The 57,671-nt window shown below is 42.9% G+C and carries 44 protein-coding genes and 1 pseudogene (1 of these 45 running past the window's edge); 23 read left to right on the forward strand and 22 right to left on the reverse strand.

The window, feature by feature from the left end; translation table 11 throughout:
- Positions 1 to 136 precede the first annotated feature (136 nt).
- The 3 genes from purN to CQ839_RS14930 all read left to right on the forward strand — a co-directional run bounded on the left by purN (position 137) and on the right by CQ839_RS14930 (position 6,644).
- The gene (gene purN / locus CQ839_RS14920; protein WP_103669089.1) at positions 137 to 718 is read left to right on the forward strand and encodes a phosphoribosylglycinamide formyltransferase; all 582 of its coding nucleotides are present in this window, start codon (positions 137 to 139) and stop codon (positions 716 to 718) included.
- A gap of 120 nt (positions 719 to 838) precedes the next feature.
- Positions 839 to 2,329: a UDP-N-acetylmuramoyl-L-alanyl-D-glutamate--2,6-diaminopimelate ligase gene (locus CQ839_RS14925; RefSeq protein WP_103669179.1), complete on the forward strand. Its 1,491-nt coding sequence runs from the start codon at positions 839 to 841 to the stop codon at positions 2,327 to 2,329.
- A gap of 958 nt (positions 2,330 to 3,287) precedes the next feature.
- Positions 3,288 to 6,644 (forward strand): response regulator, encoded by a 3,357-nt coding sequence (locus tag CQ839_RS14930; RefSeq protein ID WP_103669090.1) that lies wholly within the window; start codon positions 3,288 to 3,290, stop codon positions 6,642 to 6,644.
- A 50-nt stretch (positions 6,645 to 6,694) separates the two neighbouring features.
- Here the strand turns inward: CQ839_RS14930 and CQ839_RS14935 are convergent, their stop codons facing one another.
- The gene (locus tag CQ839_RS14935) at positions 6,695 to 8,038 is read right to left on the reverse strand and encodes an IctB family putative bicarbonate transporter (protein ID WP_103669091.1); all 1,344 of its coding nucleotides are present in this window, start codon (positions 8,036 to 8,038) and stop codon (positions 6,695 to 6,697) included.
- 107 nt (positions 8,039 to 8,145) lie between these two features.
- Here CQ839_RS14935 and CQ839_RS14940 point away from each other — a divergent pair, with 107 nt between their 5' ends.
- Complete coding sequence (locus CQ839_RS14940; RefSeq protein ID WP_103669092.1) at positions 8,146 to 8,469, forward strand: tetratricopeptide repeat protein; 324 nt, start codon at positions 8,146 to 8,148, stop codon at positions 8,467 to 8,469.
- A 118-nt stretch (positions 8,470 to 8,587) separates the two neighbouring features.
- Positions 8,588 to 10,105: a UbiD family decarboxylase gene (locus CQ839_RS14945; protein ID WP_103669093.1), complete on the forward strand. Its 1,518-nt coding sequence runs from the start codon at positions 8,588 to 8,590 to the stop codon at positions 10,103 to 10,105.
- A 31-nt stretch (positions 10,106 to 10,136) separates the two neighbouring features.
- Here the strand turns inward: CQ839_RS14945 and CQ839_RS14950 are convergent, their stop codons facing one another.
- The 5 genes from CQ839_RS14950 to hpsA all read right to left on the reverse strand — a co-directional run bounded on the left by CQ839_RS14950 (position 10,137) and on the right by hpsA (position 23,435).
- Positions 10,137 to 10,727 carry a type II secretion system protein gene (locus CQ839_RS14950; RefSeq protein ID WP_103669094.1) on the reverse strand — a complete coding sequence of 197 codons (591 nt, stop codon included), beginning with the start codon at positions 10,725 to 10,727 and terminating at the stop codon, positions 10,137 to 10,139.
- A gap of 182 nt (positions 10,728 to 10,909) precedes the next feature.
- Positions 10,910 to 11,626 (reverse strand): Tfp pilus assembly protein FimT/FimU, encoded by a 717-nt coding sequence (locus CQ839_RS14955; protein WP_103669095.1) that lies wholly within the window; start codon positions 11,624 to 11,626, stop codon positions 10,910 to 10,912.
- A 23-nt stretch (positions 11,627 to 11,649) separates the two neighbouring features.
- The gene (hpsC, locus tag CQ839_RS14960) at positions 11,650 to 13,029 is read right to left on the reverse strand and encodes a hormogonium polysaccharide secretion pseudopilin HpsC (RefSeq protein WP_146048747.1); all 1,380 of its coding nucleotides are present in this window, start codon (positions 13,027 to 13,029) and stop codon (positions 11,650 to 11,652) included.
- Positions 13,030 to 13,056: 27 nt separating this feature from the next.
- A complete protein-coding gene (locus CQ839_RS14965; protein WP_103669097.1) occupies positions 13,057 to 13,872 on the reverse strand; it encodes a type II secretion system GspH family protein in 816 nt (271 codons plus the stop codon).
- A gap of 161 nt (positions 13,873 to 14,033) precedes the next feature.
- Positions 14,034 to 23,435 (reverse strand): hormogonium polysaccharide biosynthesis protein HpsA, encoded by a 9,402-nt coding sequence (gene hpsA, locus CQ839_RS14970; RefSeq protein WP_103669098.1) that lies wholly within the window; start codon positions 23,433 to 23,435, stop codon positions 14,034 to 14,036.
- A gap of 221 nt (positions 23,436 to 23,656) precedes the next feature.
- On the opposite strand from hpsA, the gene CQ839_RS14975 reads away from it, so the two are divergent.
- Positions 23,657 to 24,739 (forward strand): cupin-like domain-containing protein, encoded by a 1,083-nt coding sequence (locus tag CQ839_RS14975; protein WP_103669099.1) that lies wholly within the window; start codon positions 23,657 to 23,659, stop codon positions 24,737 to 24,739.
- A 1-nt stretch (position 24,740) separates the two neighbouring features.
- Here the strand turns inward: CQ839_RS14975 and CQ839_RS14980 are convergent, their stop codons facing one another.
- The 3 genes from CQ839_RS14980 to CQ839_RS14990 form a co-directional block, all read right to left on the reverse strand.
- Entirely contained in the window at positions 24,741 to 25,355 is a 615-nt protein-coding gene (locus CQ839_RS14980; protein ID WP_103669100.1) for a hypothetical protein, read from the reverse strand.
- Positions 25,356 to 25,441: 86 nt separating this feature from the next.
- Positions 25,442 to 26,689, reverse strand: coding sequence for a DUF58 domain-containing protein (locus CQ839_RS14985; protein WP_103669101.1), 1,248 nt, complete (start codon positions 26,687 to 26,689; stop codon positions 25,442 to 25,444).
- Between the two features lie 258 nt (positions 26,690 to 26,947).
- On the reverse strand, positions 26,948 to 27,736 hold the full coding sequence (locus tag CQ839_RS14990; protein ID WP_103669102.1) for a hypothetical protein: 789 nt from the start codon (positions 27,734 to 27,736) through the stop codon (positions 26,948 to 26,950).
- 235 nt (positions 27,737 to 27,971) lie between these two features.
- Between CQ839_RS14990 and CQ839_RS14995 the strand changes: the two genes are divergently transcribed.
- The 3 genes from CQ839_RS14995 to phnE all read left to right on the forward strand — a co-directional run bounded on the left by CQ839_RS14995 (position 27,972) and on the right by phnE (position 30,697).
- Positions 27,972 to 28,991, forward strand: coding sequence for a phosphate/phosphite/phosphonate ABC transporter substrate-binding protein (locus CQ839_RS14995; protein ID WP_181016212.1), 1,020 nt, complete (start codon positions 27,972 to 27,974; stop codon positions 28,989 to 28,991).
- 123 nt (positions 28,992 to 29,114) lie between these two features.
- Positions 29,115 to 29,894 carry a phosphonate ABC transporter ATP-binding protein gene (locus CQ839_RS15000; protein ID WP_103669103.1) on the forward strand — a complete coding sequence of 260 codons (780 nt, stop codon included), beginning with the start codon at positions 29,115 to 29,117 and terminating at the stop codon, positions 29,892 to 29,894.
- Positions 29,894 to 30,697 (forward strand): phosphonate ABC transporter, permease protein PhnE, encoded by an 804-nt coding sequence (gene phnE, locus CQ839_RS15005; protein ID WP_103669104.1) that lies wholly within the window; start codon positions 29,894 to 29,896, stop codon positions 30,695 to 30,697. Before CQ839_RS15000 ends, phnE begins: the two co-directional genes overlap by 1 nt.
- Positions 30,698 to 30,703: 6 nt before the next feature.
- Here phnE and CQ839_RS15010 read toward each other — a convergent pair whose 3' ends face one another.
- Positions 30,704 to 31,261, reverse strand: a complete 558-nt coding sequence (locus CQ839_RS15010) for a 2'-5' RNA ligase family protein (RefSeq protein WP_103669105.1) — start codon at positions 31,259 to 31,261, stop codon at positions 30,704 to 30,706.
- Between the two features lie 513 nt (positions 31,262 to 31,774).
- Between CQ839_RS15010 and rpsB the strand changes: the two genes are divergently transcribed.
- Entirely contained in the window at positions 31,775 to 32,554 is a 780-nt protein-coding gene (gene rpsB / locus CQ839_RS15015; protein ID WP_103669106.1) for a 30S ribosomal protein S2, read from the forward strand.
- A gap of 157 nt (positions 32,555 to 32,711) precedes the next feature.
- Here rpsB and CQ839_RS15020 read toward each other — a convergent pair whose 3' ends face one another.
- The 6 genes and pseudogenes from CQ839_RS15020 to gnd all read right to left on the reverse strand — a co-directional run bounded on the left by CQ839_RS15020 (position 32,712) and on the right by gnd (position 38,256).
- Positions 32,712 to 32,969 carry a hypothetical protein gene (locus CQ839_RS15020; RefSeq protein ID WP_103669107.1) on the reverse strand — a complete coding sequence of 86 codons (258 nt, stop codon included), beginning with the start codon at positions 32,967 to 32,969 and terminating at the stop codon, positions 32,712 to 32,714.
- 36 nt (positions 32,970 to 33,005) lie between these two features.
- Positions 33,006 to 34,127, reverse strand: a complete 1,122-nt coding sequence (locus CQ839_RS15025; RefSeq protein ID WP_103669181.1) for an anhydro-N-acetylmuramic acid kinase — start codon at positions 34,125 to 34,127, stop codon at positions 33,006 to 33,008.
- Positions 34,128 to 34,195: 68 nt separating this feature from the next.
- On the reverse strand, positions 34,196 to 34,552 hold the full coding sequence (locus tag CQ839_RS15030) for a hypothetical protein (RefSeq protein WP_103669108.1): 357 nt from the start codon (positions 34,550 to 34,552) through the stop codon (positions 34,196 to 34,198).
- A gap of 77 nt (positions 34,553 to 34,629) precedes the next feature.
- Positions 34,630 to 34,722, reverse strand: a pseudogene (locus CQ839_RS25900) (hypothetical protein); the annotation flags it as partial.
- Between the two features lie 46 nt (positions 34,723 to 34,768).
- Positions 34,769 to 36,436, reverse strand: coding sequence for a hypothetical protein (locus CQ839_RS15040; protein WP_103669109.1), 1,668 nt, complete (start codon positions 36,434 to 36,436; stop codon positions 34,769 to 34,771).
- A gap of 395 nt (positions 36,437 to 36,831) precedes the next feature.
- Positions 36,832 to 38,256 (reverse strand): decarboxylating NADP(+)-dependent phosphogluconate dehydrogenase, encoded by a 1,425-nt coding sequence (gene gnd / locus CQ839_RS15045; protein WP_103669182.1) that lies wholly within the window; start codon positions 38,254 to 38,256, stop codon positions 36,832 to 36,834.
- 1,249 nt (positions 38,257 to 39,505) lie between these two features.
- On the opposite strand from gnd, the gene CQ839_RS15050 reads away from it, so the two are divergent.
- Positions 39,506 to 40,618 carry a hypothetical protein gene (locus tag CQ839_RS15050; RefSeq protein WP_103669110.1) on the forward strand — a complete coding sequence of 371 codons (1,113 nt, stop codon included), beginning with the start codon at positions 39,506 to 39,508 and terminating at the stop codon, positions 40,616 to 40,618.
- Between the two features lie 55 nt (positions 40,619 to 40,673).
- Here the strand turns inward: CQ839_RS15050 and CQ839_RS15055 are convergent, their stop codons facing one another.
- The gene (locus CQ839_RS15055) at positions 40,674 to 41,183 is read right to left on the reverse strand and encodes a hypothetical protein (protein WP_103669111.1); all 510 of its coding nucleotides are present in this window, start codon (positions 41,181 to 41,183) and stop codon (positions 40,674 to 40,676) included.
- Positions 41,184 to 41,863: 680 nt separating this feature from the next.
- On the reverse strand, positions 41,864 to 42,520 hold the full coding sequence (deoC, locus tag CQ839_RS15065; protein WP_103669113.1) for a deoxyribose-phosphate aldolase: 657 nt from the start codon (positions 42,518 to 42,520) through the stop codon (positions 41,864 to 41,866).
- Positions 42,521 to 42,663: 143 nt separating this feature from the next.
- On the opposite strand from deoC, the gene CQ839_RS15070 reads away from it, so the two are divergent.
- The 5 genes from CQ839_RS15070 to CQ839_RS25170 all read left to right on the forward strand — a co-directional run bounded on the left by CQ839_RS15070 (position 42,664) and on the right by CQ839_RS25170 (position 47,944).
- Positions 42,664 to 43,695, forward strand: a complete 1,032-nt coding sequence (locus tag CQ839_RS15070) for a DUF2325 domain-containing protein (protein ID WP_103669114.1) — start codon at positions 42,664 to 42,666, stop codon at positions 43,693 to 43,695.
- Positions 43,696 to 43,752: 57 nt separating this feature from the next.
- On the forward strand, positions 43,753 to 44,352 hold the full coding sequence (lepB, locus tag CQ839_RS15075) for a signal peptidase I (protein ID WP_103669115.1): 600 nt from the start codon (positions 43,753 to 43,755) through the stop codon (positions 44,350 to 44,352).
- Between the two features lie 6 nt (positions 44,353 to 44,358).
- A complete protein-coding gene (locus tag CQ839_RS15080; RefSeq protein WP_103669116.1) occupies positions 44,359 to 44,628 on the forward strand; it encodes a TIGR03643 family protein in 270 nt (89 codons plus the stop codon).
- A gap of 54 nt (positions 44,629 to 44,682) precedes the next feature.
- Positions 44,683 to 47,577 carry a CHAT domain-containing protein gene (locus CQ839_RS15085; protein WP_103669117.1) on the forward strand — a complete coding sequence of 965 codons (2,895 nt, stop codon included), beginning with the start codon at positions 44,683 to 44,685 and terminating at the stop codon, positions 47,575 to 47,577.
- Between the two features lie 181 nt (positions 47,578 to 47,758).
- On the forward strand, positions 47,759 to 47,944 hold the full coding sequence (locus CQ839_RS25170) for a hypothetical protein (protein ID WP_181016213.1): 186 nt from the start codon (positions 47,759 to 47,761) through the stop codon (positions 47,942 to 47,944).
- Positions 47,945 to 48,456: 512 nt separating this feature from the next.
- On the opposite strand, the gene CQ839_RS15095 is transcribed toward CQ839_RS25170, so the two are convergent.
- Positions 48,457 to 48,702, reverse strand: coding sequence for a hypothetical protein (locus CQ839_RS15095; RefSeq protein WP_103669183.1), 246 nt, complete (start codon positions 48,700 to 48,702; stop codon positions 48,457 to 48,459).
- A 348-nt stretch (positions 48,703 to 49,050) separates the two neighbouring features.
- On the opposite strand from CQ839_RS15095, the gene CQ839_RS15100 reads away from it, so the two are divergent.
- From CQ839_RS15100 to CQ839_RS15110, 3 genes are all read left to right on the forward strand, one after another.
- Entirely contained in the window at positions 49,051 to 49,578 is a 528-nt protein-coding gene (locus CQ839_RS15100; protein ID WP_103669119.1) for a type IV pilin-like G/H family protein, read from the forward strand.
- Positions 49,579 to 49,686: 108 nt separating this feature from the next.
- Positions 49,687 to 50,169: an MEKHLA domain-containing protein gene (locus CQ839_RS15105; protein WP_103669120.1), complete on the forward strand. Its 483-nt coding sequence runs from the start codon at positions 49,687 to 49,689 to the stop codon at positions 50,167 to 50,169.
- A gap of 149 nt (positions 50,170 to 50,318) precedes the next feature.
- Entirely contained in the window at positions 50,319 to 50,801 is a 483-nt protein-coding gene (locus CQ839_RS15110; RefSeq protein WP_103669121.1) for a DUF4079 domain-containing protein, read from the forward strand.
- 79 nt (positions 50,802 to 50,880) lie between these two features.
- Here CQ839_RS15110 and CQ839_RS15115 read toward each other — a convergent pair whose 3' ends face one another.
- The 3 genes from CQ839_RS15115 to CQ839_RS15125 form a co-directional block, all read right to left on the reverse strand.
- On the reverse strand, positions 50,881 to 51,372 hold the full coding sequence (locus CQ839_RS15115; RefSeq protein ID WP_103669122.1) for a YajQ family cyclic di-GMP-binding protein: 492 nt from the start codon (positions 51,370 to 51,372) through the stop codon (positions 50,881 to 50,883).
- 98 nt (positions 51,373 to 51,470) lie between these two features.
- Positions 51,471 to 52,598, reverse strand: a complete 1,128-nt coding sequence (locus tag CQ839_RS15120) for an aldo/keto reductase (RefSeq protein ID WP_103669123.1) — start codon at positions 52,596 to 52,598, stop codon at positions 51,471 to 51,473.
- A gap of 48 nt (positions 52,599 to 52,646) precedes the next feature.
- Positions 52,647 to 53,444 carry an ABC transporter permease gene (locus CQ839_RS15125; protein WP_103669124.1) on the reverse strand — a complete coding sequence of 266 codons (798 nt, stop codon included), beginning with the start codon at positions 53,442 to 53,444 and terminating at the stop codon, positions 52,647 to 52,649.
- Positions 53,445 to 53,774: 330 nt separating this feature from the next.
- Here CQ839_RS15125 and CQ839_RS15130 point away from each other — a divergent pair, with 330 nt between their 5' ends.
- The 4 genes from CQ839_RS15130 to CQ839_RS15145 form a co-directional block, all read left to right on the forward strand.
- Positions 53,775 to 54,584, forward strand: coding sequence for an inositol monophosphatase family protein (locus CQ839_RS15130; RefSeq protein WP_103669125.1), 810 nt, complete (start codon positions 53,775 to 53,777; stop codon positions 54,582 to 54,584).
- 352 nt (positions 54,585 to 54,936) lie between these two features.
- Positions 54,937 to 55,779 carry a M28 family peptidase gene (locus CQ839_RS15135; protein WP_103669126.1) on the forward strand — a complete coding sequence of 281 codons (843 nt, stop codon included), beginning with the start codon at positions 54,937 to 54,939 and terminating at the stop codon, positions 55,777 to 55,779.
- Positions 55,780 to 55,883: 104 nt separating this feature from the next.
- Positions 55,884 to 57,158, forward strand: a complete 1,275-nt coding sequence (gene serS / locus CQ839_RS15140) for a serine--tRNA ligase (protein WP_103669127.1) — start codon at positions 55,884 to 55,886, stop codon at positions 57,156 to 57,158.
- A gap of 78 nt (positions 57,159 to 57,236) precedes the next feature.
- A protein-coding gene (locus tag CQ839_RS15145) for an L-threonylcarbamoyladenylate synthase (RefSeq protein ID WP_103669128.1) crosses the window boundary here: on the forward strand, positions 57,237 to 57,671 show its 5' portion. 240 nt of this gene lie beyond the right edge of the window; 435 of the gene's 675 nt are visible here — the first part of the coding sequence; it begins with the start codon at positions 57,237 to 57,239; its stop codon lies beyond the right edge, outside the window.

The raw sequence follows: 57,671 nt of genomic DNA on the forward strand, positions 1-57,671 counted from the left end.
CCAGCCGTGAATGTGGACTGTTTGGCTTCGTATATGGTTAACCAGTTTGCCGAGTTTGAGAAATCCATGACGCTTTTTGGGGATTCTATATAGTAGACTTGTGTCTGCGTTTTTTGTTTAGAGGCATCGAAGATTTGTGAGTGTAAAGGTGTTGGCTGTATTAGCTTCAGGAAGTGGCAGTAATTTGGAGGCGATCGCTAAAGCGATCGTAAATGGAGAACTGAAAGCTAAAATCGCAGTTGTCATCTATAACGAGCCTGATGCATTTGCCCGTCAACGCGCCGAAAAGTTTGGTATTCCTGCAATTTTAGTCAATCACCGAGACTATAAATCCCGTAAAGCTCTCGATCTTGCGATTATCAATATTCTCAAACAATACAATGTCGATCTTGTGATCATGGCAGGCTGGATGCGAATTGTCACCCAAGTTTTAATCGATGCTTTCCCAGAGCGAATTCTGAATATTCATCCCAGTTTATTACCAAGCTTCAAAGGTATTCATGCGATCGAGCAAGCCTTTAACTATGGGGTCAAGGTTACAGGCTGCACCGTACATTTACTCAGCCTCGAAGTCGATAGCGGTAAAATCCTCAAGCAAGCTGCCGTTCCTGTATTTCCTGACGATACTCTAGATGATCTCCAAAAGCGTATCCAAGTTCAAGAGCATATTATTTATCCAGAAGCGATCGCAGAATATAGCGATCGCTTCATTAAATAAAACCAAAAAAGGAGAAGCGGCGCGATGCACCGCCTCTCCTTTTTTGGTTTTGATGTTGTCACAAATCAAGATTTCGTGTCAGAATTCTGGGATATTTTGTGCTTGAAGGATCGAGAAATTATGCGTTTAGGACAATTGCTAGCGTTGGCAGGGTATCAAAATTCTCAGCCTGAACTAGATGAGCTAGAAATAAAGCGTGTAATTACAGATTCACGGGCTTGTCAAGCTGGAGACTTATTTATCGGGATGACAGGAACACAGGTGGATGGTGGCAAATTTGCACCACAGGCGATCGCGCAGGGAGCGATCGCAGCCATCGTCTCCCGTGAGGCTTTTGGTAATTTATCTGAGCAAGATCAGTTACAGGCGATCGCAGTTGACGATGTGGTTGTCGCTTGCAGCCAAATTGCAACAGCATTTTATGACTATCCTGCTCAAAAACTAAAGTTGGTAGGCGTAACAGGAACAAATGGCAAAACGACCACCACGCACTTAATCGAGTTTTTACTGCAAACCCAATATGCATCGGCTTTATTTGGGACACTTTATACCCGTTGGGCTGGCTATTCTAAGACCGCAAGCCATACCACTCCTTTTGCAGTGGACTTACAGGCGCAACTTGCCGATGCGATCGCCGCAGGTTGTGATGCTGGATTGATGGAGGTTAGCTCCCATGCTTTAGACCAAAGGCGTGTATTGGGTTGCCCCTTCGAGGTGGCGGTATTTACCAATTTGACCCAAGATCACTTGGATTATCACAAAGACATCGAGACTTATTTTCAGGCAAAGGCTTTGCTATTTAGCGATATTTATTTGCAAGGTAGAGCGATTATTAATTTGGATGATCCCTTTGGACAGCGTTTGGTGCAAATGATCAGTGACAAACCAATCTGGACTTATAGCATTAGCAATTCTCAAGCTGATTTTTACACTGAAAACTTGACCTATTTGCCCAATGGCGCAACGGGAAAATTACATACACCACAGGGATCGATCGCTTTTACCTCACCACTAGTAGGTCAGTTTAATGTCGAGAATATCTTGGCAGCGATCGCTACGGCTCTGCATATGGGGATGAGCTTGGCAGAAGTGGTCAGCCGCCTGCCAGAATTTAAAAATGTACCTGGACGTGTAGAACGGGTGCAAGTCAGCGACGATCAAGATGTGACGGTCGTGGTGGACTATGCTCATACCCCTGACAGTCTCGAAAACCTATTAAAGGCGATGCGTCCCTTTACCCAGCGTGAATTAATCTGCGTGTTTGGTTGTGGAGGCGATCGCGATCGCACCAAGCGTCCGTTAATGGGTGGGATTGCCGCTAGACTAGCCGATCGCGTTTATGTAACTTCTGACAATCCCCGTACTGAAGATCCCCAGCGAATTTTGGATGATGTCGTAGTTGGAGTTAACGCTGATATAGGTGATAAACCGATGACTATCGAAAGCGATCGCCATAAATGCATCCAAACAGCCATTGCGAAAGCTCAATCAGGCGATACAATTCTGATCGCTGGAAAAGGTCATGAAGACTATCAAATCATTGGGCGAGAAAAAATCCATTTTGATGATCGCGAAGAAGCTCAATCAGCTTTAATCTGTCGCCAAAAATAAGACTTCTAAGCGGCTTCAATTCTAAATGTCTAAATAATTTAGAGTCATTGCACTCGCCGCAAAAAGGACTTTATACAAAGTCTCACCTTCTTAATCTCTTCCTAGAGAATAATCCCAAAACATAAAATGCTTATAGCAATTCTCATTATAAAAATCGGTTTCACAATGAGAGTTGCTGAAATGGTTACGTCATTTTGTGCTTTTAAAACCCTTACTGGGTTTAGTTTTTAATTCACAAAAGTGTGACGACACTTTTGTGAATTGGTATAATTGGTGGTGAGGTGCTAAGCCAACTACCAACACTAACTCTTAAGCACTTGTGCAAAATAAATTACCCAATCCTGTAAAGCTGCGCCCCTGCGGGGCGCAGCTTTACAGGATTGGATGTGTAACTAATTATATACATCTACTTACTGGGTATACTAAGCCCAATAAGAGTTTTAAATTTTAAAAATAGCATTGCCATTTTCAAAATTGGTATTATGATTTGGGGACATACAATAAAAAATAAGAATAGTGCGATCAACAAAACCTGCAGCACCAACTCTTGGGATCACTTATTTCTTTGGGCTAATACTAGGTGAGAATACTAGGCAAAAACACGTAAGGAGTATCGGTTATGATGCAAAAGGAAGTATATTCAGAACCAACCTGAGCTTATAAACTTAAATTTAATTCATATTGGGGTTGGCAGATATCTTTTTTACAGTACTTTATAAATGAATATGTACACATTTGTATTCCAAAAGACTATCTCAGTAAAGTTTTTGAATTTTGATCGTGCCTATGGCAAGATTAAACTTGTAATAGATCTAAAAATGGCTACACCACTTTTAGATCTATATAGGTTCTGTATAATTTAGTCTTCTAAACATCGAGATTAGCTGTATCAATTAAATATCACTAGTCCGTAAATTCAGAGTATTTCGACATCAAAATTTTAGGAAGAAGTAGATCAATGGGTTCGCAAATCGCCCCCAAACCTAAGTTGTTAGTTATCGATGATGAGCCCGATAACTTGGATTTACTATTTCGGACTTTTTATCGAGATTATCAAGTTTTGCGAGCCAATAGTGGCATGGAAGCATTGGAATTGCTCGATCTTAGAGGAGAGGTCGCAGTAATTATCTCCGATCAAAGAATGCCAATGATGACTGGGACTGAATTTTTGAGTCAAATGGCAGTTAAATATCCCGACACAATGAGGATTATTTTGACTGGCTATACTGATGTTGAGGATTTAGTTGAGGCAATTAATACATGCAAAGTTTTTAAATACGTCACCAAGCCTTGGGATGAAGCAGAACTCAAAAATGTAGTCAGTCAAGCCATTGATACTCACAATGTTCTGCGAAATCGTACTGCTGAGTTACGCCGCACCCTTCGTCAACAATCGCTCCTAAATGCGATCGCTTCATCTGTGGATAGTGCAGCACCATATCGGGAAATTATCGCGTCGATCGCGGAATCGATCGCCCGTAATTTTGATGTTTCAGCCAGTGTCTTACGTCTATCTGAGACTAGAATTCTCTCAGAAGAATATTATTCTTATTACAGTCAACCGATCATTTCTTTACCAAAGCTATCTAAGATTCTCACCTTGCAATCGCAGATTGTCTCAATTAATAATATCGAAGACGATCAGCGTGTTTCTGAAACTGATAAAGCTATATATGCTGAAGCGAATATCAAATCAGTTCTATTTGTTCCATTTCAAGTTCAGAAAGAATGCTTGGCAATGCTAGCTCTCTATCACTGTGACAGTCCTCATTTGTGGAGTAGCGATGAATTAGACTTAATTGAGTTAGCATCTGATCAAGCCGCAATCGTCAGCTCTCGTGCCAGAGCCTATGATCGCATTCAAGAACTTGCTAAAAGAGAAGCCTTACTTAATACAATCACAAGTACAATCCGCTCCAGCCTTGATCCTCAGGAGATTTTTGCATCAATTACCCAGCAATTGGGGCAAGCCTTAAATTCTGAAAGCTGCGCTTTATCTTTATGGACAGAAGGAGATCATCACTTGCGATGTGTCGGGTTACATTTGCTTAATCCTAAGGAAGACGCTTATAGCAGGTCAAATCCTCATGAACCGATATTACCGCAATCGAGTGCGAATATATCGGTTAATCCAGTCTTTCAAGCTTTAATTGAATCAAAGCAACCAGTGGCAATCTCGGATTTGCATGAAAATCCAGAATGGAATATGGGTGAATTGCCATTAGATTCAATTGCCAGATCGCTGCTCATGGTTCCATTACTGTCTGAGGGCAAGATTATTGGCAGTATTTCCATGCGTCAAAATAGTCTGCCACGACAATGGCAACCTGAAGAGGTATCTTTGGTTCAAGCCGTGGCAGCTCAAGCTGCGATCGCAGTGCAGCAAGCTAATCTCTTTCAAAAAACTCATCAACAAGCACAGCAACTTCTTGAACTTGATCGTCAAAAAACCGAATTCTTTCAAAATCTTTCCCATGAATTCCGTACCCCACTCACACTCACCATTGGCCCATTAGAAGCATCAATCGAGAAGTCCCAACCACTGCCAATTGAGCAATCAGTGATTGCTTTACGAAACTGTCGTCGGTTGCTACGTCTAGTTAATCAACTACTAGACATCCAACGCCTTGATGCTGGAAAAATGCAAGCTTGTTTCCATCCTTGTGATCTTGTCGAATTTACCCGCCAGACCATTGATGCTTTTCGTCCCTATTGCGATCGCAAAAACATCCATCTTTTTAGCCAGTTTAGCAATTGCCCAGAAATCTACCTAGACTTAGAGAAGTTTGACAAGGTGCTGTACAATTTGCTATCCAATGCGATGAAATTCACACCTAGCAACGGTAGTGTTACTGTTAATATTTCTACTGATGCAGATGGCAAACATTGTATTCTCAGTGTGCAAGATACTGGAATAGGGATTCGACAAGATCAAATTCCATTTCTCTTTGAACGTTTTCGCCAAGCTGAAGGTTCTGTCAATCGTAGTTATGAGGGCAGTGGCTTAGGTTTATCACTGGTCAAAGAATTGGTGGATCTACACGGGGGCAAAATTTCTGTGACCTCAGATTATGGTCATGGGACAACGTTTATGATCGCCATTCCCACAGGTAAAAAGCATTTGCCCCCAGATCAAGTTACCAACGCACCTGCAAATCTCCAAATATCAAGAGCGTCAGTCGAACTAGCGGATCTAGAAACTGATTTGAGCTTAGAAGAAGATATATTCATTAATGATAGTGAACAAGAAGAATCACCGCAGACTCCTACAAATAAAATCTTAATCGTTGATGATAATCGCGATCTGCGGGGATATTTACGACGAGTTCTCAATCAGGCTGGCTATAGTGTGATCTCAGCGCATAATGGCGCTCATGGCTATACTCAAGCTCAAGAACATTGCCCTGATCTAATCGTCACCGATTTGATGATGCCTCAAGTCTCTGGTTTAGATTTAATTGCGATGATTCGCAAAAACCCTCAATTGTCGGGGACTCCGATGATTTTGCTGACAGCCAAAGCTAACGAAGAGACTCGAATTGAAAGTACAGAGATGGGCGCAGATTCCTACTTAGCTAAGCCTTTTAATGATCGCGAATTGTTAGCAGAAGTTCGGAATTTATTGGCTCTCAAGACCAATGAGCGGCGCGTTGCCCAACTCAATCTCTATTTGACTGAGTCAGTTCTTAAGCGCTTTCTCCCACCTGGTCTAGTTTCCAAAGCTGCGACAGGTGAACTGAGCCTTGATTTGCGTCCTGAGCCAAGAATGATCACAGTTCTATTTACAGATATTGTCGGATTTACTTCCCTTGCCAATACCTTGCGATCGCGGCGAGTTTCGGAACTTCTGAATCAATACTTGGGCGCAATGACTGAAGCCATTTTTTCTAATGGTGGCACAGTCGATAAGTTTATCGGTGATGGCATTATGGCTCTCTTTGGTGCACCCGAAGATTGTAGTCCCAATGAACAAGTACGCCGTGCCGTTCTGACTGCTAAACATATGCAGCGATCGCTAGCCAAGCTAAATGAGCAATGGGCAACTCAGGGCATTCCCCAAGTCAAGTTTCGCTGCGGAATTCATCAGGGCACAGCCGTAGTTGGTATGTTTGGCAGCGCTGAGAGATCAGACTACACCGCAATCGGCCCCACAGTAAATATCGCTGCACGTATCCAAGCAGCGGCGGAACCTGATTGCATTCTTGTCTCGGCTGCGGTTGCTGATTATCTCAATGATGAGGAGCTGCGTAAGTGTGAACCTCTCAAACTTAAAGGCATTGATGAAACTGTCCTCACCTTTTTTGTTGATAGTTAAGTTATAACTGCCGCTATTAATAGAAAAGGGGGCGCTACGCGCCCCCTTTTCTATTGTTTGATTTTGATCGGAGCTATATAAAAACTGCTGATGATCGCGATCGCTAGCCACCATAGTAATTGCACTTGAGGTCGATACCAAACCGTATCGACTAAGCCATGTGTCATCATTCCCGCGATTGTGGCGATCGCGGCGATAACCCATAAACCACTAGCATCGCGATCTCTTCTCAAGCGATTAAGTGCAATCCACGCTTGGCGAAAGATGGAGAAAATCAGCCATCCATAGCAAATTACGCCGATAATTCCCGTTTCAACTGTGATCTCTAATGGGACTGAATAAGTCCCCAGAGCGCTGTAGCCCGATCGCTGATAGAGCGGATAAACTAGGTTAAAAGCTTTATTCCCTGGGCCAATTCCCAACAGTGGTTTGGCTGCGATCATATTCAATACAGCCTGCCAGACATTGACCCGAAAGGCGTTACTGCTATCTTCGGCTCCAAAAATACTGCCAACCCGCTTACGCAATGTCGGTACGAGAATAGTCCCTAATGCGATCGCACCTGCGGTTCCGCTGAAAGTAGCTGGCAAAGTCCAATTTGGCAAACGCTTGCCCCACCAATAAACTAATAGCAGTACTAGTGTAAAAGCTGTGGCAGCAAGTCCCATCAGTCCACCCCGACTCTGAGATTGAATAATACAAAATGCACCCATAACTGCCGTAAGCGCACTTAAAGCTTTCATGCCCCAATTGCGCCAGTAAATCGTGGCAACTATACCCAATGGCAAAGCTGGCATCAAGTATCCTGCAAATAAATTGGGATTGCCAAGAAAGCTGTAGACACGGGTGATTCCTGCGCTTTCGGAGGTAGGATCAGTCCATGTGGCGAGTTCGGGAGCACCGAGATACCATTGATGCACTCCATAGGCACTGGCTACCAAAGCTGTGATTAGATAAGTTGCGATCAAAATCGAGCGCCAACCCAAGCGCATCAATCGACTTAGTGACACAAAAGCAATCATATAGATGGTTAGCTTTACCATGCCGTCCATTGCCGCGACACGCACAGACGATAGTAGCGTGGCAATAAGTGCGATCGCCCAATAGCTGATCAAAGGCAAATGAATCGGTGTCCAAATTGGTACTGATTGATCCTCGACACCACGCCGATCACTAAGCCACATCATCAACCATGCGATCGCTACAGCCGCCCCAATTACCCCAGTTTGAGCATTTTCTAAAAAAGGTAAAGTGGCGATGAGAATCACCAACAAACCGCCCAAAAATTTCGCACCTAATAAGCGGCTGCCATCGCGCCATGCCTGTAATGGGCTAATTAACTGCAAAAATTTATTGTAGACATGGAGAAATGGTAGTTTGAGCTTGGAATACATACAGGGAGAATTAACTGGTTATGGATAGCGCAAAAATATTAGGTCTAAGAGACCTCACACCTTGTATCTTAGAAGAAAAGCACAGGCATTAATTATTTTTTAAAGCAATGACGGATAAACTTGACTCCGCAGAAGCCTATAACGATCGCGGCATGGAACGTGCCGAAAATGAAGATTTTGCGGGTGCGATCGCTGATTATACCGAAGCGATCACCATCGATCCCAACTATGCCGAGGCATACTACAACCGTGCCTACGATCGCTCTGAAATCGAAGACTATGCTGGTGCGATCGCAGATTATAACAAGGTGATCGAACTCGCTCCCGATGCTGCGCCTGCCTATTTTAATCGTGGCTTAGCCAAAGCAAAACTTGGTGATACTGAAGGGGCAAATGCCGACTGTGAATATGCCAAAACTTTAGGGATATAAAACCCAAAAAAGATTAGAGGCGGTACAAAACGCCGCCTCTAATCTTTTTTGGGTTGGGGAGCGTAACATTTAGTTACAATAGGTTACTGACTAATTGCCAAAGCGCCACCAAATTCCTATGACCCGTGACCTGCGATCATTTCTCAATCTGCTCGAAGAGCGCAAACAACTTCATCGCGTTAAAGCCCTTGTCGATTCTGAATTAGAAATTGCGGAGATTAGCAATCGTCTTTTACAGTCGGCTGGGCCAGCGCTACTATTTGAGAATGTCAAAGGTTATAAAACACCAGTTGCTGTAAATCTATTGGGGACAGTCGAGCGGGTCTGCTGGGCGATGGGCATGAAGGAGCAATCGGAATTAGAAGTACTCGGCGTAAAATTAGGAAAGCTGCAAAGCCCGAAACCCCCTAAAAAAATCTCCCAAGCGATCGAGTTCGGCAAGATTCTCTTTGATGTAGTTAAGTCTCGTCCTCAAAAAGTTCTCTTTGGGAATGCACCTTGTCAAGAAGTCATCCTGCAAGGTGATGAAGTCGATCTTGATCAGATTCCCATTCTCAAGCCATATCCTAAAGATGGGGGGCGGGCGGTGACTCTTGCCCTAGTTATCACCAGAGATGTCGAGAATGGTATTCCTAATGTGGGTGTATACCGCTTGCAGCAGCAGTCCAAAAACACGATGACGGTGCAATGGCTGTCAGTACGTGGTGGAGCCAGACATTTACGCAAAGCGACTGAGGCTGGAAAGAAACTCGAAATTGCGATCGCGATCGGTGTTGATCCAGTTCTGATTATGGCGGCGGCAACTCCGATTCCTATAGATCTATCAGAATGGATTTTTGCGGGACTCTATGGCAATGAAGGCGTACAGCTTACTAAATGTAAAACCCTTAACTTAGAAGTTCCCGCCTGCGCGGAATATGTTTTAGAAGGAACGATTACACCCCATGAAGTCGGAACTGATGGGCCATTTGGGGATCATATGGGCTATTACGGCGGCATCAATGATCAGGCTCCATTGATCAGGTTTCATTGCATGACCCATCGCAAAGATCCAATTTATCTAACCACCTTTAGTGGCTTACCTCCTAAGGAAGAAGCAATGATCGCGATCGCCTTAAATCGCATCTATACCCCCATCCTTCGTCAACAAGTTTCCGAAATTACCGATTTCTTTTTACCAATGGAAGCGCTTTCCTATAAAGCCGCGATTATTTCAATCAAAAAGGCGTACCCTGGACAGGCAAGACGTGCCGCCCTTGCATTTTGGAGCGCTCTACCACAGTTTACCTACACCAAATTTGTGATCGTCGTTGACCACACAATTAACATTCGTGATCCTCGTCTAGTAGTATGGGCACTCAGTTCTAAAGTTGACCCTACCCGCGATGTGTTTATCTTGCCAGACAATCCGTTTGATTCCCTTGATTTTGCCTGTGAGAAGGAAGGTCTAGGCGGACGTATGGGGATTGATGCGACAACAAAGATTTATCCTGAAACCAATCGCGATTGGGGAGATCCTTTAGAGAGCGATCCTGATGTAGCTGATATGGTGACTCGCCGATGGGCTGAATATGGTTTAGCTGATTTAAAACTTGATGGAGCCGATCCTAATTTGTTTGGTTACGATATTCACTAACAATGCTGTTATCGATCATTACGAGATTTTATCATTGGTTGCATCCTGAGTTTTCTGCTTGACGCATTGAGCCTAATAATGTCGAAATAATCACACATTTTTTGCGATCGCCAGAACCACCCACAAAAGTAATCCGCCCCATTTCACCTAGCCCGTTAGGATTACCTTGAGATTCAAACTGAACACGATAGATGTCTGGTTCTGGAACCGCAGTTAGCTTAGTAAAGGTGGTTCGGGGTTGATCTTCCGTATTATCCACAATCCGCACTCCTCCATCAAAGTTTTGCCAAGGTAAGTTGTCCCAATATTCTTTGGTCATTGTTGATGGAGGTGATTGGTGTACTGCATATTGTGAAACATTAGGTGTATTTCTAAAAGTTGCTTGCCACATGATTTGGGTACGCTTGGCGTTGCTTTGGGCTAGGCGCAGAGTACTAAGTGCTTGACTTTGAGCAGCGTTGAGTTTTTGGTTATTGGCAAATCCTACCCAAGATGGTGCGTTGATCGCTGCCAAAATGCCAATCATCACCATCACAACTAAGACTTCGAGCATTGTAAACCCAATGATTGCAGAACGGCGATCGCGCTTTCGTGGTCGATATTCTCTGGCAATTAGCGTCATTTTTTGTGACTTTTAACTATAATTATCTGGTAATTATAGTATTTTTTTAATGATTATGGATGATTTTTTGGGTATAGAGCTACAACTCGCCACAAAAAAAGAGTTGCGAAGCTTGTGCCCACAACTCTTTTTTTTGTTTTATCTTCAAAATAGCCAGTCGCAACAAGAAAATTTCTTGCTATTTAAGTACAAGCACCTTCAGAACCTGTTACCACAGATCCTAGTAAAGTTTTGATCGCGATCCACCGAATTCTGGGGCTATTAGCTACTGATAAATTAATACAAATAGGATAAGTTATCTGATTACTAGGATCATATACAAGTCCTCTCGAATCAAACTCGATATAGGGTTTGCCAACATCAGGATCGGTGGCAATAGTATTAGGAAGGGAAAGGGCAACAGTAGGAAGATTGTTCGGCGTTATGCTTGAGATTGTGACCCCTGGTTCTAGAGATTGTTGACCACCTAGCCCTAGTTGATCAGTTCGGATACCATTTAACCTATAGGCATTAGTCCTTACATTGTCCATCCTATAAGCACTGTTTGTTTGATTTAGTGTAAAGGAAATTCTGGTTCTACTACTGTTACTAGAACTACGAATTTTTGCATCTGATTGGGCAACTTTAATCGCTTGGAAGATCTTGGTTTGAGAAGTATTAATGCGTTGGTTATTGACAAAACCTAGCCATCCAGGAGCAGCGATCGCGCTGAGGATGCCCACCATGATCATCACCACTAGAACTTCTAAAAGTGTGAAACCTAGAGATTTAGAATAGCGATCGCGGCGTTTGGGAGGAGTTACGAATGCTAGAAATTTGCGCTGATTTTTGTTAATCAGGTTTCGGAAGAAACTAGACAAACTGCTAGTAAGGTTACTAAAAAAATTAGAAGTAAACATTTTTTTTGATTTCACCTTATATTTTATCTACCTAAACCGATTTGACTACGCCCAAAGCTACGCACATCTGCGGTTGGGAAAAACGTAATATTAGTTGCTGTTGGCGGTCTCCGAGTTCGATCAGTTGCAGGTGTGGTCAAGCGCGCGATCGCATTACCGCGCATGAATATCCTCGCTGTAACGGTATTTGGCGAGACACAAGCATAAAAGCTACTTAGTCCAGCAGGATTACTGCCATCAGAATTAGCAAAATCAGCAGGAACTCGTTGTGTAAAGTTATTTACTGAATCGGTCGTTCCCACACCCACTGAAGGATCATCACAATCCAGATTTCTTTGTGGAGTACTAGCGTCATTCCTACCAACAGGAATTCTAAATGCAGCCGTAGCCGCAGCAGGAGTACCAGTCGCTACAGCAGATCCACCTTGAGTTGCCGAGTAGGCAGTGTCATCCATAAAGTCCACAAGAGTCACAAAAGGATTAGCCGCAAAATCAAAGTTGGCATACTTCCTCCAAGACGCTAGACCACCCTGTGTTGAAAAGTCAGGACGGTTAAAGCCTGTAGATGGCAGAGTAAAGTATCTGTTAGGATCTGATAAGGCTACAGGGACTATAGGAGGGACGATAAGTGTAGAATTTGGTCTAGTAGTAACCTTAGTTGCAGCAGGGCAACCAGTAGTAACACCGATTGTGCCACCATTACTGCAATAAGCCACATATCCATCCTTAATCTCCCATCTCAAAATCCGCGCAGTCTGTGACCAAGTACTACCAGTATTACCAATAATCGTAGGGTCGTCATTCTTTAGGTAATATGCAACTAGTGAATATGTATATGTATCTCGACCATAGGCTCTACTGCCAGCAATGCTATCTGCACGACAAGCTGCCAATAGGGCAGCGTCTCCATAAGGCATACAACCAATAATTTCTGATGTGGGACTAGCTGCTGGATTACTATAGTTTGTAGTTGCGTCGGGATTAAAAGTAAATCTTTTCCAAAACACTAAAATTGGTGTGCAGGTGTTAGTCCCAGTGAGATTGCACTCGTTACCTGCACCAGACTGGGTGTGGGGTAATTGAGCATTTATTCCTTCTGTTGCTGAAAGCCCTTGTGCACCATAGATATAGATTGCTTCTTGCACATCATCAGCCATATAACTAATTGCAGCTTGCAATTCTTCTTGGGCATTTGTCTTAACTGTTTCTTTACGATCGCTATCTAACACACCCACCAAAAAGCCCAGCATGATTGCCACCATTAAGGAGGCAATCAAAGCCGCTACTAACAACTCAATCAAGGTAAAGCCAGATACAAAACCTTTGCGATAACGGGATTTTGAAGATCGCAATGGGCTTTTTCGCTGCCGCGATGCCATTATTTTATGGAAAAGTTTTTTCATAGGACAGTATGCCTTGATTGATTAGTGTTATGAACCAATGCCTTTTTTGATGTCATCAATATTCTTGGGGTTAACCGTTGGCAAGAAAATCTGCGATCGCATTGTTACCACAGGACAGGTAATTGAAGCTGTACTAGCAAAGGCATTACTTCGCTGAATGCAGCCAGTATCAGCTCCTCCAGTATCAATCCCAGTTCTAAGTGGTGCAGTTCCTGCTAGAGCATCAGCACGGTAAACCCTAATCGCTAACCAAAAGCCTTGGCTTCTCAGATCAGTTGAAGCAGTTGCTACTGAACTAAGTGGTCCACTTCGCATGGGCTGAATGAAGAAGTCTTGAGGATCTTGAATACTAAACCCATTGCCATTTGCATCAATACAGATACCTGGAACTTTTCCCGATGGAACATTAGTTGCAAGGCTATTGTTACAGATTGTGGCGGGTGGAAAGCTGGTTGTATTTGGTACAGCGATCCCCTCAAATGTGTATTGATCTTGAGCATTGGGAGTATTCGCAACTAAACTATTGGGGAAGTTAGTTACATCAATCACGCCGCCTCTCACCGCATCAATATATGACCTTCCAGCTTGAGTAGCCTGATCGATCCTTCTAGCATTAACTCTGGCTGAGGTAGAAAGTGCGACCATCGGCGCGATCGACACAATCAAAATGCCGACTACAGCCGCCGCCACCAGAGACTCTAGCAATGTGAAGCCCATCTCTTCTGACTCTAGCGATCGCCTTGTCTTGAGAATCTGGGACAGATAACCCGCAAAAGAAGGTGCGATCGCATCATGGGGCTTACGATATCTGGTATCCAAAGCTTTGCAATTTAGATTTAACATAACCCACCATCATCAAAGAACAAGGACAACGCATTTAGAAACTCATCTAGAAATGCAATCAGAAGTGCAATTAAAATTTTAATTACCAAGAGTATAAAGTCAACTATCTCCGATCACTTATAGATCTTCCTAATAGGAAGATCTATAAGTGAATGCAGACTTTACTCGTACAGAGTGGCTGGAACTGTGTCAGTCGGAGTAGCTGTACCGTAAGTTAAAGTGTCACAGACAGGACGGCGATCAGTACCACGCAAGGCGCGTCTGACATAATTGGTCGGTGTAGTACCTTCTCTTTGCGCCCTACCCACATTAACAGCGCCAGTACCAGCAGTAGTAAGTGCAGTTGGATCATTTGGCTCCAGGGCACAGAGCAGAGCCTCAACCCAAGGATCATCACCACTGATCTCTCTAAAGAACTCATTAGAACCAGGAATTGGTACAGCAAAGCGTTCAGCAAAGCGATCGGGTTGCTGCGTCAACAGACCCACATCATAGCCCCAGAGGCGAATCGGTGCAGAATAATAGGGAATGCGATTAACAGTTCTAGACATATATTGCAGATTATACCCGCTAAAAATCGCACCACTCGTATTACCCTTACCTGTTTGCAATGGATTCATAAATATGGTCGTGGTATCTGCTACCCCAGATGTAACCATACTTGGTGTGTATGGTGCAGTAGCGAAGCGACTCTTGGTATTTTGGATGAAGCCACCTGCAATCTTGATTGGAATGTTTTCCCAATTTTCAAGGAAGCGTACAAAGTTAGCTAAACCACCACCTGTTTCACCAGTCTGTATGATCGCATCAGATGACACAGGATTAGGGATTGTACTAGAAGTAGTATAGTTTACACCTTTTCTCGATGGAGTGCTTCCAGCCACAAAGTATACATTGACCTCTGTTCGGGTAGGTCGAATTGTCCATTGTCCAGTGCCAGTAGCCTGTGGTGTGCCATTAATACCAGCAGTTGTGGTTGGGTTAGGCTGAACGATATTAGTCGAAGTTGCTGTCTCATTCGGAACATTCAGTTGCAACACAGGCAAAAGCGCAGGTTGATCAACGGCAGTCATCGCTACAAACAGCGTTTCATTATTAATCTCCGTACCAGTAGTACGGAATCCAAGGAATCTCACGCCCCTAAAGGAGGAGAACTTATCTTTGACTGCAAGCTCAGTTGTGTTATCAATACTCGATCCACTGCTTGGCATTGTGCCAATGAAGTTACCCGTAATAATATTGGGGCTGAACGCATTACCTTGGAAAGTCACATTTGCTTCATCGCCGACAGTGAGAGTACCACTACCAGCAGAAGTAATATCAACTATAGAGCCTTCTGGAGAAGTCGATAGATAATATGAAGGAGCAAGGACTGGAGGGGTGCCTATTGTCACATAATAAGTGGTTCCTACCGATAAGCCGCCTGGTAGTGTAGTTCCTGACAATAAAAGAGGTTTGTTAATGGGATAAGCACTGCCTGTGGCGGTAATTGCATTCGTTGTAGCATTAGCCGTAAAGTTGTAGTTAGGTTCAACGCGAGGGAATACCCAGAAAACATTATTAGGATCGACTCCATCTAGTCTGACTTGCAAACTATTAAATACATAGTTCTCGTTGGCATCACCTCTCAGGATAAACACAGGGCTAGGTCCAACTCGATTACTGGTCGATGAACAGGTGCTAGGGCTAGCAACCCCAGTCACTGGATCTGTAGTTGTGCAGTTAGCTCTGAGTGTTATCGTGCCAGACAAAGTCCGAGTATCACCTAGGAGTGTACCTATATTGCTTAGGTTGTAGACCTGTACGCGGTTGTCGGCATAGGTATTAACTGCTCTTAGTCCCAGATTTAGTCCAAATCTAAGATGTCCATTCACCCCAGCAGTAGTTGGAAAGCCGATATTCGCTGGATCGATATCGATCGCTGCCGTGGCTGTTGGGGAAGTGGCAAGTTTAAAGTCCTGTGTACCAGTGGCTCCATTAACCGCTAGAGCCTCACGGACGTAATAGGTAACTCCCGTTTGTAGCTGCGAAGTCAAGGTCAGAGCGCCACTACCAGTACTAGTAAGGTCGATTGCCGCACCATTTACAGTTGAAGCCAGCTTGAAACTATTACCAGATATCTCACGAACAAAGTAAGTAGTTCCCGTCGTTAGAGGTGCAGGTGGGGTTCCCGCTCCTGAGAAGACAACTGCATTACCAGCCGTGAATGGGTTATCGGTAACCGTAATCAAGTCTGTAGTTGCGCTAGCAGAGGTAAAAGCCTTAATGAATGATGGCAGTTTGACCTCATTGCTATCGGTGTATAGGGTGACAGGCTGACCATTGGCAAAAGTCGCTCCTGTAGTGCTAACAAGCGCCTTGAAGAAATCTGTCGCACCGTTAACCTCAAATCTAATCGTGCCTTTATTAATCTCTTTTTGTAGAGCAACGGGTGCACTTAGCACGCCAAGACTATTGGCATCATCATTGGGAATTAATCCGACAAACTTATCTGGGGAAACGCCAGTATTCGCAGGGTCAAGCCTTGCGCTACGTAAACCTGCACCACCATTCAGATTTGGGAGAGAACCTGATAGGGTCGTCGTATTACCCATGAAGTTTCTAATCGCTTCGCCAGCACTATTGACAGCCTGAGAGCAACTACCACTAGTGATATCAGATCGACCTACATTAGAACGCTCGATCGCTTGATATCTGCGTGTATTGCCATTGCCACCACAAACCACAAAGCTAGTTGCAGGCTGAGTAGAGCTAGTAGTATTTGCAGCCCCAGTGTTGTCTGTAGGGAAGTGAGGATTGTAGGGGAGATTGAGATTGAGTAGGGTAGTTCCTGTAGGAGGAGTAATCGTATTGCTGTCAAAGGTGTAGCTACCTAATTCACAGCGCTCGTCCACAAACCCATTGGTTAGATTAATACAAGCAGTATTGGGTAACACCAACGAGCCTGTGCTATTTAAGTTAGGTCTTAAGCTACCAGCACCACCACCAATTTGGGGGAAACTGAGGTTGTTGAGGAATAGGTTAGTACCATTGCTGTATTGGATGTTGTCGCCTTCTCCAGGATAGTTACCTGGATTCCCAGCAGATCTAAACCATAGGGCTTTATCTGCGGTTCCTGGTAACGATCTAGTCATGTGTTGATTGTTGGTGTTGTCAATCGGGTAAGCGAGGTTACCTGGCAACATTGGGATTTCTCCCGAAGGACCTGGACGTGGTGGAATATTTGGGAAGATATCATCTCTTTCAGTTGGATCATCCTTAACACCATTACCATTAATGTCGTTGCCCCATACATAGCGCGTTCCTTCTTGACCTCCAGCACCAACATCTGTGGGAGGAATAAATGGACGGAATGGTTTGTAATTAACACTGGAAGTGTTAGTGGGGAATGGATAAGCAGCAGCAGGCGGCATAATCATGGACATCGGCATGGAAGACTTCACCATAGAAGACTTCAACATACCAATTGATGATCTATGCAGACTAGCAAAGACGGGTGGATTGACTATGCCCACACCACCAGGCGTTGGTGAGGGTGTAGGAGTTGGTGTAGGAGTTGGTGTAGGAGTTGGTGTAGGAGTTGGTGTAGGAGTTGGTGTAGGAGTTGGTGTAGGAGTTGGTGTAGGAGTTGGCGTGGGGCAAGCATTACGATTCAACTGAGCATCATCATTATTTTGATAATAGTTAGTAGATGCGGCTCCACAAGGGCTAGGCGTGTTAGATTGCTGAATTCGGCCTCTAGATTGCTCTGGTGCACCAGCATTGTATCCGATAGGAACGGTCGGATTTGCTCTCAAGTTATCGATCCTAACTGCAAATTCTTCTGTCCCTTCATCAGAACTATCTCGCACGACTAAAACTGCAAGATTCTTAGTATCAGGATCGTTAGCTGTATTCGTTGGTCCAGTCCATGAGATGACAGTACAGAAACGCTTATTAGTGCCAGTTGTATCAGTACATTCAGCATTTTCTGCATCAACGGTTTCTGGACTGTTAACACTAGTGCCTGTCAAACGCAATAGCTTTCCTCCTACTGGCACAGTGGGATATGAAGAGCCATCCGATTTCCGCATGATCAGGGGATTAGAACCAGCATTGTAAAAACCGTTTAGATAGTCAGTTTTTGTATTGGCGTTACCATCACTTAATAATGGGAAAGTCGAGCCTACCTCACCTGCATAAGTATTTGCGTTATTTGGAAATACAGTTACCCTGACACGCACAGTTTGCGATGTACCTAACAGACCACGGTTTGAGAGGCTGACATTGTAGTTAAAGCGGCGGTATACAGCGTTATTAGTACTCCGATTACTACCACCATTAGGATAGGCAACGCCACTGGTATTATCATTGCTATTAGTTACACTACCGTTGTTTCCAGCTACACCATTATCGTTTCCAGTTCCCCAAACAACAGCAGGCAAGGCGGTGGTTGATCCTATTTGAGTTTCTAATGAACCAAGACTATTTTGATCGCGTCTGCGTCCTTCAGGCTGGTCAACGTTACCTGACAGGTCAACCAACATCCCAGTTTCAGGACAAGGCACAGTTCCATAGCTATGGTTGCTAGTGGTTTGGAAGGGAGTGGGTAGGTCACCCATTACTTGCGGATAAGTATAACCAGTCGTGGCATTGGATCCATTAACCACCCCAATAGGCATTGGCCAAACGATAAAGGGACTAGAAGTGCAACTACCAGCAAATATTAATTGTTCATTTCCATCTTTATAAAGGTCATCAAACCTTAGGAATGACACCCGACGCGCATAGCGGTTATCACTATCCGCGATATATCGTGGTGCAGTTACAGGAGTAGTGATTGCACCTGTAACTGCATTATAGTCTGGCAGAGCCGTTGTACCTGAACCATCCTTCACCCAATCAGAGAAAGTACATTCACTAGATGGAATCTTGCGACACATCTCCATACCATATTCTCTATGGTTAATCCGACGCTGAATAGGTGTTACACCATTAGCGTTGTAGCTAGCAAGATTACCATTCTGTGGATTTGTAAGATCTACATCACCCATCCATAGTGTCTGATCATTCGTGAGAACAATGTTGTCCGAGTTAACGCGCTTAATCCAAGGACTACTGGTAGCAAAGCTGTTATTAAAGAACCCATTACGACGCAAGTCGATCACATAACTACTATCCTTAACTTTTTCGCCATTGGGATTAAGCTGCGACTGCCAATTAATACTAGTGGAAGTGTAGGCATTATTACGAAGATCATAGTCTCCATCAGTACGATAGCCATCGCGATAGTTAGCAGAGAGAACTGTCACTGCATCCGCTAAAACTGTGGCAGGTCGCCATTCGTCACCAAGTGTACAGTTTGTGTTAGAGGAAGGACGACAGGCAAAGTTAGGGTCAAGCTTATCTAATGCTCCATTGTCTGCATGTCGTTGATAGAAGTTATTCCAAACTGCTGCTAACTCTGGTGCTGTAGGGGGATTAGACAAAGTCTCATTGAGCTTTTGGGTAAACTCTTCGCGTGTATGTCTATTAAAGCTAGGTATTAAATTCGTATCAGTAGGATTAACAGGATCTCTCTGAGCCTTAATGTATACAGGTAGATTGGATACAAGGGTTAAGCCTTTTTCACCCTTAGTTGGTTCTGTCCAAGGGAAACTGGTATAAGTCGCACTAGAAACTAGTCCCGTTGCTCCTGTCCCATCGACATTAACAAGATTGGCAGTATTGAGGGTGCTGCGCCAGAGACGATAACCATTGATTAAGCGGATGCTGCTGGGCTTGCGAGTGGGATCGAGGAGGAAGTCAGTAGAGCTAAGGTTTTTACGCTTTTCTAGGGATGTAACAATTGGATTGCCTGCGCCATTAACATCATAATAGCTAAGGTCTTCGAGGGCATCTTCACGAGATGCATAGACGATGCCACTGTAAGGGAGCAAGTAGTCTGTGGCAACACCTGAGTTATTACCACCTGAGATTTGTGAACCTCTAAGCCGATCCATGTCAATGTCAGTTGCTCGAATTTCGAGGGGCTGACGTTGCTCAATTTCAAGGTCATAGATGTCAGAACGATTTGGAGTAGCGATCGCTAAGCCATTATCAGCAACCGTATTAGAACGAGGTCGATTTCCTCTAGCGGCTTCCGTCAAAGACTCATTGCGGTTAAGAGACTTAACTTCTCTACCATCAAGGAAAGCGCTTTCACGGAAAGTGCCGTGAGGGAGTTGTACATTGGTTACAGCAGTATTCCCAGAAATTATAGGAGGAGTAATGGTTGCTGTAGTGGAGCTTGAATTAGCTAGAAAAATAGACCTGTCAAGGATTTGTAATGCACAAAGATTAGAATCCAAAGTGGATTGTTGAGGTAAGGTCAAGCCTGCTGCGCTCGCTGTAGCAACCCCTTTGTCAACAATAATTTTTTTCAGAACTTCACGTAATGGCTCATTCACAAAACGCCCGTTGGGGAAGATCAAGTTAGCTTGATAGGCTAGTCTTTCTGAATAGGGATTGCTTATATTGTTGGCAGGTTCTCTAGCAGCATCCTTGAATTTAAAGATTCCATTTACAGGATCATTTCCTGGCAAGCTACTATCGTAAAACATGCCGCTTGCGGTGTCGTAGGAAATACCACTAAAGATGACATCGAGCGAAGCTGAAGTTTTGCCAACGCTATATACAAGTCCATTGTTTGAGCGACCTTGAGCATTGAAGTTCCAAGGAGCATCAACTACTGTTGTCGTGCTGGATGGAACTTGACCATTTCTTGCGGTCAGGGGAGTAGATGGATCGAAGTAGCTGCTAACACAGGCAATAGGAGCTTGGTAATTGTTCGCATCACCGATCGCATTGAAAGCATCATATTTGTAATGATAGACGGCTGTAGCTCTCATTTGCAGATCGCCTTTGCGATTCTCGGTGGTTGTACTCCATCCATCGCCGCCAGTAATCGGTGTATAGTAACCTGCAATCCCTCTTGATGGTGTTGTTGTAACATCTAGCCATCGGACATTACTAGTCATTGGCATCGAATCTGGCCAAACCACATAATTTCTGCCGTCATCTACGCATTTATTAGGGTTTGTGGCATCTAGGGAAAGATCGCATTTGAGTTGAGCAAACTTACGCTCGTCAATAGCAGTAATGGGGTTGTCAATTGGTTGACCATTCCAGAGAGGAACACTGGACTCGTCAATATTAAGGGTTGAGATTGAGTTGCTACTGCGATCATCAGCAAAACCTGTGCGGAATCTGCTTAAAAAAGTGTCTTTAGGAAGACTGCTGTAAATACCTGCGTTTGTAACTACTCGCAATCCACCTGTACGGGGTGAAGACTCAGGAGATTTAGCACTAGAAAGGTTGGCGGGATCTGTAACCGAAGGATCGAGAGCCGCCGAGATTTCCCAGAAGCCCCCACGATCCGATACCCCAAGGTTACTTAGAGGGATCGCACGAGTATTGCGATAGCGCTCTACAGAGCTAGCTGTAGCTTCAGAGAGGTCAGTGGAAGCATTCCAAAATATAGATGCATTGGTCGTAATCGAATTAGGTTCTTTGTCAGTGACAAACTCAAGGGCATTAGTAATGCCATTCTTCTTGAGCCATTTGGCAGGGAAGCCATTACCTACCAGAATACGATCACCCAACATTCTCTCATTCGTTGTTACCACCTCCTCTGGATCAATTGCGGCAAGTCTCAGCCTGTTTCCTGTAGTTAATAAAGTGAAACCATTAGTGCTATCTAAAATTGCTCCCTTACCGTCAAAGCCATTCCCCGTTGACAGGTTGAAAGCAGTATCAGCTTTACCAAAGGCGGAGTTAGCATAAATCGGTAGCATCCATTTAATCGGTGGCGCTAACTCTGGTGGTATAGTTGCGTCTACGTTAGGGATGGGAGTTAGTGTAGGAGGCAGAGAAGTATCGACAGCGCCAAACGCAACTTCACGGAAAGAGACTTTTCTAGTGCGTTCGCCAAAATACGCCGCATAGGCAGTCCGTCGGGCTACATTTACCTCTGTTTGAGAAGATAGGGCTTCATCTTGAATGCGCTTTACAATATCTTCTTGTACCGACGCAGGATCTTTAATGCCCGAATAAACAATATTGCTAGAGCTAAAGTTTGCAGGCAAGGGAAAAGTAACTGTAGCAGTACCTCGCAGGGCGATCGCTGCATCGACGAGTGCGCCAATACGGTTGTTGTAAGCAAAGTCATTAAGAGCTAAGTCAGAGCTAAGATTGCCTGTTACCGAGCTATTAACGCTTTGATTTGTTTCATCAAGTTCCTTGATACCTGAACTTCCATTTACTACTGCCACTGGCGGAACACCAGATCCTCGGAACAGATGCACATTAACCTTACCCGAAGCAGCATTAGACAAATCAGCAGGATTACTGGTAACCGCGTCACCTTCTACGACATTGCCTGCCACTAAAATTTCACTATTCTTCTTCTCATAATAGCAAGAACCAAATAGGTTTGGATTAGTAGTGACTGAATTAGCAAGTGAACCGCCCGAACTGCTAACTTGGAAAAGAGTAATGGGGTTGTTTTGCGCTGCACCAACCATGAGGTTGCCAGCACTATACATTCTTCCGTTTAAACGGAAAGTGGCAATGTTAACAAGTTCCGTATCTCCTTCAAAGAAGACCGCGTTATTATTTTGAGGCGATCGGGCGCGATCTTGTTGAAGTTCAACAGCACTAATGGCATTTAAGCCTTTATATACTTCATAGTTGGCAGCAAGGGCTCCAGCTGGAAAACTTTCTACATCTTTAATGGGAACCGTAACGGCATAAACAAAGAACGATTTACGGAGTTTGTTATCACTAGAGGTTGTCCAGCCACCATCCCCAGCAATGTTGGTGACACCCCCAGTTGCAACACAAGCTCCAGTGAGTGTCGTTTCGTCCATCGGCAAAGCTCTTGACTCGATCGGTACTACAGGGCGATCTGTAATAGATGGAGGACGAGCGCGAAAGAGAATACTGTATAAACCAAAAGAATCAAATTTCCCATTGTTATCAGTATCAATTGGGAACTTCCATGCTGTAGAGACGTATTCTTTATTTTCGATTTGAGGATCAGTATAATTAATCTTTGGAGTTGCAGCAGTAGGGGCTCTAAAGTTATAGACTAGCTGTAAGCGAGTTTCATCAGGCAAAGTATATTTGCCACTGTCGCTTGTGATTACACTGTCTAAAGTTAGTTCAGGTGGTGTAGTACGTGGAAGTTTACCATCATTTAAGAGAGCGTCAATTTTTGCCCTAGCGCGATCTACTATAGGAGTAGCTGCACTCCGAAACACTTGTTCTGTCCTAGCGTTAGATGCAGTTTGCGCCCGTTCAGAAGATCTTGACACAGTGGTTACAACCAACAAGGTAACCACCAAGGTCACCAAAGTCACGGTTGGCAATACAAACCCAGCCGCGCCCCCCTTTCTCTGCCCCTTTGTTGCACCGAGCAATTGCCTGACAAAACGGCGGCTAATACGTATTGGACTACCGATTTTGTTCAGCCATTTTCTTAACTTGGCGATAAATTCGGCAAAAAAGCGATTAATTTTACGGCTTTGCTTAGAATCAGACATAACTTTTACCAACCTGACTGCAATATATTACCCAAGCAAGTTGCAAAAGTTACAAAGATTTTGAGCTGAGGTGAAAAATTAAGCAATGATTGAATTAAATTTAAGTTGTAGGCTATTTGATTTTGAGTTTTTAAGTTGCGATCGCAACTCTATAGCTGGCAGAATAAATGCTATATACAAAGAGATCTAGGAAAGTTTAGTGAGTCCATTAAGAGGATCTTATGCAGTCAAAAATCCAAAACGATCAACCAAGGTTTTCTACTTTTGATCCGCGTTATTTTTCGCAGATCATAGTTACTTCAGAACCAATCACAGATGATTGGCGACATTGGATTGCTGATAATAAATATGCAGGTATGGACGATCGACTGATTGTGCAGCAGCTAGTCGCAAATGGCATTAGCCCCAGTGCCGCCAGACTAGAAGTAAGCTCTGCCAATCAAAATCCTTATTTTCAAGCAGGACACAAATTTGTCCAAGCTCTCAGAAAGTTAGAGTCTCATGCCAACATTTTGGCTGATCTAGCAGCACTTTCTCCCCATTCGCTCATCATTGAGCGTAAGCCCAATATCTCACGCGCTGATTTTCTCGAAAATTATTATGCCAAAAATATTCCGCTTATTCTCACTGACATTACTCAAAACTGGTCAGCACTTTCGCGCTGGAATCCTGAATATTTAAAGAATAAATATGGACGGATTGAAATAGAAGTCCAAAGCGATCGCAATAGCGATCGCTTATATGAAATTGATATTGAAAAACATCGCCGAAAAATGCTAATGGCTGACTATGCTGATGCAGTGATGACTGGCGGCGCAACTAACAACTATTACATGGTGGCAAACAACGGCAATATCTTCAAAACTGCTCTCAGTGGTTTGTTAGAAGATATAGAAATGTTTCCTGAATATTTAGACTCTCAAAAGCTAAATAATACTGTCTTCTTCTGGTTTGGTCCTGAAGGAACGATTACACCGCTTCATCACGATCCGATGAATCTTCTATTTGTGCAAGTCTATGGTCGTAAAACATGGAAGATGATTCCGCCTTACTATACGCATATGCTCTATAACTATCGAGGAGTCTTCAGTGAGGTCGATTGCGAAAATCCTGACTATGAGAAATATCCATCATTTCAAAAAGTCCCAATCATCGAATTTACTTTAAATCCAGGAGAGGCAATATTTATACCCGTTGGCTGGTGGCACGCTGTCAAATCTCTTGATATCAGTATTTCGATGTCTTTTTCTAATCTTGCATTTCCTAATCAATACGAATGGTTAATCCCTCAAGTCATGCTCTAAATTATATGAGTTCGATCACTTTAGTTGTGGCATATATAATTGCTCTAATCGCAAAGCCGATCGCTAGACTACTAATGGTCACTCCACCAAATAATTGCCAAATCATTTTTTGAGGGAGATCGATATATGCAAATTGTCTGCCAATGAGGGTAATTGCGGCGGCGATCGCACCGATGGCTGTACTGGTTAACCAGCTTGATGGAGTCTGTAAAATTAGCAGTGACATCTGCACCATAAATCCAATAGTGATCAGTGTGGCGCTGATTTCAAGGATAGATAGCTTTTTTTCTGGTGCAGGATCGTAACGAACATCTTGAAAACCAAGCAAATACATTCCTAAGCAGACACCCGCAGTAATCAAACTATAGGTAAGATCTGAGGTTTGCCAATAGACTGTAATCACCGCTGCGATCGCTGCCAACAGTCCACCGACACTCTGAGGGATGGAAAATGTGCCAGCTACCGCTAGCATAAACAAAAAACCTATGCTTAGATAGTCGCCAAAACGAAATAAGGTACTTAACTGAGAGCCTACCCATCCATAGGCGATCGCGATCGCGGTTAGAGAAATTAGCAAGCGATACCCAATCTCAAGTCTGCCGATTTTGAGCGCCATGACATACCACCAGTTTTTAATCGATGCGAACGTGGAAATCGCGATATTAACGCGGTATCAAAAAAGTATAGCAATCGATAGTTCGCTTAAAGCGTTAGATATTCTTGAAGTTGCGATCGCAAAGATTTATAACTTAAATCTTCATTGTCTAAGATTGTTTCAATTGTTAAACCGAGCGATCGCTGATTGGGAACCGATACTTTGGATGATTGTCCTGACGATTGCCACAGCAACCAGCGACTCCCAAAGGGTAAATAGGCGATGCTATCGTTGCGATGGGATAGCCAAACCACAGGAATATCTGGCAAATCCTTGAGAATATCTGCGGGACTTTCGGAAATATTTACTGCCGCTAAGGTTTCTAATACAGCGCGATCGCTTTGGACAATGCCTGTATCATTTGTCCACAATCTGACACTTAGCTTGGATTTTTGCGCATAAAAATAGAGGGAAGCTGCTGCCACTACGGCTTCCTCAAAAGCTTCTGGCTCCCATCCGATGGAATTATCAAGGGCGATCGCGACTTCTTGTCCGCCAATTGTAACTTCCAATTCCCGCACCCGTAATTCACCAAATTTGGCACTAGTCCGCCAATGGATTAATCTGGTCGGATCACCCCAACGATAGGGTCGCAAAGTTTTAGTTAAACCTTCCGTTGCATTACTATAATTATGTTCATCGCTATATTGGCGCGGACTTGTCTCACTGCCTAATTGATCAACCAATGGACAACGATCAAGTGGTAGCACCGTTGGATACACGATCGCCTTCTGCCCTGCTGGACAGGCACGGCGACTGCGGAATAATCCTAAGGGACTAGAGGTTGCAATTTCGGTGGATCGGAATAGAAATACACCACGCTTTGTGGTTTTAGCTTCATATTTCCAGTGATATTCTTGAAGCGGCGCAATCAACTCGATCACCAAGTCCTGCTGCAAAATATTCGAGAGATTTTCTGGCAAAATATCCCGAACTTCCAGCAATCTCTTTTCAGTTCGCCCCGTATTTTGAATCGTCAAATCTACCCATAGATCATCACCTACACTAACTGGATCAATTTGCGATCGCACCACCACCATTTCCGCAAGTAATCGCTTTGGCATGACCGCCCCTACAATCAATAGCGCCAAACTCACGCCACTAATTACATATAGCCAACCTGCAAGAGTATTGGTCGCTGCCATAAAGAAGAACAGCGTTAAGGCGGTATACATTCCCCCAATAAATTCTGGTGTCGCAAATCGCGATTCTAACCATTTAAAAAAACGTTTAAACTTAGAAATCTTTTTGGGTTTAGAACGACTTTGCTTGCGATCGCTTGAACTATTTGACATATAGTTTTTTGACATATTTTAATGCATTTAGTAGCTGGGGAATAAAAAAGCAAACCCAAACAGCAATTCTCATTATGAAACCGATTTTGGTTTTTCCAGCGCCGAAGGCGCTGGAAAAACCAAAATCGGTTGTTTGAAAGCCCGCCAACGGCGGGCTTTCAAACAACCGATTTTGATAATGAGAAATGCTGAAACCCAAAAAGACGAATCACCTGCGTAGCAGGTGATTCGTCTTTTTGGGTTTGGTAAGTAAGTGAGTTAATAAATTGCTTCCTTTGGTTTTACCAAATTAATCGCTCTCAAACCCGAAATCACGCCAGTACCAATGACAGCACCAGATATCCCCCGCATGGCATTCTCGACAGGAATAATCGGAATTAACATATTCCAAATTGGTTCTGGCCAGTTGAATAAATAATAAGTAAATGGAACTTGGCTAAGGTGAGCCAGTCCACAAATTGTCCAAGTGCCACAAAAAATCCCGATCGCCACTTTTACAAAGTTATTGCTACTAATCAGGCGTGCAAATAAGGTGCGAGTTGGTAACACAAATAGTAATAAGGCTGACCAGTCGATAAAGGCTCCCGCGACAAAAGTATTTACAGGAATCCCATTGCGGGCGATCGCTAAGTAGGCGTATGCCGCAAGCTCGACAGCAAATAGAACTGTTAATCCCAAATACCAATATTTGCGCTTTTGTCCAATTACCATCGCACCTGCCGAGAAACTTGCAATCACTGCTCCCCAAATCGCGATCGCGGGAACTCCTGCGGTATAGGGTGCAAGAAATACGCCGATTAATGTGCCGATACCGCTAGCTAATGCTCCTGCTAAGGGGCCAAGTAACCAACCAAGCAGTGGATAAATACTTTGACTGAGGGGAATACCTTTGCCTGAGCCAAGTACGATCGAAAAAGGAATAAATGCTAAAACGGTAGCAACGGCGGCGAGGACAATAATATAGGCGATCGGTGCACCATCGATTGCTGCACCGCCCATCGTTTTCACTTCGCGTTCTGCGCCTTGGGGGATTTTATCTTCAGTCATGGCGATTTCAATGAATATCAATTACGAATTACGAATTATGAATTACGAATTATTTTTTTATAATTCGTAATTCGTAATTATCAAGTCATTTTTGAGACTTGACAAATAGGCGATCGCTGAAAAGCTGAAAAAGCCCTGCAAATTATTGACTTATATTCTCAAATAAGCTTAAGCTAAAATCAGAAGTTATTGCAAGTAATTCTTCTTTAGTGTATTGACCATTTTTTTAAAATCAATGAGAAAATTTTCGTGTTTGCCTATTAATCTTGCTGTAATCGCAGGTTTAATATCCTTGGTAGGCTTAACTGCTTGTACGGGAAATGATCCGCAGCCGCCATCTCAGCCCAATGCAGCTCAGACATCTATTCCTACAAAAGAGACGACCTCAAAAGCCACCCCTGCTCCCACAGAAGTAGCACAGGCTCCGCTCAAAGAGGTCACTATCGCTTTTGCAACTCGTCGTGATACTAAAGATTTACAAAATAAAGTCGATCAAGTTACGGCGATTTTATCAAAAGAAGTCGGTATGCCTGTGAAGGGGATCACCGCTGACGAAACAGCCTCCGTGGAAGCATTAAAAGCTAATCGCGCCAATGTCGCGTTTCTTAGTGGTCGCGCAGCTCTTAAGGCGGAACAACTATCGGGAGCAAAAATGTACTTAGCCGAAGTTCGCGCTGACTATTCGGGAGGGAAGACCTACAACTCGATCTTTGTCGTTCCTGAAGATAGCGCGTTAAAGACATTGGCTGATCCTACCCAAACTCTAGAACAGTTGCGGGGTAAACGCATGGCTTTTACCTCTCGTTCTTCTGGTTCTGGATTTATTTTTCCTGTCAGTGAATTGGTGGGACTCAAATTCGTCGATGGGCCCGATCGCTTAGAACAGTTTTTTGGAAAGGTTACCTACGGGGATGGCTACAGCAGTGCATTACAAGCATTATTGCGGGGTCAAGCCGATGTGGCTGTAGTTTCAGAATATGCGCTGCTCCCACCTTGGATTACGGCAGAAGAAGGGAAAAAGTTGCGAGTACTGCACGCAGTTCCTAACGTACCAGCGCATGGAATCGTCATTGATGACAGTGTGCCTACCGATCTGCGCGAAAAGTTGATTAATGCCTTGTTGAAGCTGAATGAGCCTGAGAATAAAGATCTGTTTCTTAGCCTTTACAACTCCACTGAGTTAGTCAAAGTCGATCACGAACAACATTTGGCGACGATGCGTACGGCAATTCAGCGGGCAGGACTGAAGCCATAGTCTATTTATTATAAAACTCAAGAATTTTGGTACAAAGCTTGCTTCGCAAGCTTTTTACCAAAATTCTTTTATACCTCTTAGCTTCAAAAGACTAGCTCTGCAAAAAATAAGAACTTTAAAATTATGGAACTTGAATCAGAAAATAATTCACCTGCGATCGTTTGTCACAATGTCAGCACTGCTTATCAAGCTACTTTAAATCGTCCAATTTTGAACGGAATTGATTTGAAAATCAATCATGGGGAATTTGTGGCTCTGCTTGGTTTGAACGGGGCAGGAAAATCAACTCTTTTACGATCACTGGTGGGATTAGTTCCTGTTAGTCAAGGTCAAATTCAGATCTGTGGCACGGCAGTCCAACCAAAGCAAGTCGATGAAGTTCGCAAAAATGTCGGTTTCCTCTTTCAAGGTGGCGGCTTAGTCGATCAACTTTCCTGTCTAGATAACGTTCTCTGTGGTTGTCTTGGCGAACTAAATACATGGCAAAGTTTATGGGGATTTCCCAAACGAGATCGCCGTGTGGCTATGCAGTTATTACAAAAAATGGGGTTGCAAGAACAGATATACCAAAAAGCGCGCCAACTAAGCGGCGGACAACGCCAACGAGTTGCGATCGCCCGTACCTTAATCCAGTCGCCTCATATTTTGCTAGCTGATGAGCCAACAACTGGATTGGATGTAACGGGAGTTGAACAAGTAATGAGCAGTTTACAAGAGATGAATCGCAGAGGATTAACAGTTGTAGTTGTGCTGCATGATCTTGCACTTGCAGCAAAGTATGCCCAGAGGGCAATCATTTTGCAAGAAGGGCAGGTCTGGTATGATGGGGAATGTCAAAATATGGATAGACAATTTGCCAAGTTGCAAAATCTATCCCTAGTTCAGCCAGCTAACGCCGCCTAATGAAATTTCTTGATCGAATTCGCCCCTACACTTCCAGCCGCTACAACATCTGGGCATTCAGAGTTTTAGTAATTATCGGTCTAGGATGGGCTTATATTTGGTCATTACAAGGATTAAAAGTTGATCCCAAGTTAATCCAAACCAGTCTGCCTTATATGGCGGATTTTTTGTCGCGTCTTTGGCCACCTGATTTGAGCATTTTAGATGTGGCGATCAAGGCGTTAATTGAGACTGTGCAAATGTCACTCTGGGGAACGACGATTGGGGCAATTCTCTCAATTCCGATCGCTCTATTGTCAGCACAAAATCTCTCACCATTATGGTTGCGTTGGATTGCAAATATTTTTCAAAATGCTGTCCGTTCAGTTCCATCAATTATTTTAGGATTGTTTTTTGTGGCGGCGACAGGTTTAGGTGCGCCTGCGGGAACTTTGGCATTGGGAATATACACGATTGGCTACCTAGCGAAGTTCTATCAAGAAGCGATCGAGTCCGTAGATAAGCGATCGCTAGAATCTCTGCAAGTAAGTCGCGCCTCATGGTGGCAAATTGCTCAATATGGAATCATGCCACAGGTATTACCACTCTGCCTCGGCTATACACTCTATATGTTTGAATACAATATCCGCGCAGCCTCAGTTTTAGGTGTAGTCGGTGCTGGGGGGATTGGCTTCGAGTTAGTTAGCTATATTCGCGGCTTTGAATATAGCAAAGCAATGACAATGATGCTAGTTCTATTAGTAGTTGTGACCAGTATTGATGCGCTAAGCAGTCAATTACGCAATAAGTTTAAATCAGACTAAAACCCATTAGGGTAATTCTTCTGCGGACTTCAATGAAAAGTTAGATAGAACATTCCATTTCTGCTCATCATGTGCCAATAGCGTCAGATTAATCGCTTCAAATTCAAAATTAATTTGGCGATCGCGAAATTCTGTCCAAGCAAGTTCAAAGTTCTCAGAAGTCAAGTCCCGAAAAGCAACGGTCATATGTGGCACAAATGGTCTAGAAGCATAAGGATCGATAATGCCCAGAGTATTCACCAGTGTTGCCGCAATGTCTACATATAGATTTGGCAAAACTGGGTTAGGAACAACATCAAGATAAATTACACGAGGTGGGAAAGCCGCAAATCCTGATAGGTTAATCGTAAAAGGCGAATAAGTTTTAGCAAATTTCTCTAGTTCGATTTGTAATGGATTAAGGCGATCGCTAGATAGTTCAAAGGGAGGAATGAGAGTAATATGTGGAGGTGCTTTGAGTGTAGCTTTAGAACTATAGCGAGCTTCAAAATCATATTGAATTTGCCTAACTTCATCTTGAATGGAATCAGGTGGTAACAGCGCAATAAAAAATCTTTGGTTCATAGGTTATCACTTTACCGCTAATCACTTAGGGACTTGCGATTTAATAATGTAGCAAATCTAAAACCAGAATTAGTGGGGCAGCGAATCCTCCTCACTAATACCAAAACACAAAGTGGCGCAGCCATTTTGTGTTTTAAAACCCTTACAGGGTTTGGTTTTTAATTCACAGAAGCGTTGTCACACTTTTGTGAATTGGTATAATTCTGTGAAACCTAGAATAGTACTTTATTTATTCGCTTGTCCCTTATGACAAATCAAGACCCAAAAGAGTAATGGCTGCGCTTCGCGCAGCCATTACTCTTTTGGGTCTTATGTCCTACCTATAGTTCTGAGAAATCCAAAATTGTTTTTTGATAAAAACTCCATTTTTATAATTTTATCGTCACATTATGCGATATCCTAGATAGGCTGTAAAAAACACACGCTTGAGGTTTCGGGTGTTTAGAGTTACAAGTAACTACTAGATTCCATCTCAGGCGCAAGGATAAACCCGAACAATAGGAGAAAAATTAAATGGGAGTCGTAACCCTAGCACAGTTGCTAGAGTCTGGAGTTCACTTCGGGCATCAAACCCGTCGTTGGAACCCCAAGATGGAGCCTTACATCTTTACCGAGCGTAATGGCGTTCACATCATTGACCTAGTTCAAACTGCGCAATATCTTGAAGAAGCTTACGTTTATTTGCGTCAAGCATCTGAACAAGGCAAAAAGGTTTTGTTTGTTGGAACCAAGCGTCAAGCTGCTGGTCTAATTGCTCAAGAAGCAGCTCGTTGTGGTAGTTACTACATCAACCAACGCTGGTTGGGTGGAATGCTTACCAACTGGACAACGATCAAAACCCGTGTCGATCGCCTTAAGGATCTCGAACGTCGCGACGAAAGTGGCGCACTCGATCGCCTTCCTAAGAAAGAAGCATCGACTCTTCGCCGTGAAATGGAAAAGCTACGTAAGTACCTTGGCGGCATCAAGCTTATGCGTAAGCCACCCGACATTGTGATCGTGGTTGACCACAAGCGTGAGTACAACGCTGTTCAAGAATGCCAAAAGTTGAAGATTCCCATTGTGTCTTTGCTTGATACCAACTGCGATCCTGATAGCGTTGACATCGGTATTCCTGCAAATGACGACGCGATTCGCTCGATTAAGTTGATTGTCGGTAAGCTTGCCGATGCAATCTACGAAGGTCGTCATGGCGACATCGAAGACATCGAGTATGAAGTATCTGCTGAAGATGCTGAAGCATATGTCGAAGATGAAGCGATCATTACTGGAGATGAAGAAGAAGCTGCTTAATGCTTCTTTAAACATAAAAAAAGGAGGCGCAAAGCGCCTCCTTTTTTTACTGGCATTAATAAACTTCATCGTGACTGCCAATATCGACTAAAACTATTGTCTCATTTTGGACTAGAAAAACACAAATAATACGGTATTCATAGGATAGTCATCATCTTTAACTAATTTCATGTTTTAAATCTTGAATATAAGTTTTTACATCACTAATCTCGGTAAAGCCCGATAAACCTTCCTGTTTAATTTTTTGTATGGTTTTTAAGCATTGATGTTGATCTATTGCGAGATCTTCATCAGATTCTTGCTCTATCTCACTATTAATTCCCAAGCGAAAATAGTGAATCAGATCATATAGAGCAGATAGTTTAGATTCGGGAATATATTGCAACTCATTAATGATGGCATCTTTACTTGACATTGCTCGACACCTGTAAAAGTAGTGTTGAAAATATTGCTATTGATAAATTTTACCTAATAATACCGATCGCTTTGCACCTGTGACGCTCGGTAAATTGCCAGCACGTTCTTTGAGACGCAAATATCCCAACACGGCAAATGCGATCGCTTCTTTACTATCACCACTCATCCCAAAGTCATCAGTGCGCTTTACGATCGCAGGAGCTAATAAATCCTGTAAACGCTCCATCAAATAACCGTTGCGACCACCGCCGCCACCAATCAAAACTTCATTGGGAAATACGGGCAGAAAATCACGATAACTTTTAGCGATCGCCCTAGCCGTAAACTCAGTAAGTGTAGCCAAAATATCGTAATTGCTCAAATGTTGGCATTCCGCTAAACGCGCTGCTAAATAGTCAGGACTAAATAACTCGCGTCCAGTAGATTTCGGCGGTGCGATTACAAAAAATTCTTGCTCTAGCCATTTATTGATTAAATCTAAATCTGGGTTACCTTGACGAGCGATCGCGCCATCCAGATCAAAGGATTCACCAAATAGTTTTTGGGTTGCCATATCCATCAGTACATTGCCAGTCCCATTGTCAAAACCAAAAACCTGATCTTGATTCTCAATCGAGTTGGGAGGTAAATAAGTTAGGTTACTGATCCCACCAATATTTTGGCAGACGCGATATTTAGTAGGATCTGAAAGCAGCAAAACATCTAACATCGACACAAGTGGAGCGCCCTGACCTCCAGCCTCAATGTCGGCAACCCGAAAATCGCTTACAGTATTGATCCCCGTCAATTCGGCAATTACTGCACCCCGACCAAGCTGCACCGTGTAGCCCATATGCTTCCCAACAGGAGGACGATGAAATACGGTTTGACCGTGAGAGCCAATCAAGTCGGGACTACGATCGCCCTTTTCCATAATGGCGATCGCAGCTTGAGCAAAACACTCGGCAATGCGATCATCGAGTTCACATATTTGTTGTAGCGATCGCGCTTCCCCAGCACAGACCGCTAATATTTCATCTCTCAGATCGGCGGGATATGCGTAAGTATGCCCTGCGATTAAATTGGTTGCGAGATGGTTATGGCGATCGCTAATTTCCACTAAAGCCGCATCAATGCCATCAACCGATGTACCACTCATCAACCCGATCGCTAATATTTTGTCCGTTGGTGTACTAATCATGAATTTTAAATAAAAAGATAATTGCGATCGCCTTTATTAATTTACTAAGCCTGTTTCCGATTGAGCATCTCAATCATCAGCCTGATACTTTCAGCTTGAGTCTGAGCAACAATGGCTTGCTGTCTGGTGATTTCTTTGATTTCTAGTAATTCGGTGTGAAGAGATTCGCTTTGAGATTGTGATTTAATAGCTTGCTGTTTAATAATCTCCTTTATTTCCACAAGTTCGGCATGGAGAGTTTCACGTTGCTCTCTAGCTTCTTCCCTAACACTGTTTATCTCAGCTTTGACTGTTGGCAGTTCGAGGTAAAGTGCTTGTATTAGTTGCTGAATATCATTGCCTAAGTTATCAACTTTGTCAGCAAATCGGTCTAATCTTTCATCTGTCCATCTTTCAGCCATTGTTTTACGATCTTATTTACTTTCATTTTATGTTGAGTTTATGTGATTCAGATCTGAAAATTTATAGCCACATCTACCTATACACTCTCTGTGATGGGCTTGTCGATGCGCTTGTAGGTGTGAGAGCCGAAGTAATCGCGCTGAGCCTGTGTCAAGTTTTGAGGCAAGCTCAGCGAGACGTTAACGATCGCGAGAAGATCTCAAACTAGCGAACCACTACTTCTTATCATTTAGCGTAGTCACTTCATCGATCGTGCCATTGCTTCCCTTGTCGAGTTCTAACGTCAACTTGGCTCCATTACCAGTCCACTTTGCGTAGTCAAGATAAAGTGTATCGCCCGAAGCTAAAGTTAAGTCTTCACCTTCAAAGCTTTGCTCTCGTTTGTCGTCAATGCGCGAAAGGATCAGATTAAAAATTGCTTCCTCTTTTGTATCAGTAATTTTGATACCGAGGCGACCTTTGGCTGTGTCCAGATTGGCGCTTATAGTACCGCCAGCATCAATGTCTACACTGTCTAACTCAAACTCGTAGTCATCTTTGTCAGTAGCAATCCCAAACAGGATATTGGGCGCTTCGGAGTTGCTGGGATTGTAAGATAGGCTGCGACCGTTGGCGCTAAACTTGATGGCATCTTTTTGACCAGCAATTACCTTAATACCCGATAGCCCTAAGTCGTACCCAGGACCGATCATCACTACATCTGTCAATTCTTTACCATTCGTTTCACTACTCGATTGTAGTGTCATCGTAAAAGGAGTGCCGACAGGAATGTTATAGATTGGTTCTTCGTCGTCTTTCCAGAGTTCAGAACTCTTCATAGGAATAAAGGACGCACCAGGGAAAGCATTAACAAACTTCCCGTTCTCGTAGCCAATCTTACTGCTGCCGTTGGTGATCAGCAGATCGGAGTCTCCTTCTAGGAAAATCTGGTTGAATTTAGCTGCTGCGATCGCCTTACCTTTAGCAACAATTTCTTCGGAGCTATTGCTACCCAACTCCTCTGCACTACCACAGAAATCACATTGCTGTTGTTGCAACCGAGGTGGTGTAGGTGTGAGGGTAAGTGTCTTCGATTGAGCATCACCAACATACTCAGACTCAGGTTCGCCTGGTTTGGTCGAGGCATTGTATTGCCAAGTGTTGTCATTGACATCAATTTCAACGTGCCGTTCTAGATTTGGGTGATTATTGTCGTAGACCAACACAGATAATTTGCCATCGCCCAAGTCTTTGATCGCATAGGGTGTGATGGCGTGTCCACCTTTAAAACCTGACTGGTAGATGCCCATAGTGTAGGTAGGATCGGCGGTTGATTTCAACCCTTCCTTTAGTAGCTCTACAATCTCGACTGGGGTTTTGTCTTTAATCTCACTAGAGGAAGTCGGAGCAACTCCCTGAGTAGCAAACCAGTAAGCAATTTCACGCTGAAGTTTCTTGTTACCTTGCAGTGCGAGGTTAGTTGGTTTCCCAAATTCTTCTGCTATTGTTTTGTCGGTGTATAGGAGGAGACTTAGAGCCGCCATACCTTCACAATGCCCTCCATCCATGCCTTTATTAGTCTCCTCCATCCACCGTTCAGCAGGCGGAGTTAATACACATTGTTCCCCTTGAGTCGCACAAACCTGATCGCCAAACATCCGTCTCATATCAACGGGAGTGAGGTTTTGAATGCCGTCTTCATTGCCATAGTTCTCGAAACTGAAACCATTAGTTTCGGGGCGAAAGCCAAGATCGATAGGCAGTGATTTGTTTTGACTAATATTTTTTGAGGCGATCGCAGTTTTTTCTAAGCTCATGGCTTGATTGGGCTGGCAACCGAACAAAATGGAGATCGCCACGCTGAATGAGATCGCCAAGAACCAAAATGATCGAATACGAACCATAAACTAACTCCGACGCTAGGAAAAGCCTGCGCTTAATTACAGCAAATTATGCCAAGTTAATTACAAAATTCTTGTTATTAATGCGTTATTAAATTCTGATTTTTATTTCAGTGAAAAGCGCTATAAGTTGTTTCTACCCTGAATAATTTATATAACACGCGATGTGCAACTAAAAGTCTGAAAGACCTGATTTCTCGTACTGCACTAATGAGGATTTTGAATTTTCGGTAGCTCACACAACCTCAGAGCAATAGCTAAAAAATAGTTGCTCATCGCGTTATAACCCAATTTGCTACCCATTAAATTAAAAAGGAAGAAAAGTAAAAGGCTCGCTTTGCTAGCTTTTTACTTTTCTTCCTTGAGTCAAAATATTAAAGGCTATTGCCCCTTTATTTTTACTTCATCCACTCGGTGTGGAAAAATTCGCCTCTGGGTTTATCGGTGCGCTCATAGGTATGAGCACCGAAGTAATCACGTTGAGCTTGTGTCAAGTTTTGAGGTAGGCGATCGCGTCGGTAGCTATCGAAATAATCGAGAGATGCACTAAACGCGGGGATCGGAATACCCAACTGTGCCGCAGCCATGACGACCTTACGCCAAGCAGCTTCTTTGGTCAGAATAGTTTGTGTAAAGTCAGGATCAACTAACAAATTAGGCAATTGAGGATTGCGTTGAAAAGCTAGCTTGATCTTGTCAAGGAAAGCAGCGCGGATAATGCAACCACCTTTCCAAATCCGTGCAATTTCGCCAAGATTTAAGTCGTAGCCAAACTCGCGAGAGGCTGCGCCCAAAAGCGCCATACCTTGAGCGTAGGAACAAATTTTGGAGCAGTAAAGGGCATCACGTACCGCATCGATAAATTCTTGGCGATTGCCTTCATATTTACCAGAAGTTGAACTGATTAGAACCTTCGAGGCAGCCACCCGTTGTTCCTTATAAGAAGACATCACCCGCGCAGTCACCGCCGCGATCATCGTGGGGATCGGTACGCCAAGATCAAAGGCACTTTCCACAGTCCATTTGCCTGTCCCCTTTTGACCAGCCGCATCCACAATCTTGTTGACTAATGCATCCCCAGTGAGCTCATCAGTTTTTGTGAAAATATCAGCTGTGATATCGATGAGATAAGAATCAAGTTCTGAACTTTTCCATGCGGTAAAGGTTTCGTGCAACTCACTTGCCGTCAAGCCTAAACCAGTGCTGAGTAAATCGTAAGCTTCAGCAATCAACTGCATATCGCCATATTCAATGCCGTTATGCACCATTTTTACGTAATGCCCCGCACTACCTTTGCCAATGTAGGTCACACAAGCGCCATCATCGACTTGAGCAGCAATTTTGGTCACAATCGGCTCAATTTCTGCATAGGCAGACTTTTGCCCGCCAGGCATCATGCTAGGGCCATTGAGAGCGCCTTCTTCGCCGCCACTCACGCCCATACCGATGAATTTAAGATTGAGCGCTTCTAGCTCAACAGTGCGACGTTCAGTATCGCCAAAGAGCGAGTTACCACCATCAATAATAATGTCGCCTTCTTCCAGAAATGGGATTAGCTCTTGGATTACGGCATCAACTGGCGCTCCAGCCTTAACCATAATCAGCATTTTGCGAGGTCGCTCTAGGGAAGCAACAAATTCAGCGATCGTGAATGTGCCTTTAAAATTCTTGCCCGCAGCGCGTGTAGCTAGAAATTTATCCGTCTTGTCGCGACTACGGTTATAAACACTCATCGAAAACCCATTGCGCTCAATGTTTAGAGCAAGGTTTTCTCCCATCACCGCCAAACCAATCAATCCAAAATTTTGCTTGTCAGATGTCATAAAATCCTCACTTTCCATGAACGAATATGCTTCATTCCCAAAATACAGATCCCAAATATAGGCAAATTACCTAACTTACAGCGCTTTGCGCTCCAACCCGAACCAAATAAATGTTTTAAAAGTATTGCTTCGCAACGCTTTTAAAACATTTATTTGGTTCGTTAGCTCTAAAACTGCTGTAGGGATAAAAGTATCGTAAGCGCTGATTTAGTGGGGATCGCAAATCCTTTGTAAATCCTTAATACCATCTGTCCCAAAAGTGCTACTTTGTATACCAATTTTCAACATTGCCATTTTGAAAATTTAAAACTCTAAGTACCTCGGCATAATGAAAAAACAGCGAAAAAACCTGTGCCGACCGCGAGGCGAACGGTACAAATTTTTGGGGTTTATATTTAATTGTGCCAAGCTACTTATAAGGGTTGGGGGGATTTCCGAGGGTGTAGCCACAAGGAAATTAGTATTACAATCAATTACTAGTCTTGCTAATAGCTAAAGCACTTGTCAGTAACTCTAATTACGAAACCGATTTTAATCAGCAATTCTCATTATAAAAATCGTTTTTTTGAAAGTCTTCATTAGGTAAGCTTTCAAAAAAACGATTTTGGTGTTTGCAGTGACACATGCACTGCAAACACCAAAATCGTTTTCATAATGAGAATTGCTAGATTTTAATGGCAGACTTGACTCAAAATCGTTTTTATTATTTAGAGTCGTAGAGTCGGAATATTTAAGAAAAATTAAAAAACTTAAAGAGGAGAAGTGGCACAAATCAATGTTTATTATATTTGTTTATTAAGGAGACAGATGTAGAACATTAGTTAAGGATAACGTTGTGCCAAGTCTTTGCCTACTGTTTACGCAATATCTCCGTGAAATTCTATGAAGTACTCAATCAAGTATTAACAGGACTGCATAAGAACGGTGTATGCTTATTCTAGTGAAAGATATTTAAATCTTCACTAAAGCTAGATTTGGCAATATAGCTAACCAAACTTAAGCCGCAAAGCCAATCAGCAAGGGGATAGGTTAGACTACCTAGATATTTTATTTTTTTGCGGAACTTAGTCTAGGTAGGTTTTAAATATGGGGTTATCTCACACTTAAATGAGATAAGTATCAACTAAAATTCTTTCTTATGCAAACTGTATAAGATAAATCCACTGTTGTTTTACATCACATATTTTTCTAGCAATTGCTTAGTAAGGTCTAGTCCGCAATTAGACAACTTATTTTTCTGGAGGTTCAGATGAGTAAAATCAATAAGTCCAGCCAATCCGATGACTCAAACAATAAATTACCAAACTCTGTTACACCTAAACCTCCGATTAAAGACTTGCCCAAATTAGAAGTTGTTAAAGTTATAGCTCCCAAGCTTCCAGATTCTACTCCGTCTGAAGAGCAAAAATCGTTGCCGCAGAAAGAGGAATCAGTTAAGACTGTGTCATCAGTTCCCAAGATTATCCCTGCTGCATCAAGGATAAAATTACCTACCTTAAATCGTGGTGGGGATATTCAACCCGTCGCAACTAATCGAACTGAAGAGCCTCAAGAGAACAAAGTCTGTTTGCAACCAATTCCAGAACCAACAGAGCCATTTCAGTACAGAGCGATCGGCGTAATCAACGGCAAATATATTGCTAATGAAGACAACTTTGCGAAAGGATATATCCTAACAACAGATAGTTCTCAAGTTGATGCCGTATTACTGGGAAAGATTATTTCCATTGTCAAAAAACGCTTAGAGAGCGATCGCGAGTATTTGTGGGTTGTATATCCGCGCACAAATGACAAGGCAGGTAAATTGCATGTACAGATATCTGGGGTCTGGGCTCCTGTTGAACTTGGAAAACCTGATATACCAATTGATCCTAATGTTCAAGATGGTTATTTCTCGGTGCGAGGTGAGATCTCAAGTCAGTCGATTGAAGATAACTCTGTCATCGTTAAGGTTCGCCGTACTGAGCAAAAGTTTGACAAGCAAAAAGATAAGGTTACCAAAGAGTACACTAAGTTTAAAGTCCGCCTCACTGGGCTACTGCCGACTGACGCAGTGGGGCAATTCTGGAGTGTAAATGTCCAACGTCAAGGGGATGTTTTGACAATTATTGATGGTGAATTTATCGGGATTATTCCCTATAAGGGTAAGAGGGGCTCTCAATTCAAGGGTCGTCCTAGTGGGGGCAAATTTGCACCAAGAAAGTACAACGATCGCCCCTATAGCGATCGTCCATTTAAGCCTTCCTATACGAGTGATGGCGGCGATGGGTCTATGTATCCACCCCGTCCAAGGTTTTCTACTGAAGATCGTCCACCCGTTCCAAAGCCATTAATTAAGCGCAAAGATCCAACTGATAGCTAAAAAAATAACCTCTCGCGTAGCGAGAGGTTATTTTTTTAGCTATCAATAGTGACAATTATGGTTGTAATACCATGCTCCATTCTTTGTTTTGGCTATCCCAAAATGGAGCGTCAGTTTCGCCCACAATATTTGGTCCCCAGTAAGTGCGGGAGCCATCAGTAGCAAAGGCAAAAATTACATCACCTTTACCGATCGCAATTTTGTAATTTGGCAAAGATAGCAAAAATCCTTCTTTGCCGCCCTCATTCGGGGCAAAGTCCCAATTTAGTGGCTCGATCGCTTGCCAAACATTTTGGGAGGTAACTCGTGAAAATAAGACAATCCGCACAGAGCGATCGGTACGATTGCCAACACGAAGACTCCCGATATTTTCGCCATCATTGAGGCTGGGGCGCGTAAAAGTTGCAGGCAATGGCGGAACGATTACCTTAGCCGCTTCAGTATTTTCAGGAATATCACGGATTGGCTGTGGGGCAAAACGTTGCCATAGGGAAACACCTGTCAGGGCAATTAGCATTCCCAGACACATTGAATAAGCATATTTGACATCAAGAGTTGGTATCACAGCTTAGTTTTTGATGTTTATGTTGTTATTCTATGCTGTTTGATTGGTGAGGTTGGAATTATACCCATATCTTTTAGGATTTATAGCTGTCCTTCATAAGAGTTGTGAGTAATTCGTACTCATTTAGCTTTAGTCACCCTAGTTAAGAGATAAAACACAAAAGAAAGTTGCAGTGCAAAGCGCTGCAACTTTCTTTTGTGTTTTATCTCCTGATGCACTTGACGACAGCTATAGCAATGATTGAGTTTAGGACAAATCAAAACCCAAAAGAGCAATGGCGGCGCTTCGCGCCGCCATTGCTCTTTTGGGTTTTGATTCTCAAAAGAATAGGCGTTATAAAGTGAATAGGGGCGGCAAAGCCGCCCCTATTCACTGGGAAGGGAGTAAGCAAATCTTACATTGCTATACAACTCTATTTCCAATCCCCCAAAGAAATTATGGCAACACTTTATTTAGGGGATTAAAAGCTATCTCCAGTAAGGTTTTAAAATTAATAGGACTTACGCAAATCAACCAAGAACTAAAGTTCTTGGTTGATTTGCGTAAGTCAGTTAAAACTGACTAAAGAAAGCCTCAAACCAACCTGTTTCAACAGGTTTAAGCTTTTAGCCCGCAATTTATTGCAGGGCAGATGCGTAAGACCTAATAAAAAAAGATAATCTCTGTTTATCTTTTTTTAATTAATCTTTTTCACGAGCGATCGCTACACCGTGAGATGTACCAATACGAGTTGCGCCTGCATTGATTAAAGCGATCGCTTGTTCTCTGGTACGAATTCCACCTGAAGCCTTAATTCCAACCTTACCTCGTGAAATTTCCTTGAGAAACTTCACCATTTCAATCGTGGCAGCCCCAGCCCAGCCTGTGCCCGTTTTCAAAAAAGCTACTCCCGCATCCATACAAACCTCGGCTGCGAGTTCCTGCTCATCAGTTGTGAGCAAGCTCAATTCTAAGATAGCTTTGACGGGTTTGCCTGATTCCTCACAGATTTGAGCAATGTCCTGATGTAATAAATTAGTTTGACCAGTTTTTAACCAACCAAAATTAATGACGACATCTAATTCCGTTGCACCATTTTCCACCGCCTCCATAGCTTCATAAAGCTTAACGTTTGAGGTGGTAGCTCCGCTGGGAAAGCCGATTACAGTACAAATTTCTACTTTGGTTTTGAGTAGTCGTTCTGTCACGCGCCTGACATTGCATGGGTATACGCAGACGCTAGCAAATCCTAAGCGATCAGCTTCTTCACAAACACGATCTACCTGTTCATCACTGGCGGCAGGATCTAATAGGGCGTAATCGATATAGGTGGCAGGGTTGATATCAGTTTGAGGCATAAAACTATACACACTTAGGTAAGCGAGAGGTTACATTGGAGATTAGTGACGATAACTTCTTATAATTACTTATTCACGTTATTTCTCACGACTTATTCTCGACTGATTAAAATTAAGCAAATATAGGCGGATATTAAATAAATATGCATATTTCTGAATTAGATGAACTGGAAGCTTCGGTTAGCGACTTGCTGACGATGGCAAAGGTAGAGTTAGAACAAAATCGACTACAACAACAGCGCGATCGCCAAATTCAAGAAGCAGTAGCTCAAATTGAAGCAAGATTGAAACCTCTGCTGGCAAAAGTTGAGCAGATGTTGCAAGAATATAGCCGCGAAGGGACACATCAAGACAGCGAGACTAAGCAAAGGCTAGAAAAAAAGGCTGCCGATATCCGACAGGAAATCGCTGAAGCCCCCACACTAGCAGCCCAACTTGCTGATCGCCAATTGATCTTGAGTGAAGAAAGACTACTAGATGAAAGAATAACTGAACAAACGGCTCAATGGCGACTGGAATTAAAGGCTGATCTCTTGGAGATGATCGAAGAGCAACGCGATTTCTTTAGCGCTACCGACGCTTCGATCGCAGTTCGGGGATATGGCAATGACTTAAAAGCAATCAACGCTCTCGAAGAAGTCGTCGAGGCATTGATCAATCAAATAAATTCCCACAGTGAGGAAGGCCCTGTTGCTCGTTTGCGTGGCAGCCATGAACAAACTCTCACCTTTATTTACAACAAAGCACTCGAAAATCGCTCCCGTGTTGATCGCGCCCCAGATGTCCAACCTACAGCAAGACACCGCAAGTCGGAAAAACGCCCTGCACTATATACCGATCTCAGTGGCAAGGTTTTGGTATTTGGTGGACACGATCGCTTACAAACGGCTGTAAAAAATCGGCTGCGCGATTCGGCAATTAATTTAATGTGGTATACCGAACAAGATGGCTTGCAACTTGCTGCTCAAGGTGAGAGTCAAATTGCAGGTGGCGATCTAATTATTATTGTGACGGGTTATGCAAGCCACTCACTCACCGAAAGAGCGATCGAGGCTTGTCGTCGGGCTAATAAAACCTATGAAATTGTGAATACAACTGGTATGACCAGACTACTCGAAGTAATCGAATCGGGACTAAAAGCAAAACAATTAGCGCGTCATTGGAAACAAAACTAAAGTCATAGCCGCGCAAAGCGCGGTTATGATTCCCCTAACAATTAAGCTTCAAAATTTATGTCCAAAACATCTCGCAATTTATCGCAGCCACCTAAAAAATCGCCAAGATCTGGCTTTTGGAAAGAAGTAGCTCAAACTGTAGGATTAAGCTTGGCTCTAGCCTTAGGTTTTCGGGGTGCTGTTGCTCAGGCTTATTATTTGCCGCCTTCAGGATCGATGGAGCCAACTTTACAAAATTATGATCGCATCATTGTTGATAAATTGAGCTATCGATTCCAAACACCGCAACGCTTTGACATTGTTGTTTTTGAGCCAAATGAAGCAGTAATAAAAGGTTGTGGACTATCAGCCGAAAAGCAAAAAAGTTCGTTGATTAAGCGGGTGATTGGGTTGCCAGGCGATCGCGTGGAGATCAAGGAAGGCGTGACTTACATCAATGATCAGCCGCTATCAGAACCATATTTAGTCAAATCCCCTGAATACGATTTGCCTCTAACGACAGTGCCAGCTAATTCCTACTTTGCTCTAGGTGACAATCGCAATAATAGTTGTGATGGCCATATTTGGGGCTTTGTGCCAAAGGAAAATATCATAGGCAAAGCGACCATGCGATTTTGGCCATTAGACCATTTTGGCAACATTGATCGGAAGGACTAACTTAATATGGACAAACAGGCTGTTAAGCTGCTCACGGCTGTAGATATCGATCGCATTATCGAGATGGCATGGGAAGATCGCACCACCTTTGATACGATTTACGACCAATTTGGCATTTCTGAAGTGGAAGTGATTAAAATCATGCGTAAGTCAATGAAACGCTCATCTTTCTTGATGTGGCGAGAAAGGGTAAGCGGTCGTAAAACTAAACACGCAAAGACCTCTGAGGCGCAAAGATTTCACTGTAGCCAACAAGATAAATTCAAATCCCGCTAGGCGTATTTTGTGCTTTTGGACAGAATAAGGCTTAGCATCCCTAAAGAGGTAACTATGCGCTTAGTTCGTAATTTTGCAGTTTTAGGAATATTTCTAATAGTCGTGGGTATACCTATTGCCGTAACCCCCAAACTGCAATTACTGGGATTAAAGGCGATCGCCCAATCATCTGATGATCTGCGCACACAGCAGATTACTGAGGCAGTCTATCTCAAACAATCAGGATATGATCGCTTACAAAAAGGAGATCCCCAAGGAGCGATCGCCGATTCACAAAAATCACTTGAGTTATTTCGCAAATGGAAAGCGACAGGGGGAGAGCGAGACACACTGAATTTTTTGGGAGATGTTTATCTCACCACAGGGCAATATGAAAAAGCAATGCCTTATTTTCAGCAGGCGTTAAAAATTGCGCAGGAGATTGCTAAAGCTCCTGACGGAGAGCTAGCGGATGTGGCTTATACATTGCAATATATCGCTGATGTCCATGACAAGCAAAGGCAATATGCTCAAGCATTGCCAATCTATCAACAGGCTCTTGATATTTTTCGCGATCGCATCCAAGCTCAAAAAGGCGATCGTATATCTTTGCGAACCAGTGAAAGCTTGACACTTTCACGCATGGCTTCTATCTATTTTAAATCTTCGCAATATGATCGAGCTCTGGCTAGTTATCAGCAGATGTTGCCAAGCGCTATTGAAAGAAACGATATCATTGGCAGAGTTCAAACACTCAATAATATTGGCGTGATCTATGCCAACCAAACTCAATATGCTCAAGCACTAGATTCCTATGAGCAAGCCCTAACTTTAGTGCGATCGCTCTGTTGTTATCGAGGTGATGAAGCTGCCATTCTAAATAACATGAGCGCTCTATATTTCAGCCTTGGTCAAAATCGGCGGGCGTTGGAATTGGCAGATCAAGCAACTAAAATTTATTTCAAATTATCTAGTGAATATTTTGTTGGGTTAAAGAAAACAGAAATGGAACTTCTGCACGATGTTCTAGGCGAAGACAATAGCAATCCAACCTTGACTAGTCGTGGCTTATCAGTTCGGGCAACTGTGGGTGATACGGCAAATAATGATGTGATCGTAAAAGCAGGACAAGCAAACAATCTTAATAATCTTGCTCAACTCTATAGTAATAGTGGCAAGTATCAGGAAGCGATCGCTTTTTTTCAAAAGGCGATGTCCGTCTATAAAGAAATTGGTAATGATCTTGGAATTGGTATTACCCTCGATAATATTGGCAGCACCTATGCCCGCTTAGGTCAGGCAGAGCAGGCGATCGCTTTTCATCAAAAGGCTCTCACTCAGTATGAGAAAGTAGGCGATCGCACAGGAACAGGTGTGGCGCTGAGCAATCTTGGTCGTGCTTATGCAAATCTCGGTAAGCAAGCAGAATCGATTGCAACTTATCAAAAGGCACTAAATATAGCAAGAGAAGTGCGCGATCTTAGTACTGAATCAGTTGTGCTTGCGAATATTGGTGATTTGATGGCACTGCAAAATCAACCAGATATTGCGATCGCTTTTCTCAAACAATCCGTAAATATCCGCGAATCAATTCGTCAATCGATCAGAATGTTGCCCCGTGAAGATCGCTCGGCATATAAGCAGAGTGTATCTTATAACTATCGCAATCTCGCTAAACTCCTTCTGCAACAGGGACGTATTAATGAAGCAATTCAAATCCTTGATCTGCTTAAAGTGCAAGAGCTCCAAGACTATCTAAGGGATGTCAAAGGGAACGATCGCACCGCAGTAGGAATCACTCTCTTTGCGCCCGAACAAGCACTAATTAATACAGAACTCAAATCTCTACTCAATGGTTCACCACTAACGGTACAAATCAAACAAACTGCTTCTCAACAGGGGCTTAGTTTAGCTACATCGCGATCGCTATTAGCTAACGTCCAGAAGTTTGGAGATAAAGCTGCACTTTTCTATCCATTATTATTTGATGATCGACTATTTTTAGTGCTTCTCCCAGCCAAGTCTGCACCGATTTCCCGTTCCATTAACATCAAACCTCAGGAATTTACAAAACTACTACAGAATTTTCGGGCTGATTTACAAGATTCAGGATCACTTGACGTAAAAGAATCTTCTGAAAGACTATACCAATATCTGATTAAACCAATTGAAGCCGATCTCAAATCAGCCAATATTGATCTACTGCTCTACGCTCCCGATGGACAGATGCGTTATATCCCGATTGCATCACTCTATGATGGCAAGCAATGGCTGATCGAGCGCTATAGCTTTAATTATTTGACTGCTTCTGGGTTTCTTAATGTGCAAACAGTTAGCAAATCTCCACTCACAGCGATCGCGGCAGCTTTTACAACAGGCGAAATTAAATTTGCGATCGGCAATGAGAAATTCAGTTTTACAGGGTTGCCTTTTGCAGGAAAAGAAATTGATAAAATTGCGTCCACTTTCCCCAACACAACAAAATTAGTTGATTCCTCTTTCACTCGGAATGCCGCAGCTTCTCAATTTGGTGGCTACAGTTTGATCCATTTGGCTACCCATGCCGCCTTTCTCCGTGGAACGCCTGAAGACTCGTTTGTGCTAATGGGAAATGGCGATCGCCTAAATCTGCGCGAGCTACGCGAATGGAAATTGCCGAATACACAATTAATAGTTTTGAGTGCTTGCCAAACTGCTGTTGGAGGTGTGGTAAGCAGTGGCGAAGAGATTCTTGGTTTTGGTTATCAAATTCAACGGACTGGTGCGAGGGCGGCGATCGCATCGCTATGGACAGTGAGCGATCAGGGTACACAAATGTTGATGGGTAATTTTTATACGCAATTGCAAAAGGGTAATAATATTATTAATTCATTACGTCAAGCCCAACTCGATCTCCTACAATCAAAACAGAGCGAATTCCAGCATCCTTATTTTTGGTCAGCTTTTATTCTCATTGGCAATGGCAATTAATGTAGGAGAGGATGGGTGGCGCTTCGCGCCACCCATCCTCTCCTTTTTACAGCGCAAAGCGCTGTAGGATTACCAATTAATGGGAAGGGAAAAACAGAAAGAAAAAACGAGGTTTTTATGAATACTATTCGATGGATACGTGTGATTTTCTCCAGTATTTTTATTTTGCTTGGGTTAATTTTTGGCTCATATTTTTATATTAAAGAACATCCGCAGGGAACATCCGCAGGTTTCAGTCATTCCACAGGACTATATCGTCAGGATTTTACAAAAGAAACAATATGACGACTATTCCTTTTGGCGATCCAGAATGACCACAATAGCGATCGCTATTCCGCAAAACTTACAACAGTTTGAGAGCAAGTGAACCCTAACAAATGCTTTAAAAACATTACAAAGCAATACTTTTAAAGCATTTGTTGGTTAGGATTAGAGGGTAAAGGGCTGTACAAAATGAAAAGACTATAGATGCCTATCTTTAGCGGGATTGATATTTTCAAATAGTCTGTTACATTACTTAATATAAAGAAGCCCAAAGGTAAAAATAAAATGATTTTAAAATTTATTGTACTTTTGCTCACTGCTAAAGTTTCTCGTAAGTACAAAGTAATCCCACAGGGAAAATAGAAAGAAAGACTGATAGTTCTTATTTACTACATCTATGACTACTCTCAATATCTGAAATTTGTAAATACTACCTTCTATATTGAGATATCAGAATTAGCTAAGCATGTTTTGATACGGATAGAGCAAGCTAAAAGGAACTTAGGATGTTAACAGTCATTGTGAAGGGGTTTGCCAAGATTTGAGGATTTACAATTGCATGTGATCATATTGACGCATGACACATTGGGACAAGAAGCTTGTAATAGAATCAAATTAGATAGGTTGCAAAATTACTTCTTCGGGAATTGAAACCCAAACGCTAAACTTATCAGCATTACATGTAATTAATACAGCTATACCTAAATCTAAATTGCTTCTACACTCTGAGATCGCTTCGTTAAGCGAGTTATAAACCTTATGATCTACAAAGGTTTTGCCTAGCAGCGTAATTGCTTTTTCTGTTCCAAAAATGGTGTTAATGACAATTGAGCGAACTTGGTTTAGTGAACTAAAAATCATTGTTTTGACCTTAACTCGATAGATACTAGTATCGCGTTCTAACAATATTTAGATTGCGATCGCAAATCTATTATCCTGTGATCTTAAAGAGAAAAAATTGCGATCGCGGTCACAAGCCCATAAAAATTGCTTTAATCAATTGGATAGCTTTTTCATTATGTATAGCAATGAAAGAATAAATTTAGTTGGAACGCTATAGTTTGTATTAGGTCATAAAACCCAAAAGCGTGATGCAGCGAAAAGCACAACGCTTTTGGGGTTTTGACAAGGTTAGCATGGGGTAAACTTTAAAATAAGAAATCAAATTATTCCGTTGCATTTCATCCTTGAGTTGGCGTGCTTTCAGTTATGGATAACACAAACGAACATACAGAAGTAATTCCTAAGACCTTAGGTCACAGACGTTTTTTGTGGGCTTTGGTAGGTGTAATTCCCCTCGGAGTTGGTTTGTGTTTTGTCCAAGTACCAATTAGTTGTGCTTGTGGAAATCGAGCACCGTATATAACAGATGATTTTGTCAGAGCGCAACAGGCATATTTTGAAGAACATAAAAAATTCGGGAAATCATATGAGGATTTGAAAATATTAGGAGCACTACTTACAACAACAGTCCGTTATGAATACTCATTTGAAGTTGAACAAGATCGAGCATTCATTTATGCAACTCCACAAGTTGTCCCAAATGATTTCTTCCGCTTAGGACTAACTACTGCAAAAATTCCTGGTGTGGTTAGTGCAGTCATTTATGATGCCAAGCAAAAAGCAACGGTTAAGGTGACCTGTCTCGCAGAAGACTCTACATCTGGCAGACCTCCTAAACCTGTTTTTGACGGTAAAGACTTGATCTGTGGCGCAGGTTTTAGAAAGTATTTATAAAATCTTTACTCAATCGTCGCAGCTTACCAAGCCAATTACCAAGCCAAGCAAAAGTATGTTCTACAAACCCATGACGAGGTTCTAACTTAAAGCCATGTTCCCTTTTCTATGAATACAAATAACTCTGAACCTTGGTTACAAAAAGAACTATTACAACATATCCAGTTATTACTGGATAGTTTTCATCATTGGACTGGCGATACTCTAATACCAATAACCGATCACCAATCACCAGTAGAAATAGCAAATTTACTATTTAATGCAGATTTTGTTTTAGTTTCTCATGGCACTCAAGCCGATCCGATTCTTAACTATGGCAATCAAAAGGCACTCGATTTATGGAAGATGGATTGGCACTCTTTTATCTCAACGCCATCACGATATACGGCTGAGGTAATGGAACGCAGCGAAAGAGAACAACTTTTAGCACAAGCAAAATCTCAAGGATATATTAGTAATTATCGTGGGATCAGGATTGCGAGTACAGGCGATCGCTTCTACATAGATCAAGCGATTATCTGGAATGTAGTAGACGAAGATGGGAAACCGTGGGGGCAAGCTGCAACTTTTCGAGACTGGGAAGCAATTTAACCCTTAAAAAGAGAGACAGCGCTTTGCACTGTCTCTCTTTTTAACAACCCTCGTCGTGGCAGCTATATATTAAAATTATTTACAATTGAATAAGATTCAATACAAAATCGTCGCAACGCTATTTCTACGAAATTCCTAAGAACAGAACTATGATTGTCGCAATCCCTGAACCATTTAAAACAGTGGTGACCTTTGCTCACCCACTGCTGATGCTCTTAACTTTACTTTTGGCTCTTTATGCAGGTTATGTCGGCTGGCAATATCGCAAAATTCGCAGCGCCGAGGGAGAAGAGAAAAAAGCTCTGATCGCCAAACGATACAATATTCTGCATCACAAGCTTGGATCGGTATTTTTGGTGCTAATGGTAGCGGGCGCTGTTGGCGGTATGGCTGTTACCTATAACGATAATGGCAAGTTATTTGTGGGAGCGCATTTGTTAGCTGGTCTAGGTTTGGCATTTTTAGCAGCCCTGTCCGCTGCTTTTGCACCAATATTACAACAGGGCAAAGAATGGGCGAGGGTAGCTCATATCACTGTAAATACTGCTTTGATTGGTGTTTTTGCATGGCAAACCTTTACAGGTTGGCAAATCGTACAGAGAATTTTAGAGCAAATGTTCAAAGCTGCCTAATATCGCTAACCTAAAAGAGAATTGCGGCGCGATGCGCCGCAATTCTCTTTTAGGTAATGTCGCAAAGCGCCTTTTTGGCTTAACGATAGTTCGTGAATTGAAGTGCGAGGGGAAAGTCTTCTGCTTTTACGAGTTGAATGATTTCTTGGAGTTCGTCTTTTGATTTGGAAGTAACCCGTAAAGCATCGCCTTGGATAGAAGCTTGAGCTTTTGGGAAAGCATCACGAATAATTTTAGAAAGTTTTTTTGCTTGATCCTGTTCAATACCCTTTTTTAGCTTAATAATTTGCACGACTCGATTACCGCTAGCAGAATCGATTTCGCCGTAGTCAAAGATTTTTAGAGATAAGCCTCGTTTGATCGCTTTAGATTGCATCACATCAACCACCGCAGTGAGCGTCATTTCACTATTAGTGTTAATAGTTATCGATTCTTTTTCAAGTTCAACTTCTGTTTTGGTACTTTTTAAGTCATAGCGACTGACTATTTCACGGCGTGTTTGATCGATCGCATTGACAAGCTCTTGATGATCAAAATCGCTAACCACATCGAATGAATAACTGGAAGCCATAGATTTTTTTAGATTAGATTTTAGTTTTTATTACGTAATGTATCCCATCGTACCAAAAAACCAATAACAGAAAGTTGGCGCATCGCGCCAACTTTCTGTTATTCCCATAGGCGCTTGCCTTCACCACTATTGAGACGATCGTGAGTATCACGTAAAAGACTAGGAATATCTAAGTTTTCTGGACAGCGTGGTAAACAATCGCCACAGTCAGTGCAGCGAATAGCTTTACGTCCGGGAAACCAATGCCCCGCATTTTCAAACATTTTGTAACGATACTTGCCAAATTCCACCATATCAAAACTGACGGCTAAATTTCTGAGGCGTAACACTTCAGGAATATTGATATCTTCAGGGCAAGGCAAGCATTCATAACACTGGGAACAGCGATCGCCTTCCAAGATTGTGTAGCGGCGATTAATGCAATCGAGAACTGCTTGCTCTAACTCGGACATTGGCTCATCGTTGTCCCATGCATCTTGATGCGAGTCAATTTCGGTGGGATTTGCTGCGCCAAGGCTGAGAGTATGCACACGGGGATCGCTAAGCAGGAAGCGATCGCACATATAGAGAGCCGTAAATGGATAACTTACGCTTGCTAATTCTTCTGAAGGGCTATATAGCATTCCGCCTTTATCCGATGGCGAGATGATGAATACACCCATATCTTTCTCATGGGCTAATTGCACGGCGGCGGCGTTACGTTGATTGAAAAAATAATAATGTAAGTTGATCGATTCAAATAAATCGGTGTTGATCGTATTGAGAATTACATCAAGGGGTGCATGGGTGGAGAATCCGACATGACCAATCATTTTTTGATCGACTGCTTCTCTAACTGCTTTCATGCAGCCATTTGGATCTGTGACTAGATCAAGATGCTCTTGTAAGTTAATTCCATGAATATCAAAGTTATCGATATAGTCCACATTCAGCTTTTTGAGGGACTGTTCGATCTGGCGACGCATGGAATCAGCATCTTTGGTTGGCGAAATTTTAGTAGTTAGATAAAAGCGATCGCGTTGTTTACTCAATCCATTTCGCATCGCCTTACCGATAAATTCTTCACTCTTGCCGTAGCCTTGAGCAGTTTCAATATGATTGATGCCAACTTCTAGCGCTCGTGCGATCGTTTGATGGGCGTTCTCTGCTGACTCCATATAGCGCATCGCTCCTAATGAAAAGACTGATAGGAGCATCTCAGTTTTGCCAAAACGACGGTAGCGCATAGTTAATTCCTAGATGTGTTGAGAACGGCGGTGCATTGCCGTTCTTTTTTAGAACTGACGACGACCGAAGATGAGAATCGCGATCGCCAAGGTCAACAAGGCATAACTCAATATATAAACCCCATTATTAAACATATCTAAAAAGCTTGGCAGAATATTATAAACTGCTTCGTTTTTGAGGTTAGCACGGGATAAGTCGGGCAAAATCATATAAAAAGTTCGCGTTACTGTCTGCAAACTAGGATTTTTAGAAATCTCACCCAGTAGCAACAAATCACGACTAAAATTTCCGATTAAATAGGCGGCTAGGGTCAGCAAAGAAGCAATTAGCGAACCTGAAAAGGAACCAAAGAAAATTGCGATCGCCCCTAGCAGCATAATTTGCCAAAAGATAAAAAAGTTAGCGGTGAGAATCGCAGGAATCGGGATTGGAATGTTTTTGATTGCCATCAGGGCAATAAAGATAACAGTCATAATTGACACCAACGCCCCAATCACAGCAGTTAAGCCTAGATGCTTGCCTAACACAAATTCAGTGCGGTGCATTGGCTTGGCAATTAAAATAAAAATTGTGCGCTTATCGATCTCTTTATTAATGAGATTTGTGCCAACCAATACCGCCACAATCAAACTCACTACCTCGATCGCCGCGATACCAACATCAACGATCATCTTTGCCGATGAGTCATAGGAAAACTCTGGCAGCATCAGCATCGCTGAAACCAAGATCACGGTATATAGCAAAGATAAGTAAAGTACCTGTTCGCGCACGGTTTCGCGAAATACATTGGTAGCGATCGCCCAAACGCGACCTAAACTTAGACTAATATTCAGGCTAAAGTTCATAGGTCAACAAAATCCTCAATAGTCCTAACATGATTGCATTTTACCGCACAATTAGATGGGCTATCGCCTAGTGTATCAACCCAACCTGATTGACTGACAGATCTCTGTAGGGGCAGGTTTAGTAGATCCGTGATTGGCTTACAGCAAAGCTTTTAGCAAAACCTGCCCCTACGGTTAAATGCGGATTTCAACAGTTTTGTCAGTCAATCAAAACCCAACAGAGAGTGGCGATGCTTCGAGCCGCCACCCTCTGTTGGGTTTTGATTTTGATTTAACATGACTGGTGATAGCTATAAGTGCCCATCTAATTGTGCGGTATGTTAACAACCTATGAAAAACTGGCAAACAATTCTTCCCTTTATCCAAGAGTTAACTAGGCAAGTGGGCGATCACCTGCTTGCAGATTTTGAACAGGCGCGAGTAGCGATCGCTAAGGACGATGGCAGCCTTGTGACGAAAAGCGATCGCTGGGCGGATGCCTATATCAAAGCTGCACTCGAAAAAGAGTTTCCTGAATATGGGGTATTAACTGAAGAATCAACCCAAGTTTTGCCAGATCGTGAATGGGCTTGGGTCGTCGATCCCCTTGATGGGACGACCAATTTTGCAAGGGGAATTCCGATTTGGGGCATATCTTTGGGACTATTGCATCGCGGCATACCAGTTTTTGGTTATGTAGCAATACCACCGTTACACCAAAATATCTATGGCTGGTCAGATGAGCATGGTTCAGCGGCATTTTTTAATGACCAGCCGATTAATTTGCCTGAAGCTTCGCCAGATCCTGATGCGCTCGGCAATTATTTTTTTAGTGCCTGTTCTCGCAGCCTCGAAAAAATGGGTCGCTCGAAGTTCCCTTTTAAACTGCGGATGTTGGGTGTAGCTAGCTATAACATTTTGACGGTTGCGATCGGCTCCACTATTGGCGCAGTGGAAGCTACTCCCAAGATTTGGGATATTGCTGCTGTTTGGGTGATTCTGAAAGCGATCGGTGCAGTCTGGGTTCCTTTAGAATCATCCCAAAATATCTTTCCATTAGAAATGGGGAAAGATTATAGTAGCCGCAGTTTCCCCACATTAGTGGTAAGCCATCCTGAACTCTTGCCAATGGCGCAGGAAATAACAAAACCTTTTTTCTAACGCAACTTTTTACCAATAAGTGATGTTACGTGGAAAGAAAAATGCACCACATCCCCCAACCCCTTCTCCTTGCAAGGAGAAGGGGAGCCAGAGCTTTTTCTTGTTCCCCTCTCCTTTGCAAGGAGAGGGGCTAGGGGTGAGGTTTTAGAAACTTCCACGTAACATCAGCAATAAATTTCTACTAATAAATTCCTAAAGAGATTCATTATCTTCATTCCCTATAACATCAGTAATACCAATTCAAAAAATGGCGTTGCCATTTTTTGAATTGGTATTACTGGGTTTGTTTTTTATTCACTGAAATGTTGGCTCACTTCAGTGAATTGGTATAATTGGATTAAAATCTAGGCTAATGAAAAATCTCCAAAATCGGTTACTTGAATATCTTGAAAAACTAGTAATAGAGCGCAATCCCTACTATGCATCGGCTGGACATTTATTTGCTAGGGAATATATCCGATCGCATTTTGCTAAATTCGGTGAAGTAGTCACCCATGAGTTTGAAGTCAATGGGAATAAACATCAGAACTTAATTCTAAATATTGCCGCTGATACCCAGAAGCAGCGATCGCCTTTGATTATTGGCGCACATTACGACACGGTTCCTGCTTGTGTGGGTGCAGATGACAATGGATCTGGAGTTGCTGTACTTCTCGAACTCGCCGAATATTTTTCAACAAATCCTCTCAAATATCCTATCCAATTAATCGCCTTTGATATGGAGGAATATGGGTTATCTGGAAGTCATGCTTATGCAAACAAACTTAAGAATGAAAAACAAAAAATACGCCTGATGATTTCTCTGGAAATGTTGGGATATTGCGATCGCAGTCCAAATTCGCAACATTATCCCGCAAGCTTAGATAAGTTCTATCCTAACACTGGTGATTTTATTGGCTTGATAGGGAGCATTCCGACAATTCCCGATCTCATCCATTTACAACATCACATGAAATCAACTGTGCCTTGTGAATGGCTTCCTGCGGGTTGGCGTGGCTTAGTCATCCCCGATACTCGTCGTAGCGATCATGCGCCTTTTTGGGATGCTGGTTACAAAGCTCTGATGGTTACTGACACTGCAAATATGCGAAATCCTCATTACCATAAAAGTAGCGATCGCCTTGAAACACTAGATTTAGAATTTCTCACTAATGTTTGCCAAGGTCTCATTGTTGGCATAAAGGCTCTAAAGTAACCCAAAACCAAAGTGTGATTCGCCCGCTTAGGCGACTCACACCTTGGTTTTGGGCGCAAAGCGCTGTATGATGCTTTGAATGCGTTTAGGTTAAATAAAAGTTCGTGTTAGACATTAAGCTCGTGCGATCGCAGCCAGAACAGGTGCAAGCTCGCCTCAACAGTCGAGGCAAAGGTTACGACATTAGTAGATTGGTCGAACTAGAGCAGGAAGTCCGTGCACTTGAAACTCAGCGATCGCATTTGCAAGCCGAAAGCAACGACATCGGTAAGCAAGTTGGCATCAAAATGAAAGCTGGTGCGCCAGAATCAGAAATCCAAGCATTAAAAGCGCGATCGCCTGAAGTCAAACAGCAGCTAGCGGAACTAGAACCTAAGGAAAGAGCGCTCCGAGAAGAAAGCAATGCCATTTTAATGACTTTGCCAAATTTGCCTAGCGAAACAACTCCCATTGGTGCGAATGAAACCGAAAATGTCGAAGTGCGACATTGGGGCGATGAATATAAAAGCGATCGCACCGATATTTTGCCTCACTGGGAAATCGGCGAAAAACTAGGCATTCTCAACTTTGAACGTGCAGTCAAAATTGCTCAAGCTCGCTTTGTTAACTTAATTGGTGCAGGAGCAGCCCTAGAACGCGCCTTAATTCAGTTCATGCTGAATACCCATACTGCCAATGGTTATGTCGAAGTTGCGCCACCGCTATTGGTGAATACGGCAAGCATGACGGGCACTGGGCAATTACCGAAGTTTGCCGAAGACCTATTTAAATGTGCAGAAGACGAACTCTGGCTAATTCCCACGGCCGAAGTTCCGATTACGAATTTATATCGAGATGAAATCTTTGATGGAGAGAACCTACCAGTTCATCATTGTGCCTATACACCTTGTTTTCGTCGTGAAGCTGGGAGTTATGGACGCGATACTAGAGGATTAATTCGCTTACATCAGTTCAACAAAGTCGAACTCGTAAAATTTGTCCTTCCCGAGAACTCGTCTGAGGAGCATGAAAAACTAGTCCGCGATGCCGAATCGATTTTGCAAGCCTTAAAGCTTCCCTATCGTCTGGTTGAACTTTGTACTGGCGATATTGGCTTTGGTGCTGCCAAATGTTATGACCTCGAAGTTTGGCTACCGACCGCAAATACCTATCGCGAAATTTCTAGTTGCTCGAATTTCCATGATTTTCAGGCTCGTCGGGCAAATATTCGTTTTAAGAGTAAGGGAAAGAAAGGAACCGAGTTTCTGCATACTCTCAATGGCTCAGGCTTAGCTGTCGGACGTACCATGTCCGCCATTCTCGAAAACTATCAGCAACCTGACGGACGCATCTTAATTCCTGAAGTGCTACAGCCTCTGATGAACAAAGAATATCTTTAAATGGAAGCACGCTGAGCGTGCTTCCATTTAAAGCACGCTCAGCGTGCTGTTTTAAAAAATTTAGCGCGAGACGCAACCATGGCTACGATTCACAAACTGCATCCTGACAATCCACAACCACGTGCGATCGCCCAAATCGTAGCTGCTTTACGCGATGGCGCGATCATGCTCTATCCTACGGATACTGTCTATGCGATCGGTTGTGATCTAATGTCCAAATCTGCTGTGCAACGTGTACGGCAACTCAAGCAAATGTCCAACGACAAACCACTTACTTTTCTCTGCTCTTCTCTTTCTAATATTGCGGAATATGCAGATGTGACGAATGTTAACTATCGACTCATGAAAAGTCTTGTGCCAGGGCCTTTTACATTCATCTTGCCAGCTACTAAGCTTGTACCAAAACTGGTATTAAATCCCAAGCGTAAAACTACAGGGATTCGAGTTCCTGATCATGGCGTATCACAGACGCTTATTGAAGCACTAGGAAATCCAATCATTTCCACTTCTGCG

The organism is Pseudanabaena sp. BC1403, from assembly GCF_002914585.1.
Lineage (GTDB): Bacteria > Cyanobacteriota > Cyanobacteriia > Pseudanabaenales > Pseudanabaenaceae > Pseudanabaena.

Excerpts from the sequence above, each read along its gene's own strand:
- CQ839_RS14925 (WP_103669179.1), top strand. The coding sequence starts at position 839 with ATGCGTTTAGGACAATTGCTAGCGTTGGCAGGGTATCAAAATTCTCAG.
- CQ839_RS14930 (WP_103669090.1), top strand. The coding sequence starts at position 3,288 with ATGGGTTCGCAAATCGCCCCCAAACCTAAGTTGTTAGTTATCGATGAT.
- CQ839_RS14935 (WP_103669091.1), bottom strand. The coding sequence starts at position 8,038 with ATGTATTCCAAGCTCAAACTACCATTTCTCCATGTCTACAATAAATTT.
- CQ839_RS14940 (WP_103669092.1), top strand. The coding sequence starts at position 8,146 with ATGACGGATAAACTTGACTCCGCAGAAGCCTATAACGATCGCGGCATG.
- CQ839_RS14945 (WP_103669093.1), top strand. The coding sequence starts at position 8,588 with ATGACCCGTGACCTGCGATCATTTCTCAATCTGCTCGAAGAGCGCAAA.
- CQ839_RS14950 (WP_103669094.1), bottom strand. The coding sequence starts at position 10,727 with ATGACGCTAATTGCCAGAGAATATCGACCACGAAAGCGCGATCGCCGT.
- CQ839_RS14955 (WP_103669095.1), bottom strand. The coding sequence starts at position 11,626 with ATGTTTACTTCTAATTTTTTTAGTAACCTTACTAGCAGTTTGTCTAGT.
- hpsC (WP_146048747.1), bottom strand. The coding sequence starts at position 13,029 with ATGAAAAAACTTTTCCATAAAATAATGGCATCGCGGCAGCGAAAAAGC.
- CQ839_RS14965 (WP_103669097.1), bottom strand. The coding sequence starts at position 13,872 with ATGTTAAATCTAAATTGCAAAGCTTTGGATACCAGATATCGTAAGCCC.
- hpsA (WP_103669098.1), bottom strand. The coding sequence starts at position 23,435 with ATGTCTGATTCTAAGCAAAGCCGTAAAATTAATCGCTTTTTTGCCGAA.
- CQ839_RS14975 (WP_103669099.1), top strand. The coding sequence starts at position 23,657 with ATGCAGTCAAAAATCCAAAACGATCAACCAAGGTTTTCTACTTTTGAT.
- CQ839_RS14980 (WP_103669100.1), bottom strand. The coding sequence starts at position 25,355 with ATGGCGCTCAAAATCGGCAGACTTGAGATTGGGTATCGCTTGCTAATT.
- CQ839_RS14985 (WP_103669101.1), bottom strand. The coding sequence starts at position 26,689 with ATGTCAAATAGTTCAAGCGATCGCAAGCAAAGTCGTTCTAAACCCAAA.
- CQ839_RS14990 (WP_103669102.1), bottom strand. The coding sequence starts at position 27,736 with ATGACTGAAGATAAAATCCCCCAAGGCGCAGAACGCGAAGTGAAAACG.
- CQ839_RS14995 (WP_181016212.1), top strand. The coding sequence starts at position 27,972 with ATGAGAAAATTTTCGTGTTTGCCTATTAATCTTGCTGTAATCGCAGGT.
- CQ839_RS15000 (WP_103669103.1), top strand. The coding sequence starts at position 29,115 with ATGGAACTTGAATCAGAAAATAATTCACCTGCGATCGTTTGTCACAAT.
- phnE (WP_103669104.1), top strand. The coding sequence starts at position 29,894 with ATGAAATTTCTTGATCGAATTCGCCCCTACACTTCCAGCCGCTACAAC.
- CQ839_RS15010 (WP_103669105.1), bottom strand. The coding sequence starts at position 31,261 with ATGAACCAAAGATTTTTTATTGCGCTGTTACCACCTGATTCCATTCAA.
- rpsB (WP_103669106.1), top strand. The coding sequence starts at position 31,775 with ATGGGAGTCGTAACCCTAGCACAGTTGCTAGAGTCTGGAGTTCACTTC.
- CQ839_RS15020 (WP_103669107.1), bottom strand. The coding sequence starts at position 32,969 with ATGTCAAGTAAAGATGCCATCATTAATGAGTTGCAATATATTCCCGAA.
- CQ839_RS15030 (WP_103669108.1), bottom strand. The coding sequence starts at position 34,552 with ATGGCTGAAAGATGGACAGATGAAAGATTAGACCGATTTGCTGACAAA.
- CQ839_RS15040 (WP_103669109.1), bottom strand. The coding sequence starts at position 36,436 with ATGGTTCGTATTCGATCATTTTGGTTCTTGGCGATCTCATTCAGCGTG.
- gnd (WP_103669182.1), bottom strand. The coding sequence starts at position 38,256 with ATGACATCTGACAAGCAAAATTTTGGATTGATTGGTTTGGCGGTGATG.
- CQ839_RS15050 (WP_103669110.1), top strand. The coding sequence starts at position 39,506 with ATGAGTAAAATCAATAAGTCCAGCCAATCCGATGACTCAAACAATAAA.
- deoC (WP_103669113.1), bottom strand. The coding sequence starts at position 42,520 with ATGCCTCAAACTGATATCAACCCTGCCACCTATATCGATTACGCCCTA.
- CQ839_RS15070 (WP_103669114.1), top strand. The coding sequence starts at position 42,664 with ATGCATATTTCTGAATTAGATGAACTGGAAGCTTCGGTTAGCGACTTG.
- lepB (WP_103669115.1), top strand. The coding sequence starts at position 43,753 with ATGTCCAAAACATCTCGCAATTTATCGCAGCCACCTAAAAAATCGCCA.
- CQ839_RS15080 (WP_103669116.1), top strand. The coding sequence starts at position 44,359 with ATGGACAAACAGGCTGTTAAGCTGCTCACGGCTGTAGATATCGATCGC.
- CQ839_RS15085 (WP_103669117.1), top strand. The coding sequence starts at position 44,683 with ATGCGCTTAGTTCGTAATTTTGCAGTTTTAGGAATATTTCTAATAGTC.
- CQ839_RS15095 (WP_103669183.1), bottom strand. The coding sequence starts at position 48,702 with ATGATTTTTAGTTCACTAAACCAAGTTCGCTCAATTGTCATTAACACC.
- CQ839_RS15100 (WP_103669119.1), top strand. The coding sequence starts at position 49,051 with ATGGATAACACAAACGAACATACAGAAGTAATTCCTAAGACCTTAGGT.
- CQ839_RS15105 (WP_103669120.1), top strand. The coding sequence starts at position 49,687 with ATGAATACAAATAACTCTGAACCTTGGTTACAAAAAGAACTATTACAA.
- CQ839_RS15110 (WP_103669121.1), top strand. The coding sequence starts at position 50,319 with ATGATTGTCGCAATCCCTGAACCATTTAAAACAGTGGTGACCTTTGCT.
- CQ839_RS15115 (WP_103669122.1), bottom strand. The coding sequence starts at position 51,372 with ATGGCTTCCAGTTATTCATTCGATGTGGTTAGCGATTTTGATCATCAA.
- CQ839_RS15120 (WP_103669123.1), bottom strand. The coding sequence starts at position 52,598 with ATGCGCTACCGTCGTTTTGGCAAAACTGAGATGCTCCTATCAGTCTTT.
- CQ839_RS15125 (WP_103669124.1), bottom strand. The coding sequence starts at position 53,444 with ATGAACTTTAGCCTGAATATTAGTCTAAGTTTAGGTCGCGTTTGGGCG.
- CQ839_RS15130 (WP_103669125.1), top strand. The coding sequence starts at position 53,775 with ATGAAAAACTGGCAAACAATTCTTCCCTTTATCCAAGAGTTAACTAGG.
- CQ839_RS15135 (WP_103669126.1), top strand. The coding sequence starts at position 54,937 with ATGAAAAATCTCCAAAATCGGTTACTTGAATATCTTGAAAAACTAGTA.